This window comes from Prosthecobacter sp. (assembly GCF_044227185.1).
In the GTDB taxonomy this organism is placed as follows: domain Bacteria; phylum Verrucomicrobiota; class Verrucomicrobiia; order Verrucomicrobiales; family Verrucomicrobiaceae; genus Prosthecobacter.
In genome coordinates, this window is the sequence record NZ_JBGAFO010000001.1 from 1 (window position 1) to 57163 (window position 57163).

Here is a 57163-nt window from a genome sequence, read left to right on the forward strand (position 1 = left end):
TCGGTGTAGCGTTTTGCTTCTGACTTCCTTCGGACCCAGCCTCGCGGCTGACGCCCTTGTCTTTCGGCTAGCACTTCCCCTTGCCGGGTGTGCGGCGGACTTGAACCGCCAAGTGAGTGCGCCCTGCCGGGCGCACCAAAGCAAACAGCGCCGCCACCTGGGGGTGACGGCGCTGTTTTTATTGGAGCGCGGGGCTCGGCAGATTGCGGAGTGCTGCCTTCTTCGCCAAGGCTTCGAAGCCCAGGACGGAATAAATTCCGCGCTCCTTCCCTTTGCGGATTACTTGGTGCCGGCGGGGTCGCCGCCGGTTTCGGCGGGGAGGGATTTGTTTTGGAGCCAGACGTATTCTTTCCAGGCGCCTTCGTAGAGGCGGACGTTGGGGCAGCCGGCGACGTGCTTGAGGTAGAACTGGAGGAGGCTGCCTTCGCGGGAGGTGCCGCAGTAGGCGATGATGTTTTTGTCGGGGGTGATGCCTGCCTTTTCCAGTTCGGCTTTTACTTCGGCGAACGGTTTGAACTTGTGGGTGTTGTCCTTCTCCATGAGGCGGGCCCAGTGGAAGCTGATGGCTCCGGGGATGTGGCCTTTGCGCAGCCAGACTTCGTCTTCGCCGCGGAACTCATTGATGGGGCGGGCGTCGATGAGGAGGTTGCCGGGCTTGCCGACGTGGGCCTGCACGTCGCTGATGTTTGCGGTGATGGTGGTGATGCCTTTTTCGGGGAGGTGGCCCGGGGGATTGCCGAAGTAGTCCTGGGTGGGGGCGAGGCCCTGCTTTTTCCATTCGGCGAGGCCGCCATCGACGACTTTGATGTTTTGCACGCCGAATTTTTCGAGGACGTACACGACCATGCTGGTGCTGAGGATTTCGTCATTGGGGAGGACGTCGCCAGTGGCGTAGATGAGGTGGAGGCGGTCCTTATCGACGCCGGCGCGGATGAGGAGGGCCTGGGTGAGATCGTCGGGGAGGTACTGGACGGGGACGGCTTTGTCGGTGCCGCGGAGGGTGTCGAAATTGATGTGGTGGGCGGTGGGGAGGTGGCCGCGGAAGTAGTCTTTGTAGCCGCCGCGGGTGTCGAGGACGATGGGGCGCTGGGAGGCGTCCGGGTTTTCGATGAGGGCTTTGGCCTCGGCGCAGGTGATGAGGCCGATGTCTGCGTGGGCGGCGGAGGCCAGCAGGGCGAGTGTGAGGAGGGAGAGGATGGCTTTCATGAGGGTGGTTGGGTGGGAGGAGGTTGCGGAAGGGTGGAGGGACGTTCGATTTGCCGCAGAGGGGCAAAGAGGCAGAGGAGGCAGAGATTGAATGGTGCTGATGACCCAACTCAGATTTTTTACCGCTGACAGGACGCTTATGAGACGCTGATGAAGGGAGCCAGAGCTCAGGCAATCGGTTTTGGACAATGCGAAGCCATGGTGAGCTGCGCGGGTCATCGCATGGGTTTTTGAGGTGCTTTAAAAGGTGAAGACGTAGTTGATCTTGGCGATCCAACTGGTGCGGTCGCGGTCGGGGAAGTTCATCCAGGACTCGAGGACGATGTGCTTGCTGAGGAAGTACTTGGCGCCGAGGGCGGCGATGTGGCCGTGCTGATTGCGCGACTGAACGAGGTCGGCGTTGAGATTGAGATTGCGATCAAAGAGCTTCCAGGTGCGGTCGATGCCGAGGAGGTAGCTGTTGCCATGGGTCTGAAGGCCGTAGCCGGCGTGGAGGCGGACGACGTGGAAGTCGTGGTAGAGCATGGCGTAGGTGAAGGGATCGCCAGCACGGCGGGTGTCGGTGAGGGCGACGCCGGCGATGCCGAGGGCGAACATGCCGTCTTCCCAGGGCTGGATGCGGGCCTTGGTCTGGAAGAGGAGCGGGCCGGAACAGCCGGTGCCGAGGGGGCTGTCGAGGCCCCATTCGAGGTGGAGGGGCTTGAAGTCCCAGCCGGTCTTGAAGCCGGCCCACTGGGAGGTTTTGCCAGGGCCGCTGGTGGCGAACTGATTGGACCCGCCGAAGCTGGTGAAGAACTGGGCGGCGACGGTGCGGTGGTCGATGGTTTCGGCGGTGGGGATGTTGTTGAGACCGGTGGGGGTGCCCAGGGCGGAGGTGGCCGCCGCCAGGACGGCCAGGGTGAGAAGGCGCGTTTGGTTTGTCATTGTTTGCGAGAGCGAGGTGTTTGCTGAGAGGGGAATCAGGCAAAGCGGCGGCCCAGCTCGAAGACGAGGGCGGCGAGCAAAGCGGCGCATGGCAGGGTGACAACCCAGGCGGCGAGCACGGGGATGACGGTGCGCCATTTCGCCTGCCGGGTGATGATGCCGATGCCAAGCAGCGCGCCGACGGAGACGTGCGTGGTGGAAACGGGCAGGCTGGTGACGCTGGCGGTGGTGACGAGGATGGCGGTGGCGAGATTGGCCGCGAACCCCTGGCCGGGATTCATGCCGGTGATTTTGTGGGAGAGTGTCTCCGCGACGCGGGCGGTGCTGATCAGGCCGCCCGCGGCCATGGCCACCGCGACCAGGATCATGCCGGTGCTGCCATGAAACCAGCCGACGCCGAGGAGCAGCGCAGCCATCTTGGGGGTGTCATTGAGCCCCCGCGCAAAGCTGACCGCACCTGCGCTGAGGAAGTGCAGGGCATCGAGCGTACGGGTGCGATGGTCCGGCGCAAGGCGCAGGGATTTCAAAACGGCATACAGGAGCATGCCTGCGGCGAGGGCGAGAAGGGGGCTGACCAGCAGCGGCTGCAGAAAGCTCTCCCAGAGCTTTGCCACATTCACGTCGCCCGCGATGTAGCCGACGCCGAGCAAAGCGCCGGTGAGCATGTGGGTGGTGGAGACGGGAAAGCCGAGCCACGTGGCGAGAAATCCCGACAGGCCCGCGCCCGCGGCCACGGAAAAGATGAACAACGGCCGGGCGATAAGGGCCTCTGGCACGAGGCCTTTGCCCGTGAAGGTTTTTAAAAGGCCCACGGCCATGAACATGGCCGCCACGCAGCCGGCGAAGGTGGTGACCGCGGCCCAGTTTACGGCGGTGCGATAACTGGTGGTGCCGCTGCCGAAGAGCGAGGCGACGCCTTTGAAGTTGGCGTTTGCCCCATTGGCATAAGCCACAACGATGACGGCGAGAGTGATGAGGAGGAGCATGCGGGGGAGGAGAGCGGGCGCGTTTTATTTGCTCGTTTTGGCAAATAAGCAAATAAAACACGGGCTCTCTCATGAAATTTTTCAGGAGTGGCCGATTCCTGGCGAGGAGAGAGGTCAGCGTGCGGCGAGCAGACTGCGCGCGCGGGCCTGGCAGAAGTGGAAGGCGAGGCCGAGGCCGGCGCCGAGACCGAGGCCGTAGAAGAAGCCCTCCAGGGTAGCCTCGCCAAAGCTCGGCAACCCTTCGCTGTAAGACGGAAGGCCGTTGGCCTTCAAGGCAGATATTTCGCAGGTCTCTATCGTGCGCGGCCGGGATCAACCGCCAGCGAGCAGAGTGCGGGCGCGCTGCTGGCAGATGTGGAAGGCGAGGCCGAGGCCGGCACCGAGGCCGATGCCGTAGAAGAGGCCCCAGCTGAGCATGGCGGAGACTTTATGCACGGACATGAGGTAGTGCTCTGAAACGCCGCCGAGGAAGTAGCCGGCGGTGTTAAGGATGAAGAGGGAGAGGAAGACCTTCACGATGGAGCGGAGGGCATCAAACGCGGCGACGAGGAGGCAGGCCATGACGGCGGTGCCGAGAAACAGGCCGGCGAGGCTGCCGGGGTGGCCGCGCAGAGACATCCAGCCGAAGATCCAGGCGATGGAGTAGGCGGTGAAGGTGATGCCGAAGACCTTATAAAAACGTGAAACGGAGCCGGGGCCGATGATGAGGCGGTGGAGCAGCGGTGAGGTGAGGGCGAGGAAGACGACGGCGCAGGCGGTGTACATGGCCACCTCTCCGGATTTTCCCAGGTGCAGGTGAAACCATCTGCCGAAGACCGCCCATGGGATGAACGCAGCGATGCTGACGAGGGTGAAGCCGACGATGCCGCGGGTGAGAGAAGCGCCGAGGGTGGGGACGGGAGAACCGGCGGCGCGGGCGCGGGTGGCGATGCTTTGGGGGTCGAGCTGGAACCAGGCCATGGGATGCGGAGAGGGAAGAGAGGAGATGGGAGATGGGGTGGAGTGTGGCGGGGCGGGAGTGGGACGCAATGAGAACGCGGCGGGGAGCGGGAGGGCTGGAGCTTTTGGAGCAGCGGCAAACATTTTTGTGCAAGGGCGGCGACCTGGGCGGGCGGTCATGGGAGGGCGGCCCCTCACCCCTTCCCTCTCCCCGAAGAAAAAATCTGTGGTTTATCGTTTTCCGGTGACGGGGAGAGGGGGAACCGCCATGAGCACGTTGCATTTCTCGGACACGAAATGGTTTGAGATGCTCTGGAAAGGGAGGTGTGGCGGGGTGAGGGCGGAGATGTTTTGTGGCGGATTGTGGATGAAGTGTGGTGTCTTGGGGCGTTGTTTGAGTTCAACCCTTCACTCCCCTCCCTTTCTGCCGCCATGATTTACTCCCGTTTTGCCTGTGTTTGTTTTGTTTTGGTCATGACTGCTGCTGCGGAGCCGGTACCGGTGAAGACGACGCCGAAGCTGGAGGTGCTGAACAAGCAGATCGCGGAGAATGGGGAGAACGCGCAGGCTTATGGGAATCGCGGGTATGTGCTGGCGCTGCTGGGGCGGAAGGAGGAGGCGCGGGCGGATCTGAAAAAGGCGCTGTCTTTGAGCGACAAGCCGAACATGCACAACCGCGCGGGGTGGGCGTATTTTAACATGGGGGACTATGCGGACTGCGTGCGGGAGTGTGAACTGGCGGCGAAGATGAGCGACCACCAGGCGCACTATGACTACTACTCGCTGGTGCTGGGCTACTGGGGCACGGGGGACATGCAGAAGGCGCTGGAGAACTATGCGCTGGCGGTGGAGAAGGATCCGCGCTTTGGCAGCTACAAGACGCTGATGGAACGGACGCTGGAATGGACGCCGCTGGAGCAGCGGGCGGTGCATGAGGTGTATGTGCTGTGGAGCAAGGCTTGGAAGCCGCTTTGAGGCGGGTGGTGGTGGGAAGAGGGCGAGGGGTGGTGCGGGGGGGACTGGGGTGGTTCGAGAGCGGCGTTGAAGCGCCGCAGTCCGGGGACGCTGGCGCGTGGGAGGGAGCGGTGGGCGCGATGGTGTCGTGGATGCGCTGGCCAAACACACCCAACCTACGGGTGGAGGCGCTAGTTTGAGGGGGCTGGAGCGGACTTGAGCTGGAGGCGTTTGAGCTGGCCGGTGGCGAGATTGGCGAAGAGGAGTTCGCCGTTGCGGGGGTCGAGGCCGATGCCGGCGATGGCGGGGTCCTGGGCGAGGGTTTCCTCAGACCACGTGGGCTGGCCTTCGTCTTTGAGGGCGATGACGCGGCCGGTGACGTAGTCGGCGAAGATGTATTTATTTTGGTGCTGCGGGAACTTGCTACCATGATATACCACGCCGCCGGTGACGGAGAGGCCGATGGTGTGGAGGTACTCGAAGATGGGGTCGGTGGGGTGGAAGCCGGCGGGCTCTTTGTCCTTGCCAGGGCCGGTGATGAAGGGATGGAGAGCCTCGCGATAGCTCCAGCCGTAGTCGCCGCCGGGGGTGATGATGTCGATCTCTTCGTAGAGGTTCTGGCCGACATCGCCGCAGAAGAGGCGGCCGGTGGGGAGATCGAAGGAGATGCGCCAGGGATTGCGCAGGCCGGTGGCCCAGATTTCGGTGCGGATGGTTTTGGGGTCGAGGGTTTCGCCGTGGTGGGTGGTGGCGCCGATGAAGGGATTGTCTGAGGGGACGGCGTAGAAGGCGGAGCCGCGGGCATCGAGCGCGATGGCGGGGTGGGGATTGGGCGGGAGGCTGCCGGGTGTTTTGTTTACATCGATGCGGAGGATGGCGGCGTGGAAGCCTTTGTTGATGTAGCGGGCGTTGTCGAATTTGTCATCGGCAGCGCCGCCATCGCCGACGGTGATGTAGAGGAAGCCGTCGGGGCCGAAGTGGAGATCGCCGCCGTTGTGATTGGAGGCAGGATCTTGCTGAGTGAAGAGAGGCTGCTCGGTGGCGGGGTCGGCGCTGCTGGGGTCGTTTGCGGAGAGGGTGAAGCGGGAGAGGCGCTGGTGGAGGACGCCGCCGAGCCTGAGGCTGTAATAGACGAAGCAGCGGTGGCTTGTGGCGTGGTCGGGCGGGAAGGCGAGGCCGAGGACGCCGCACTCGCCTTCGGTGACGAGGGTGGCGCCGCCGGAGGGGTGGGTGAGATCGAGGAAGAGCTGCTTCTGCGGGTGGTCGGTATCGAGGGCGGTGATGACCTGGATGCGGCCGGTTTTTTCGACGATGAAGAGGCGCGTTTTGTCGCCGGGGGCGCTGACAATGGCGAGGGGCTGGTCGAATTTGAGGCCGGGGAAGGCATCCACGAGTTCATAGTCGGTGAGCACGAAAATGATCGGGGGCTTTTCCTTCTTTTTGGGCTTGGGTGTGGCGGGTGTTTGCGCGGGCAGCGAGGTGGCGAGAGCGCAGAGGGCCAGGAGGGTGAGGCCGAGAGAGGGAAGGATGGAGGGCTGGAGCATTGGAGCGATGGAGTGGGAGAAGAGCGGTGCGGGGGGGAGCGGAGGGCTGATGGTACAACGTGTGTGGTGGCTCCTACTGGATGCGCCAAGTGCCGAGAGGGTGACATGGCGGAGATGGTGAAGCCTAAGCTGGCGCGGGCAGTGACTGGTGGGTTCTTTGCGGGGTTTGGAGCGTGGGCGACGGCCCAGGTGCCGCACACGGAGTGTGCGGACCAGTTCACGGGTGCTGGTGCGGAGTGCAGCGGCCATGCGGGGCGCAGGGTGGATGCGCTGCTTTTAGAACGCGTTGAGTGACGGCATTTCGTCCTGGGTTGTGATCATCCTCCGAGACATGGGCTGCATTTCGCGTATGAGTGTGGCCCCCTTCCCCTCATGCTGCTGTCTGATTTGCCTCGTTTTGTTTTTGCTCTGTTTTGGATTGTTGTTGCTGCGCCGTTTGCCCGCGGTGCGGCGGTGGAGGCTGTGGACAAGGAGATGGACGGGGTGCTGCTGCCGCTGATGGAGCAGCGGTGCATGGAGTGCCATGATGAGGACTCGAAGAAAGGGGACATCAGCTTTGAGTTTTTGCGGAAGCCAGGGGAGATGCGGCATGACATCCGGCTGTGGGGGAAGGTGCGGGAGCAGATCCGCGCGGGGACGATGCCGCCGAAGGGAAAGACCAAACCGGGGCCGGATGGGAAGCCGGTGGCGGCGGAAGAGAAGCCGACGCTGGAGGCGGGGGAGCGTGAGGTGTTTCTGAAATGGATTCAGAGCAATGAGGACGCAGTGCTGGAGATGCCGGAGGGACGGCCGGGCGTGGCGAGATCGCGGAGGATGAACCGGGAGGAGTACAGCAACACGCTGCGGGATCTGCTGGGGATCGCGAAGCGGCCGGGGGACAAGTTTCCGGCGGATGGCGCGGGCGGGGAGGGTTTTGCGAACAGTGCGGACACGCTGAGTCTTTCGCCGCTGCTGGTGGAGAAGTATCTGGGTGCGGCGGATGAGGCGATGGGAGAAGTGTGGCAGCGCGGGGAGCTGAGGCAGCGGCTGTATGCGCCGGTGACGAGTGACAAGCTGGCGCCAGATGCGGGGGCGGAGATGGCGCTGCGGCCGTTTTTGCTGCGGGCGTTTCGCCGACCGCCGACGGAGGGGGAGGTGCAGGGCTTTCTCAACGTGTTTCGACAGGCGTGGGGGCGGAAGCCGAACTGGGATGAGGCGATGAAGGTGATGTTCAAGGGCGTGCTGGTGTCGCCGGGGTTTTTGTTTATCGAGGAGACGGCGAGGCCAGCGGAGGCGAAGGAGGCGCGGCGGCTGGGGCAGTATGAGATGGCTGCCCATTTGTCGTATTTTTTGTGGTCGTCGATGCCGGATGATGAGCTGATGAAGCTGGCGGCGGAGAACAAGCTGCAGGATGACGCGGTGCTGGAGACGCAGGTGCGGCGGATGCTGGCGCATGAAAAGGGGCTGGCCTTCACGAAGAATTTTGCGGGGCAGTGGCTGCGGTTTGACCAGGTGTTTAACACCGTGGATCCGGACCGGCGGAAGTTCCCTGACTTCAACGGGGATCTGCGGCAGGCGATGTATGATGAGATCTTTGGGTTCTGCGATCACCTGCTCAGGCGTAATGGGCGGGTGCTGGATTTCCTGGACAGCGATTACAGTTTTCTCAACGAGGCGCTGGCGAAGGTGTATGAGGTGCCGGGGGTGCAGGGCAAGGAGATGCGGCAGGTGAAGTTTAACAATGCACGGCGCGGCGGGCTGACGGGCATGGCGGCGATTCTGGCGAGCACGGCGTATCCGCAGCGGACGAGTCCGGTGCTGCGCGGCAAGTGGGTGCTGGAGCAACTGCTGGGCACGCCGCCACCGCCGCCGCCGGCGAATGTGGGGCAACTACCGGAGGATGATCGGGCGCTGAAGGTAACGACGCTGCGCAAGCGGCTGGAGGCGCACCGGAACAAGCCGGCGTGCGCGGGGTGTCACACACGGCTGGATCCGCCGGGGTTTGCGCTGGAGAATTTTGATCCGATCGGCAAATGGCGCGACACCGAGAATGGCAAGCCGCTGGATGCTACGGGGGTGATGCCGGGTGGGAAAGCGTTTGGTACGCCGCAGGATTTTCGGAAGCTGCTGATGGAGGAGAAGGCGCTGTTTATCCGCTGCCTGTGCACGCGGCTGCTGGGGTATGCGACGGGGCGGACGGTGGAGCTGCAGGATCAGCCGACGTTGTTGAAGCTGGAGAAGGTGCTGAGGGATGGGGATTATCGGAGCGAGGCGCTGATGGTGGCGGTGGTGAGATGCGGGGCGTTTCGGGGGAGGTGGTGATTGGGGGCGGAAAAGAGGTTGATTCCATGCGGCGTGCATGTGCACAGTCGGAGCAATGAAAATACCTGCTAGATGGATGATGCCTGGGCTGCCGCAGTTGATCTTGTTGATTGTGATGACGATTTCCAGCTGTGTACTGACGGGCTGTGCGACGAAGGTGGTGGCGCACGCGGAGGAAAGGCGAAGCGAGGATCCGGGGACACTGACTATGACTTCGCCCCTATTGGTTCGGGGGCCAGATGGCAGGGCACAGGTGCTGGTGACGCAAGAGGCGATCTCGCTGCAGCGGCAACCGCCGGGTGGGCCGCTGGAGATGCTGAATGAGCCGATGGACGCCAATGCTCCGCAACAGGAGGACAAGCTGAAGGAGCTGACAGAGGGCGTGCGGTGGTCGCCAGGCGGGACGCGGGTGTGCTTGCTTCGGCTGTACAAACGCGGCAGCGGTGTGGCGGTGTTTTCACTGGCCTCACAGCCGGCGGCGGAGGTGGATCTGGATTTGAACGAGCTGCAAGGGATGACGATGGAGCACTATGGCGAGGGGTTTAGGCACGGACGCTTTTACTATGACAAGCTGCTGAGATGGATCGATGAGGATCATCTGGAGATGGAGTTCAGCGGCAATCTGGTGCCGAAAGAAGATGATGATGGGACGAAATGGAAGTGGTACCGCGGAACCGTACGCGTGAAGCTGGAAGAGAAGGCTGGAAAGATGGAGGGGATGCCCAAGTGGGGGGAACTGACGGATTAGTGGGAGAGGATGAAGGGGGGCATGTGCGTGAGCAGATGGGCCAGCATGCGGCGGAACTTTTTGCAGACGCTGCTGGTGGGTAATGGGTGTGGCGGAGTGCTCGGTTTGCTTCCCGGTCGGAATGTGACTAACCCAGGGCGGCGCTCGCTTAGGCTCGCTGGCCCTGGGCTACGTTATGTCGCCCCTTTGGGGCTGGGGAGGACTGACGCGGTGGACTTGGAGGTGTTTGAAAGTCAGGAGACGTTCGCGGCGGCTGGAGGACCAGCCGCCCTACCCTGCCATGATTGTTACCATGTTATACCAGGCCTTTGAGGATGCCAGTGCTGTCGCCGAAGCGGTCGGTTTTGGCGCCGGAGAGCTGGAGCATGGTGAGGAAGAGGTTGCAGAGGGGAGTGTCGGTGGGGCTGACGAGGTGGCGGCCGCCGGTCAGGCCGCCGCCGTGGCCGGCGAGGACTAGGGGGAGGTTTTTGGGGCTGTGGGCGTTGCCGTCGCGCATGCTGGAGCCGAAGAGGAGGAGGGTGTGATCGAGGAGGGTGCCGTCGCCTTCCTTGATGGATTTCATGCGGTCGATGAGGTGGGCGAACTGCTCGATGTGCCAGGTGTTGATTTTTTGATACTGGTCGAGCTTCTCGGGCTTGTTTTCGTGGTGGGAGCACTCGTGGTGGCCGTGCTTGACGCCGTCGAGGAAGGTGAAATTTTTGCCGCTGACGGCCCAGCCGAACATGAAGGTGCTGACGCGGGTGGAGTCGTTCCAGAAGGCGAGGGTCATGAGCTCCATCATGAGGCGGGAGTGCTCGGTGTGATCGAGCCGGAGGGCGCTGCCGGGTTCTTTCTGCTGGGCCATGGCGGTGGTGATGCGCTGGTCGAGCTGGGTGATGGCGTCGCGGGCGGCGGGGTCGAGGTTTTCGCCGCTGGCGACGCGGGCGATGTCTGCCTCGATGCGCTGCTCGACGCTGCGAATGCTTTCGAGGTATTCGTCGAGGCGGCGCTGGTCATCGGCACCGACGCGGCCGCGGAGGGCTTTGGCGTCGGTAAGGACGAGGTCGAGAACGCTTTTGTTTTCGAGAGCGGAGGCTTTGCGCTGTTCGGGGTTGTCGCGGAAGAGGCGGTCGAAGACGAAGCGAGGATTGATCTCCGGCGGAAGGGGTGAGGTGGGGGTGCGCCAGGCCACGTGGGAGCCGTAGAGCATGGTGTAGTTCACATTAAAATCGACGCCTGTCATGACGGGCTCGGTGCCGAGCTCAAGGGAGGGGAAGCGGGCGAGGCGGCCGACGTCCTGGGCGAAGACCTGGTCCATGCTGACGCCGCAGTGGAGATTTTTGCCGGTGGTTTTTTCGATTTCCGTGCCGGTGAGCCAGTTGGCGGTTTTGGCGTAGTGGCCGTCTCCACCACGGCAGTTGGCGTGGCCGAGCTGGGTGAGGATGTTGATGTCGGCGCGGTGGCGCTCAAGGGGCTGGAGGATGGGGGAGAATTTGAAGTCGGTGCCTTCGCCTTCGGGGGTCCAGCGGTCCTGGCGGACGCCATTGGGCATGAAGAGGACGCCGATGCGGGTGGGGAAGGTTTTTCCTCCTGCGGCACCTGCCTGCGCGGCGCGGGCGGTGGGAGCCATGGCATCGAGGAAGGGCAGCGCGATGGTGGCGCCGAGGCCGCGGAGGGCGGCACGGCGGGACATGGGGGCGCGGGGGATGGTGATGTGGCTCATGGTTTACGCTGGGAGCAGAGGCTACGCCATGCCAGCGGATTTGCTTGCGGGGATTTGGGGGGAGTGGTTCTCTGTTCTCTGTTGGGGGTGGGGTGTCGGGGCGTTTGGAGGACAGAAAGGACTTGGGAAGACTGATTTGCACCGCAGAGGCTGGAACGCCGCAGAGATTTTTTAACCACCAATCGGACAGTGATGGAACTCTAATGGACTGGGGTTATTGGGGTGCGCTGGGTGGAGCGAAACAGAGTTTTGCAACGCAAAGATTTGGAGAACGCAGAGATGAGGTTTTTGAATCTGGTCTCTGCGGTCTTCTTAACTCTTGCGGTGTGAATGTGGAGGGCTTGGTTTTTTGGGACGCGAATGGCCTGGGTTGTAGCGATACACAAAACTCATTTCCTACAGGAGAGCGTGGGGAGATTCGGTTTGCCGCAGAGGGGCAATGAGGCAGAGGGAGCAGAGATTAAATCCATTCTCTGCTGCCTCTGCCTCTCTGCTTCTTGTGGTAAGATCGAGTGTCTTGCGGGCCTGCGGAAAGCGGTAGCTGCGCTCATTCTTCGCTGCGCGACCGCACTCCAAATGGGGGGCTTGGTCGTGCGGAGGGGTGGGTGGTTGCGGGGTGCTGCGGGCTCGGAGGCCCGCGCTCCGCTAGCAGCAGCCGCTGCCGGGTTTGCAGCCGCCTTTGGTTTCTAGGACGAGTTCGCCGTCGCGGTGGGTGGGGGTGGGTTTGCCGGGGCGGAAGTGTTCTTCGTGGTCGAGGGTGGCGGTGAGGCCGAAGAATTTGAGGGAGGCTTCGGCGAGGCCGTCTTTGACGGCGGTCATGAGGGCGGCGGGGTCGGATTCGGCGCGGAGATTGACGATGAGCTGGCCGCCGGTGGTGGGCTCGTCGAGTTCCATTCCGAGCTCGGGGATGTAGTCGCTGCGGACGAGATTGATGCTGGCGAGTTCGCCGGCGATGCCGTCATCCGGGCTGAAGGTCATTTTGAAATGGGCGATCTCGGCGGAGTCGCGCTGGAGGCGGGACTGGACGAGGGAGGCGAGCTGCTTGAGGAAGGTGTTGGCGTCGAATTCGTCGTCGGATTTCAGGGTGACGGTGGCATTGAGCCAGCCGAGAAGGGCTTCGCCATCGGCATAGACTTCGTAGTCCACCGCCATGGGATTGCGGCGGGCCTGTTCCTCGGTCATGAGGCCGGCGAAGAGGTCATCGAGGCCGGTTTCCTGGCGGGGAGAGGCGGTGATGATTTTGGCGAGGGGGAACTCGGTCTGCAGGGTGGTGCGGAGTTCTTCGCGCTGGGCATCGTCGATTAGATCGCTTTTGCTGATGACGATGATGTCGGCTTCTTCGAGCTGCTTTTTGAAGATGTAGGCGACCTTGGCGGAGAAGGTGCCGCCGTGATCGAGACCGAAGACGCGGCGGGCGCGGATGGGATCGACGAGAACGCTGAGGGGGGCGACGGTGAAGTCGTTCCCATACATGCGGCGGAGGGGGTAGGTGACGGTGGCGACGAGGTCGGTGCAACTGCCGACGGGCTCGGCGATGAAGACGTCGGGCTTGGCTTCGTTGGCGAGCTTGCTGGCGGCATCGACGAGGGTGTTGAAGCGGCAGCAGAAGCAGCCGCCGGCGATTTCTTCAGTGGCGTAGCCCTGGCCGCGGAGGAGCCTGGTATCGACGAGGCCGCCGGCCTGGTCATTGGTGATGAGGCCGACTTTGAGGCCCTGGGCACTGAGGTGCTTTGCCAAACGGCCGACGGTGGTGGTTTTTCCGGCGCCGAGGAAACCGCCGATCATGATGTAACGTGCTTTGGAGGGCATGGGCTGGGTGTGGGACAAAGAAGGAAAGATTTCAGCGAGGGCTGGACCTACTCAAACGCTGACGCGACGCCAGATTTATTTGCCCAGATCAGCAATTATTATTTTATGTGATGGCGGAGGCGCGGGAGTCTTGCGGCAGGGTGGTGATCTGCTAATGATCCGCGGATGCCCTCACGCACTGTGACACGCCCGTTCGACTGCCTGACCGCCATGCGCGCGCTGGGGGAGCCGACGCGGCTGAGGCTGGTGCGGGCGCTGATCGGCGGGCCGAAGCCGGTGACGGAACTGTGCGAGACCCTGCATGTGACGCCCTACAACGTGTCCAAGCATCTGCGGGTGCTGAAAGAGGCGGGGCTGCTGGAGGTGGAGAAGCAGGGGCAGCAGAGGATCTATGCGCTGGCGGAGGCGTTCAGTGAGAAGCTGGCGCGGAACGCGAACACGCTGGACCTGGGGTGCTGCCAGTTTCATTTCGACAAGCTGCCGGAGTAAGGAATGAGGAAACCAGAATGATGAATGACGAATGGGGGAAGAAGGGGGGGCTTTGAGCGTTCTTTTTTCCATGATTCGCTCTCTCTTCCTTTTGTTTCTTTGCAGCTCTTCGCTTTTTGCGGCAGCCAAGCCCAATGTGCTGATGATCTGTGTGGATGATCTGAAGCCGCTGCTGGGGTGCTATGGGAATGCGGTGGTGAAGTCGCCGAACATTGACCGGCTGGCGGCGAGGGGGGTGCAGTTTGAAAAGGCGTACTGCAACCAGGCGGTGTGCGCGCCCTCGCGGAATGCGCTGCTGACGGGGCTGAGGCCGCAGACGCTGGGGATTTATGACCTGGCCACGAACTTCCGCAAAGCAGCGCCGGAGGCGGTGACGCTGCCGCAGCATTTCAAGAACAACGGCTACCGGGCGGAGGGGCTGGGAAAGATCTTCCACGTGGGGCATGGGAACGTGAATGACGCGGCCTCGTGGAGCGTGCCGCATTTCACGCCGAAGACGATCAGCTACGCGCTGAAGGAAAACGACCTGCCGCAGTCCACGCGGGAGCAGGCGTTGTTTGAAAACAAGAAGGAGGCGTGGAAGCTGCCGCGCGGAGCGGCGACGGAGGCTGCGGATGTGGCTGACAACGTGTATGGAGACGGAATGATCGCCGATGAGGCGGTGAAGCGGCTGGCGGCGGCGAAGCAGAAGCCAGAGGAGCCGTTTTTTCTGGCGGTGGGCTTTTTGAAACCGCACCTGCCGTTTGTGGCGCCGAAGAAGTACTGGGACTTGTACGATCCGGCGGTCTTCACGCTGCCGAAGCTGCAAACGCCTCCGGCAGGGGCGCCTGACTTTGCACCGACGACCTGGGGGGAACTGCGGCAGTACATGGACATTCCGGAAACAGGGCCGCTGACGGAGGGACAGGCGCTGCATCTCATCCACGGCTACCATGCGGCGACGAGCTACATGGATGCGCAACTGGGCAAGGTGCTGGATGCACTGGATGCGAACGGTCTGGCCGAGAGCACGATCATTGTCTTCTGGGGGGACCACGGCTGGCACCTGGGAGACCATGGGATGTGGTGCAAGCACACGAACTATGAGCAGGCGGCGCGCATTCCGGTGATCGTGGCGGGGCCTGGCATCAAGCCGGGGGTGACGCAGGCGCTGATCGAGTCGTGCGACATCTACCCGACGCTGGCGGAGCTGGCGCAGATCCCCGCGCCGCCGCAGGGGGACGGGCGCAGCTTTACCGAAGTGCTGCTGAATCCCGCCGCGACGGTGCGTGACCATGCGATCCATGTTTATCCGCGCGGGGGCGGCCTGATGGGGCGGGCGATCCGGACGCAGCGGCACCGGCTGGTGGAGTGGAAGAAGCCGGGAGCCGCGCCGGAGACGGCGGTGCTGGAATTGTACGACTATGAGGCGGACCCTGCCGAGACGAAGAACCTGGCGGTGGAGCAGCCGGCGGTGGTGAAGGTGCTGCGGCAGTTTCTGAGCCAGCACCCGGAGGCGAAGCCGCAGATCTCCTCCAGCAAGGCGGAGGGAAAAGCAGCCGCGCCGCAAAAGCCGGCGCAGGACCGGGGCAGGATGTTTGACCAGCGCGACAAGGACAAGGACGGGCAGCTCACGAAGGAGGAGTTTCTGCTGAACCAGCCTGACCCTGACGAAGCGCCGAAACGCTTTCCGAAATTTGACACGGATGGCAGCGGCGCTCTGAGCCGGGAGGAGTTCATCAAGGGTGGGAAGAAGTGAGGCCGTGGAGACGTGTCATGCCCACGGCCGCTTCGAAGAAACCGCCCGACTGCTAGGACGGTCGTACGCCATGGAGCACGCCACACGCTGGCGGACGGGCGGGCTGAGGCCACAGCCATGCGACGGGGTCAGGGCTGCGCGCCCCGGCGTTTCCAGATGTGGCAGAGGTACCAGGCTTTGAAGGTGGCGGCGAGCTCGCGGTAGTTGGAAGCGCCTTTGAGCATCTGGCCGGCGATGCGCGCGGCGAGAAACTGGGCGGCAAACTGGCTGCGGTCCGCGGGTGAGACGTTTCCTTTGCGCATGAGGCCGAGGAAGTGGCCCATCTCACGAAGGGTCTGCTTTCGCAGGGGGCGGCGTACGGCAGGCGGCTGGCCATGGGCGAACTCCTTCATCAAGGCCGCGACTTTAAGATAACTGGCGATGCGGTGACGCACCTTGTCAGGATCGCGTGACTGGGTGAGCGAGGCGCGGTTGCGCCGGTAGCCGTAGCGCGGGGGCTGGGAAAAGCCGATGCGTTTGATGGCAAGGGCGAGCTGCACCGTCCAGGGAACGTCCTCATGAATCATGTCGCGCCGGAAGCGGATGTTTGCTTCTTCGATGACACTGCGCCGGCAGAACTGCATCCAGACATAGTGAGGCCATTCCTTCACTTTTACCGCGTGCATCATCCAGGCAGGGCCGGTGAGGATGGAATCCCAGGGCTGCCTCCTGAGAATGGCCTCATCCAGGAGCGTCTGGATATCCTTTTCGAAGCTGAAGCCGTTGCACATGAGGCAGTCGAGATGATCGCGCTCGGCCTGCTGATGCCATGCGGCGAGGGAGCCGGGGGCGAGCCAGTCATCGCCGTCCAGAAAGGCGAGCCATTTGCCTGAGGCGCGGTCGAGGCCGGCATTGCGAGCGGCGGAGACGCCCTGATTGGCCTGGGTGATGACGACGATGCGGGGGTCGAGCGCTGCGTGGGCTTTGATCTTTTCCAGGGAAGCGTCGGTGGAGCCGTCGTCGATGATGATGATTTCGAGGGAGGGGCCCTCCTGGGCGCGGGCGGAGGAGAGGGATTCATCCAGGAACGCCTCGTTGTTGAAAACGGGGATGATGAGGGAGACGTCGGGTGGCATGCGAAGTTGGGCGCGGGATTACAGAGGCGATGGGGACGCGCGGGGCAATTGAGTTTTGGGGAAACATTGCATGAGGCAGGACTCTGCCAGAGTGCTTGGAATTCTTTTATTGCTTACCTGGCGCATACACCGCGCGGAGATAAAGCTAAACCCCTCACCCCGGCCCTCTCCCCGAAGAGAAATATTTTTTGCGTCGTGTATCAGGGGCGAGGAGAGGGAGAAGTGCTTTGGCTGCGCTGGATTTATCGGGCACAAGGTTGTTAAAATGCAGCAAGCTTTATGCGGCCTGCTCGATGCCGGTGGTGCGATAGGTGGAGGGGGAGACGCCGGTGTGGCGGCGGAACCAGGCGGTGAAGTGGGAGGCGTGACGGAAGCCGAGAGTGAAGGCGATTTCTTTGAGGGAACTTTGGTCTGCAATGATGTGCTCGCGGGCGACATCGAGACGGCGGCGTTCCATAAAGGTGCGGAGACCAATGCCGAGGTGGTGCTGGAGGAGCTGCTCGGCACGGCGGAGGCCGATGGGAAAACCGGGAGGCAGGCCGGGGGAGGTTTGAGAAGGTGGCAAGGCCTGCAGCCATGCAATGAGCTGATCGACGCGACGGCGGCTGGTACGCGCCGGGGTGGCGGGCTGCACGCCGAGCTGCTGGAGGGTTTGCATCCACACGGCGAACCAGGCGGAGAAGGCCGCCTCCTGCGTGGCCCAGGAGGCGGGGGAATGTGTGGAGGGCGCGATGGCCTGGCGGTAGGTGACGGCTTTTCGTGTGCCGTAGATGTGGGTGAAGAGCTGTTGCGTTGCTTTATGCAAAGCGGGGGCGGGAGCGGCGAAGTTCAGGGCATCGCGGAAGAGGGAGGTGCCATCGGGCCACTGGCTGCGGAGGCCGACGGAGAGGAGGCGGGTGCCCGGGGCGAACCAATGACGGCGCAGGCGTGGCGAGGAAAAGAAGGCGTGACCGCGTGGGACGAGGGTTTCTGTGCCATCGGCTTGAATGCGCCCTTCGCCCTGCTCGACGAAGAAGACGCCGGCGGGCACGGGGATCTCTGCGGACCAGACGCCGCACTGTGGGACGGGGCTGCGATAGACCCAGAGCCACTCGTGACGCAGGCTGCGCCAGACATCGGCGGGGAGCTGGAGGGGCTGCGGCTTCGGCATGGGGGAGCTATGCGGGGGATGTAAGGGATTTCAATGCGGCATAATTCAGGCGGGTTGCCAGCGGGGGCGGCGTGGGTTTGATCCGCGCATGAAATCCAACCTCCTGCTGCTTGCGGCGCTCACGGGTATTCTCAGCGCGGAAGAGCCGCGCCAGGTCAGCGGCATCTATCCGGGACTGGCGATGTTTAACAACGAAGGGGAGTGCGGGACGGGTGCGGTGGTGCCGTGGGCGGGGCGGCTGTGGGTGATCACGTACGGGCCGCATCTGCCGTTTGGATCGAGCGACAAGCTGTACGAAATCACGCCGGAGCTGAAGCAGACGGTGCGGCCGGAGAGCGTGGGCGGGACGCCGGCGAACCGGATGATTCATGGGGAGTCGCAGCAGCTTTTCATCGGGCCGTATGTGATCGATGCGGAGCGGAAGGTGCGGGTGATCCCGCCCACGAAGATGCCGGGACGGCTGACGGGGAATGCGCGGCATCTGAGCGATCCGGCGGGGAAGATTTATTACGCGACGATGGAGGAGGGACTGTATGAGGTGGATGTGAAGTCGCTGGCGGTGACGTCCTTGATTCGTGACGGGAATGCTTTGAAGAAGGGATTCAAGGTGGAGACGGCGCTGACGAAGCTGGAGTCAAAGCTGCCGGGCTACCATGGCAAGGGGCTGTACTCGACGCAGGGGCGGGTGATTTATGCGAACAACGGGGACCGCGACAAGCGGGTGCTGACGGACCCGACGACGCCAAGCGGAGCGCTGGGAGAGTGGCGCAAGCCGGGGGAGGACTGGAAGCTGGTGAGGCGAAATCAGTTTACGGAGGTGACGGGACCGGGAGGCATTCAGGGCAGTGACAAGGACGCGCCGGTGTGGAGCATCGGCTGGGATGCGAAGTCGCTGATTTTGATGCTGCTGGACGGTGGGAAATGGCAGTCATTCCGGCTGCCGAAGGTAAGCCACAGCTATGATGGTGCGCATGGATGGAACACGGAGTGGCCGCGCATCCGGGACATCGGGGAGGATGACTTGCTGATGACGATGCACGGGGCGTTCTGGCGGTTTCCGCGCGGCTTTTCTGCGGCAAATGCGAAGGGCATCCGCGTGCGGAGTGCTTACATGAAGGTGATCGGGGATTTTTGCCGATGGGATGACCGGCTGGTGTTTGGCTGCGATGATTCGGCGAAGTCGGAGTTTTTGAACAAGCGGAAGGTGAAGGGTGGCATTGACAGCGTGGGGCAGTCGCAGTCGAACCTGTGGTTTGTGAAGCCTGAGACGCCGGACAAGCTGGGGCCTGCACATGCCAGCGGGGCGGTGTGGCTGCATGAGAGCGTGAAGGCGGGGGATGTGGCGGAGCCGTTTCTGGTGGCGGGATGGAAGCACCGCAGCGTGTGGAGGATTGATCATGCGAAGGGCACGGCGAAGCGCGAGGACATCGGCGGAGATGAGGAGTGGCTGGTGGTGAAGGCGGAGGAGGACGGGAAGGATGTGAGTGTGATCGTCACGCTGACGAATGGTGAGACGCGGGGTACGGAGGCGGATGCGATGTTTGATGGCGTGGCGCGTGCGAGGCCCGGAGATGCGAAGGTGCAGACGGGGATTTTCCGTGCGCGGGGTGAGAACAAACGGACGCTGAGCTTTGCGGCGGATGCGGGGTATTATGAGCTGGATGCGGAGCTGAAGCTGAAGCGGGTGGAGGACGCGAAGACGGAGACGTTTGTGAAGACAAAGGTGGCGATTCCGCAGGAGGTGATCACGCTGGATGAGGCGAGCGTGCTGGTGGTGGATGACCGGGGGCGCAGATGGAGGCTGCCGCGTGCGACGCGGGCGCTCGATGCGGCGACGAACGCGGGTGAGCTGCGCGTGTGCCGTGAGGTGGCGACGGAGCGGGACATGCTGAGCGCGTGCGGGACGTTCTTTGAGCTGCCGGCGGAGAATGCGGACGGGTTTGCGAAGATCCGGCCGGTGGCTTCGCATGATCTGCGGGTGACGGATTTCGGTGGGTACCGCGGGATGTTTTTGATGAGCGGGATCAAAGCGGATGCCACAGGGGGTGAGCACATCCTGCGCAGCGAGGATGGCAAGGCGGCGCTGTGGGCGGGGGCGATTGATGACCTGTGGAAGCTGGGCAAGCCGCGCGGCGAGGGCGGGCCGTGGAAGGACACGAAGGTGAAGGCGGGGCAGAAGAGCGATCCTTATCTCATGTGGGGGTATGACAAGCGTACGCTGACGCTGAGCCATGATGGGGAGAAGTCGGTGACGATGAAGGTGGAGCTGGACCTGACGGGAACCGGGGTGTGGGTGACCTATAAGAAGGTGAAGGTGGCGGCGGGGACGCCGGTGAGTTTTGAGTTTGAGCCGGCGGTGCAGGCGCGGTGGCTGCGGGTGACGGCGGATGCGGGGTGCCGTGCGACGGCGCAGATGAGGTATGAGTAATTTTGGGGAGATTGCGCGAACGCGGTGGGCGTGTGGCGGAGTGCGTTGCAAACGCTGCTGGTGACTGGCGTGGTGTGGCGGGGCGCTGGGTTTGCTGCCCGGTCGGATGATGTATAACCCAGGGCGGCGCTCGCTTAGGCTCGCTTGCCCTGGGCTGTATTGCGTCGCCCTTTCAGGGCTGGCATGTGGCGGAGCGAGATGGCGAAAGATGCGATGATCCTAGAAACGGAAAGATTGCAGCCTACGGAATACACGGAACAAACGGAAAATCAGACAAAGCCCGAACCTTGACGGCTCACCTTTGGAGTGGTCGGCTTGGGAAGACTTTTCCCCAGTATTCCGGGTGTTCGGCAGGCTATCTATTCTCGTTTTTAGGATGATTCGTGCGGCCGATCTTTGAGAGGCAGGTTTGACGACGTTCAGCGAGGTTGATCCTTCCATTGCGGCTGAGTGCCTCTCAGCTCACGAGTGGCGTGGGCAGGCGTGATTGACGATTGATGAGCCATCGATTTTTGAAGTGCGGATCGGCACCGGGTTCACTTCGATTCCTTTTTCTTGCGGCGGAAGGGGTGGAGGAACTGCTGCCAGTAGCCGGGGGGGACGGGGTGGCCGGAGATGCCGTAGCCTTCGGGCCAGCGGTTGTTTTCGGGCATGTGGTGGGTGCCGAAGAGCTTGTCGAAGAGGGGGAAGTGGATGGCGAAGTTCACATCGATGGCTTCTTTTTCGATGCCGTGGTGCCAGTGGTGGAAGCGGGGGGTGACGAAGTATTTTTCGAAGAAGGGGAGCCGCCAGCCGAGATTGGAGTGGGCGAAGGTGGCGAAGAGATAGACGACGAGGACGTAGGCGTTCACGGCGGTCTGGCTGAAGCCGAGGAGGATCATGGGAAAGACGGTGGCGCCGCGGAGGACGAGGATCTCGAAGAAGTGCATGCGGGCGCCGGCCATCCAGTCCATGCTCTGGGCGGAATGATGCACGGCATGGAAGCGCCAGAGGGCGGGAATGCGGTGAAAGAGGCGGTGGACCCAGTACTGCACGAGGTCGGTGAAGAACATGATGGCGAGAAGCTGAACGAGGAAGGGCAGCGCGGCGACCCAGGCGCGGAGATCCGCCCATGAGGTGTGCTTGAAGAGGGTCTGCGCGGGCATGAAGCTGAGCCAGGTGAGGACCTGAACCATCATGCTGCTGACGAGGTAGTAGAAGAGGTCCTCCCGCCATTCCTGGCGGAAGATGCCCTGCTCCGTACGGTGAGGAAAGAGGGTTTCCAGAGGGATGAAGAGGAAACCGGTGAAGAGGAGGCGGAGAATGAAGAAGTCGAGACCGAAGTAGAGCGGGGTCAGGTCCGGAGCGACGGCGCTGGCGGAGGAGCCGCCGAAGGTGACGGCGAGGAGGGTGGCGATGATGCCGGTGAGGCCGAGGGCCTTGCCGGGGCGGAGGACGAGATTGAGCAGGGAAAAGCCGAAGGCGAGCACCATGAGGACCAGCATGCCGGTGCGGAAGGCGGTGCTGCCGATGAGCGCGGCGTTTTCCTTCATGGTGAAGACGCCAGGGAAGCGCATCACCACCACGGCTCCGAGCGCGGCGAGGCCGAACATCATGCCCAAAACGCCGCTGATCCAGCCGCTGCCGAATTTTCTGAGGGCGGGCGGGGCCTCCAGCTCACGGCGGATTTTGAGACGGGTTTCGTGGAGGGGATTCATGGGGGCGATTTTAATATTGCTTGGTTTGATTACAAGAAGGCCAGGGCGGTGATCCGGCGGTTTTCGGCAATTATCGGCTAATGGAGAGGAAATATTCATCGCTTCCACATCCGGCGGTGTCACATTTAACGTATTCCAACCAACCATGACTGCTTCATTCGGCCAGATGCTCACTGCAGCGCGTGAAAAGCGCGGCTTGTCCATCGAGGACGCCGCACATGAGACGCGAATCCCGGCGCAGCGGCTGCGCTTTATGGAGTCGGGCAACATCGCCGCATTTGGCAGCCTGACCTATGCCCGGTCTTTCATCCGGCAGTACAGCGACTTTCTGGGGGTGGACGCCTCCACGATGCTGGAGGAGCTGCCTGAAGGGGTGCTGGGAGGGGAGCGAGACTACCGGTACCTGACGCAGTCCCACGGGCCGTGGCTGCGGGAGTCGGAGACGAGCGTCGAAAGGATCGCGGTGCCCGCGGCAGGCCGGGTGCGGTCGATCAAATCTCCGCTGCCGGCGGCGATCGCGGTGTTTATTTTTGTGCTGGCAGGCACGGCGATGTGGGGAAAACATGTGGCGGAGATGCGCAGCCAGGTGGAGCCTGCCGCGCTGAAGGCGCTGCCGGTGGATGACGATGAACCGCCGGTGCCGGCGCCGGCGCCCGTGGCATCCTCCCCGGGCGCGGTGGGAGCGGCGAATCTGAAGACAAAACATGTGGATTTTCCGGGGGGCCGCCCTTAAAGCTAGTCCGGTGGACTGAGACTCACAAAATGCCCGCGACCAAATCTACTCCTGCAAAATCCCTCTGGTGGCTCGAAACCCTGCTGTGGTCCGTGGCGATCCTCACCGGCGTGGGGGTGGCGGCGTATGTGAACGAGACGGCGCGCGAGATCGTGGCCCAGGGGCTGGCGTATTTCTTCACCTTTTTCTCCACCCCGTTTGTGCTGGAGAGCAGCACGGCGTTTGTGGGCCTGTGCATTGTGATGTTCATCAACAACCGCCGGATCGAACGTGAGGGCGACGGGTGGGTGGAAATGGAGATCGAGGTGCCTGCGACGGTGGAAGAGCCGGGCGCAGGGCAAACGCCTAGTGACAAAGGTTCCAAGGTCTGAAGTCTGGCTGGCCTTCAGCGCGTACCTGTTTCACCCTTCGGACCCGCCGAATGTGAACCTGACGCCTGCATGACTTCCGCCACGCCTCCTGCCAGCCCTCCCCCCGTGAATCATCACGGGCTGCGTGTGGTGGCCGCGGGCAAATTTCTGCAACTGGCGGACGGCAGCGCGCACTTCATGCGCGGGGTGAGCTACGGGCCGTTCAAGCCGAACGCGCGCGGGGAGCCCTTTCCTGAAGACGAGCGGCTGAAGGCGGACCTGAAGCACATGGCGGAGCTGGGCTTCAACACGGTGCGGCTGTATGAGCCGCCGACGGAAACGGTGCTGAACGAAGTGGAGGCGCTGGGCCTGCGGCTGATGGTGGGGATCCCGTGGACCGAGCATGTGGACTTCCTTTCCGACCGTGCGCTGTGCCGGAAGATCAAGGCGCAGGTGGCGGCGGTGAGCACCCGGCTGCGGGAGCGCACCTGCATCACCGCGCTGCTGGTGGGAAATGAGATCGAGAAGACGCTGGTGAGGTGGATGAAACCGCGAAGGGTGAGGGCGTTCATCGAAAGGCTGATCGACACTGCGCGCCGGCATGCGCCGCAGACGCTGGTGAGCTATGCAACGTACCCTTCCACCGGGTATCTGGTGCCGCGAAATGCGGACTTCATCGGTGTGAATGTGTACCTGGAGGAGCAGGCCGCCTTCAGCGCGTGCCTGGCGCAGTGGCAGAACCTGGCGGGGAACCAGCCGCTGGTGATCACGGAATTCGGCCTGGACGTGGCCTCGCACGGCGTGGAGAAGCAGAAGGAAGTGATGCGATGGCAGCATGAGTGCCTGCTGAGCGGCGGCTGCGCGGGAGGGGTGTGGTTTGCCTACACGGACGAATGGCACCGGGGGGGGCGTGACATCACCGAGTGGCAGTTTGGACTGGTGGACCGGGAGCGAAAAGAGCGGCCGGCCTGCGCCCTGGAGCGGGAGCTGGCGCCTGCTCTGCCGCCGCCCGCCGCAGCGCCGCGAATTTCCGTGGTGGTGTGCACGCACAACGGGGTGGCGACGCTGCGGCAGTGCCTGGACTCCCTGGTGGCGCTGCGCTACCCGGATTTCGAGATTCTGGTGATCGACGACGGGTCGCGGCAGCCCATCGCGGAGATTGCCAAAAGTTATCCGCAGGTGCGCTATGAGCTGCAGGAGCATGCGGGGCTGAGCGTGGCGCGCAACCGGGGCGCGCAGCTCGCGAGCGGGTCGATTATTGCGTACACGGACGACGACTGCATCGCGCATGCGGAGTGGCTGCTGCACCTGGGCCATGCGTTTGCGGACGAGGGAGTGGCGGCGGCGGGCGGGCCCAACATACCGCCGAGGGCGAGAAACCGGATCGAGCATGTGGTGGCGGCGGCGCCGGGAGCACCGGCGCATGTGCTGCTGGACGACACGGAGGCGGAGCATCTGCCGGGGTGCAACCTGGCGATCCGTAAGGAGGCGCTGGAACTGATCGGCGGATTTCAGGAGGAGTTCCGAAGGGCGGGAGATGACGTGGACATCTGCTGGCGGCTGAGAGAGACGGGCAGGCGGCTGATGTTTGTGCCAGGAGCGATGGTGTGGCACCACCGGCGCTTCAGCATCCGGGCGTATCTGACGCAGCAGTTTGGGTATGGGCAGGCGGAGGCGCTGCTGATGAAGAAGCACCCTGAACGCTTCGGCGTTCTGGGGGGCGCGCGCTGGCGCGGTGGCATTTATGGGGACCAGCATCCGGCGGACTATCCGGTGGAGGGCAGCATTTTTCATGGTCCGCTGGGGCTGGGAGCCTTTCAGGTGATCTACTCGTCCTCCAGCTTCCGATGGTGGGAGTGGTTTACGGGGCTGCTGTGGGTGGCGCTGCTGGTGGTGGCGCTGGTGGCGCAGCAGCCGTGGGTGGCGCTGGGGCTGCTGACTTTTGCGCTGTGGGCTGCGTGGCAGGTGAGCGCGCGGAATGCGGCCGCGGGACGGATCCGCGGGCTGCGGGACAGGCTGCTGCTGTGGTGGCTGAGCTTTCTGCAGCCGATGGTGCGCGAGTGGGCGCGGCTGCGCGGGATGGCGACGCTGGGGGCCAGGCCGAGCCGGCACCCGCTGCTGCCGGACATCATGCCGCCCTCCCGGCCGCACAAGGTGACCTTCAGCCTGGGGACGCTGAGCTTCTGGAGCGAGACGGGCACCACGCGGGAGGCCTGGCTGCGAGAGCTGCGCAAGGTGCTGCGGGCCGCGCACATCATCTTTCGCGAAGACGACGGCTGGCGGTGGTTTGACCTGGAGGCGTGGCCGTGGGCGGAGGTGTCCCGCGGATTTTTGAGCGTGACGGAATTCCATGCGGACGGGCGCTGCCTGACGCGGGTGCGGCTGCTGCTGCGGGTGCGGCGGAGCCTGGGGTGGAACCTGCTGCTGTGGCTGATCGTGGCGGCGATTTTGATGGCGGCGGGCCTGCACACGCTGCTGGTGCTGGGCGCGCTGGCGGCGCTGGCCGTGGCGGTGCTGGTGCCGCTGGGAGTGTGGCATGTGAGGCGTGAGATGAGGAGGCTGGCGAGAGCGGCGGCGGTGAATGCGGGGCTGGTGGAGGTGAGGTAGAGGAGTGTTTGGTTGTCGGAAGCAGGAGTTGTTTTTGGTGGAGTGCCGCACATGGGAGCTGGCGGCACAGGCCTGCGGCGAAACACGCTGGAGGCGCTGCTGATGGGTGGCGTGGTGGAGCGGAGTACGCGGTTTGCTTCCGGATTTGCCTGCGGCAACCCTGGGGAGCCCTCGCGGAGGGGAGCGGCCTGGCTTGCGCCCGGGCCTTGTTTGAAAACGGGGCGCAGAGGAGCAGTCTCGCTGCGCGAGGGAGACTGAGCGCTTTCGCAATGGCGGGGGAATGGCCGAGCACGGCGGGCCTCGGGCAAGGCGTGAGCGCTGGGTTCATCTCGCGGAGCGAGATGGCTACTTTGGTCGCGGCTTCGCCGCTCCGAGCTGGTGCTCAGCGCTTGAGGACGCTGGCGGCGCCGAGCCAGAGGAGGATGGGGACGATGGCGCTGAGGGCAAAGGCCCAGGCGGGCTCGCTCTGGCCGAGGTGGCCGATGGCGGCGAAGACGAAGCCGGTGGGAATGGAGCCGCAGGCGAGAGCGGGGAGGAAGACGCGCCAGCGCATGCTGGAGAGTCCGGCGAGGCAGGCGATGGCCTCCGGCAGCACGGGCATCCAGCGGGAGAGGGCGACGAGCCAGCCGCCGCGGCGCTCGAAGATTTCCTCTCCTTTGCGCAGGCCTTCGGCACCGGCGATCCAGCCTGCGGCGCGGCGGCCGAGCCAGCGGCAGGCAGCGTAGGCGATGATGCCGGAGAGCATGGAGCCGGCGGCGCTGACGAGGCCGCCGAGCCACCAGCCGTACATCCAGCCCAAGGCGGACATGACGACGGTGGAGGGCACGGGCAGGGCGATGTCTGCGATGAGCAGCAGGATGCCCGCGGCCCAGGCCCAGGTGCCGTAGCCTTCCATCCACTTTCGCGCGCCTGTGAGGCTGAGGGTTTGATCAAACTGCGCGCCCCAGATGATGAAGGGCACGATGATGCCGGCGAGGATGAGGAGGGTGAGGATGAGGAGCGAACGGCTGCCGCGGGTCATGCGGAATAACACAGCAGGGCTTGGGGGTCAGGGCAAGGGCAAGGGCGGGGAGTGGGGTGATGGCATCATCCGTCGAAAAGGGGGTGGTCGAGAAGTGAGCGCCGCCTTCTAAGATCCGGAATGCCGTGTGGTGGAGGACGGCGTCTGAGTACGGCGGCGCGCTGTGATTGTGGCGGCGGGACGATGAGGCGCTGATGGAGAGCGCGGTGTGGTCGAGGAAGCGGTGGCTTTGCTTTCCGGAGAAGGTGCGCACTATCCAGGGATGGCGCTCGCTACGCGAGCTGATCCCTGGCTACCGGCTGTGATCTCTACGGGATCATTGACCGCCATGGAGCACCGTTAGAGCCGTGGTACTTAGAGAGGGAGAAAAAGCATCTGCATACGATCCGAAGCAGAGAGCGTGATTCGGCTGATCAACCGGGACTGTGGGTACGAAGGAGGGAGGTGGGAAGCTTGGTGCCTCGGTCTGCGCGCGTGCCGCACACGGAGTGTGCGGACCACTTCGCGGTGGGATCAGGGGCGGAGGGGGGCGGCTTTTTCGACCATGCCGGGAGCGCGCTGACCGGGGCCGGGGCGATTGAAGTCGCCGAGGTCGGCGCGGGCTTTTTCGGCGAGCTGGGTGAGGCGCTGCACGATTTCGGGATGCTGCGCGGAGGCCTCGTTTTCTTCACTGAGATCGTGGCGGACATCGAAGAGCTGAAGCGCGGAGGGTTCGCGCTTGGTGCTGAGGTTTTTGAATTTGCCGTCGAGGGGCAGGTAGAGTTTCCAATCGCCGGCGCGCACGGCCTGGAGCTGGTCCATGCGGTAGTAAAAGAAGCCGTCGTCATCCCAGGGGGAGCGGGTGCTTTTTGCGTCGAAGAGAAGGGAGGAGATGTCGTGGCCGTCGATTTTTGCGGATGGCAGGGGGGCGCCGGAGAGGCTGGCGAAGGTGGGGAGGAGATCCATGGTGGAACAGAGGGCGTCATTCACGGCGCCGGCGGGAATGTGGCCGGGCCAGCGCATGATGCAGGGCATGCGCATGGCGCCTTCGGAGGTGTCGTAGCCGAAGCCGCGGTAGGGGGCGTTGCTGCCCTGAGGGGGAGTGCGCCTGACGGCGCCGTTGTCGGAGGTCCAGACGATGAGGGTGTTGTCCGCGATCTTCAGACGCTGGAGTGTGGCCATGATTTCGCCGGTGCTCCAGTCGAGCTCCTCCACGGCGTCGCCGTAGTCGCCATTCGCGCTTTTGCCGCGAAAGTTCTCGCTTGAGAAAGGGTGTGCGGTGGAGCCGGGCATGGTGTGCGGCAGGTAGAGGAAGAAGGGGGTGGTGGCGTGCTGCTCGATGAAGCGAACTGCTTCCTGGGTGCAGCGCTGCACGAGGTGATCGCGGTCGGCGGGGGCTGCGATGACTTTTTCGCCGCGCATGAGCGGGAGATCCGGCCAGAGGTCCGGCTTCTTGTCCTTGGTCATGTCATCGCTGTAGGGGATGCCGAAGAAGTCATCGAAGCCCTGGCGGGTGGGCAGAAACTCCGGCTGATCGCCAAGGTGCCATTTGCCGATGGCCATGGTGGCGTAGCCGGCGGTTTTCAAGACTTCGGCGATGGTGGTCTCCGAGGGGTTGAGCCCTTTGCGTGCGACGGGCTGGAGGACGGCGCCGCCGGTATCGCTGACGTGCATGCCGACCCGGCGGGGGTAGCAGCCGGTCATGAGGGCGGCGCGGCTGGGAGTGCAGACGCCGCTGGCGACGTAGAAGCTGGTGAACTTTGTGCCTTCGGCGGCGAGGCGATCCACATTCGGAGTGCGGTGGAGTTTGGAGCCGAAGCAGCCGAGGTCGCCATTGCCGAAGTTATCGACGAAGATGACGATGATGTTTGGCTTCTCCGCGAAGGCGCTGACAGAGGAGAGGAGCAGGAGGAGAATGAAAATGGCTTTCATGGGATGAGGTGCCTCATGCCTCACGCCAAGGCAATGAGCAGAGAGAGTGCTAAGGTGAGCCGGGAAATGGATTGGCGCTGAGGCGCAGCAGGGCCTCGCGCCGGAGCAGGCTCCCCTGCCCTGACGGCGCCGCGCGCATGGCGCCCATGAGAAGGCACCCGCCGAAGACCAGGATGCATGCGCCCAGCCAGCGTGCGGAAAGCACCCAGCGGGAGGCGCGGCGAGTGTCAAACAAACGCTGCAAGCGGACACGCAGGCCGGAGCGGCGGGCAAAGGACATGGCGAGGGCTGGCATGGGGGCGTGGGTGGCATGAGCCAGGAGCATTTCCCCATACTCACGGGGGCTGCAGGCCGTGGCGGCGGCGGCATCGCAGCAGACTTCGGACTCGGCCTCATAGATGCCGCATAGGAAGTGCATGGCGGGATTCCACCAGAAGCATGCGCGCACCAGCGCCGCGCAGAAGCGGTGGAGGCCATCGCCCTGGCGGGCATGCTGAAGCTCATGCCGCAGGGCCGCACGCAGGGTGGCTCCGGGCCAGGAAGCCGCGGCGCGCGGCAGCAGGACGCAGGGACGCAGCCAGCCGGCCATGCAAGGACCGTGGACTTCATCCGAGAAACGCACGTCCACGCCACCCTCCACATTCAGCGCAGCCGCGGCCGCCGCACGGACCATGCGGAGGACGAGGGAGGCCTCCCGCAGCATGCGCAGAAGCAAGAGCAGGCTGCCCGCGGCCCAAAGGGCGGCCATGATGGAGGTCCAGAGGCCCGATGAAGGCTCGATGCTTTCAGGAATCTGCACATCAGGCATGATTCCCTCCGGCAAAGGAACGCACAGCCATGGGACCACCCACAGCCCCCACATGCCCAGCAAGGCCAGACGGCGCCGGGCCTGGGGATGATGCGCCGGAACCACCAGCACGGCGGAGCTGATCATGGCGGCCCACAGGGTGGCTTTGAGGGCGATGGCGATCCAGAAGGAGCTCATGGCGATGAGGGCTTATTGAATCAGGGGCGCGCTTGATCGTCGAGCAATTTCCGGATGGCGGCGATTTCTTCGGGCGGGAGCTTGCGATCCCTGGCATCGAGGAGGAAGGCCACGAGCTTGCCGGGGGAGCCGTCAAAGAAGGTGCGCATGAGTTTGCGCAGGGCGGAGTCGCGCGCCTTCTCGCGGGAGATGGCGGGCTCATACACGTAGCGGCGGGATTCGCGGGTGTGCTTGAGAAGCTTTTTGCCGACGAGGATGCTGAGAAGCGCGCGGACGGCGGAGTAGGAGGGGTGGTCTGGCATCTCCTCCTGGATCTCCTCGGCGGTGGCCTTGCCGAGGCGGAAGACAATGTCCATGGCCTGGCGTTCGCGTTTGGAGAGCTGGTCGTCTTTGGCTGCCATGTGCTGAAAATGCTGCATTTGGGGCGGATGGCAAGCGGGGAATGCGATTCGATCATGGCCATTCTTCGTGAGTGGCGAAAAGGGCGGGATACGCGGCAGCAAACATGTGGCGGCGCTGATCATCAACGCTGCTGGCACCCGCCATGTGAGCCAGACACGTTGGATTTGCTTTCCGAAATCTGCGCAGGCATCCCAGGGCGGCGCTCGCTCAGGCTCGCTTGCCCTGGGCTGCGACAGGCCGCCCCTTTGGGGCTAAGAGGTGGTGCGAGTGGCAATATGCCTTGGGCTTGGAGTCCCTGATTCGGAATGCATATTTTTCAGCATTTATGCTTGTCAGGAAATTTAAATGCTGATATTTCTGCATTTATGAACCCAGCCCTACTTCTCCGTTCGTTTGTTGTTTGTTCTGTTTCAGTGGTCGCTTTGATGATGGCGTCATGCACCTCGAATGCACCGGCGCCAGCCCCCCCACCGGTGCTGCCCATGATGGCGGGACCTGTAGCTGCAGGCAGTACCACAGCGGGCAACAGATCGGGCGAACTCGCAATCAGCAGGAACTCGATCGACCACCTGTTATCAACTGGCTCCGCGACTCCAATTCAAGAGCGCCCCGGTCTAGGCACTTCCGCCGGCCAGGAGAGGTATTCTCCGCTGGAGAGCACACGCATGCTGCGCAAATCCGATACACCTGATGTGGTGGACTCGTTTCACTACAATGACGAGGCGGGGGCAAAGACCATGGCGGGAATTCTTGGGAGCAGCCACAGCAAGCACAGCGGTCTTTTTGTGGCGGCCGGAGAACGTCTAAAGGTGGGTCTCGTCCGCTATGGCGAAGTCTTCCCTCACTATGATGTCAACGGGAGCCGCATCGTGGTCGGCCAAAACGGCAGCCACTACTCGGTCAGGCTCGAAAACCGCACCAAGAAGCGCATCGAAGTCGTTTTGAGTGTGGATGGCATGAACGTCCTGACCGGGAAGGCCGCAAGTCCAAAACAACGGGGCTACGTTTTGAATCCCAAAGAAACCTACGATGTCGATGGCTTTCGCAAAAACGACACGACCACGCGGGCATTTGTCTTTGGCAGTGTGGCGCGCTCCAAAGCAGCCGCCAGTGGAGGAGCGAGCAATGTGGGCGTGATCGGGCTGGCGGTGTTTGAAGAAGATGAGGCGCGGGTGAAAGCGGAGCTGCTGAAGGAGCAGCAGGCGCGTGGCGGAGCGAATGCGTTTCCGGGGGCGCGGTGAGCCAGCGGACGGCGAGCAGTCACCAGATGGGCGTGAGCGCATTTGAACTTGTGCAGGGTGCGACGGGTCTGACATCATCCCGTAATTCAATCCGACGCCCATGATGAAGCACTCACCGTCCCCTGCCCGTGCCCTTTGCCGCCTTCTACCGGCAGTGCTGATGCTGGAAGGAGCGTGCCATGGAGCGACCGCAGGCTGGAGCCGTGCTGACTTTGAACGGGAGGTTCTGGTGATCAGACAAAGGGCGGGCGAATACGGGCCTGGAGGAATCGGGCAGCTGGAGAGGCAGTCCGAGCGCAAGCTGAACGCGGACGAGAAACGAGTGTTTGGCCGCAGAGATGACGGCGCGTGGAAGGTGTTCGAAGATGAGTTTGTCCGCTTTGAGGTGCCGGATGATCCGCTGCTGAAAATCGAGCCGCTGCAGCCGCAGGCGCGCAAGCGCATTCAAATCGTGGGAGATGCGGCAAGCAGTGCGGACAACCGCTATGCCAGGGCGTACCGGATGACCGTGAACGGCCTGCCCTACGGGGTGGTACTGCTGAGCGAGGCGGACTGGTTTGATGAGGGCCTGTGCCTGTGCGGACCCATCGTGATGAAACGGCTCGTGCTCAAAGAGGGCACGCTGCTGGAATTCAGCCTGCTGCCGGAAGGACGGGTGAAGAAGGTACAGGCTCTGGGTGCGAAGCACCGTGCGGTGCTGTTTGAGTGGACGCATTCGGCCATCACCCCGGAGGCGTACGCGCGTATCGGCGCCTCCATCCGGCTGGTGAAGGGTTCGGAGAAAACACGTGGGGAATGGATCGAGCTCACCCGGAAAAAGCGGCCCGAAAATCCGGCTGCGCTGATCGGCTGGCTGCAACCGGGCGCGGCTGAGTCCGAGGTGACGGCGCTGCTCGGCGAAGCGAACCGGCGCGAAGGCAACCGGCTGGTGTATGAAGAGGAGCGCTGGGGTGATGATGGCAGCGGTCAGCGCCGCACGATTTCGATTCCACTCAAGAAGGGCAAGCTTTCGATCCTGCCCGAGAACTACCTGTCCTATGAGAATCTACAGCCGCGACAGGGATCCCTGGAATGGGCGAAACGGGTGATCCAGCCTGAACAATATGGTGACAAGGTCTCCAAGATCGACCGGGCCACCGCCCAAATGATTTTTGCCCAGTTCAAACAGCAGGCGCCGACCACGACCAACCGCAGCCACTGGAACGCCTGGTGCCAGGTGCTCCACGATCTGGCGAAGATGGGCCACCGGGACGAGACAGTGGCACCGGTGGTGCGGGAGCGTTTCCTCAGCACCGATCTGGAGCAGCACTACGCGGGCTGGGTGCTCAAAGACTACCGCAATGCCGAGACGGAAGAGCTGTACCGCAAGCGACTGCAGATCGTGCTCAAGGACTGCACTGGCCCCAAAGCTGGAATGAAGACAGATCCTGGTGAAAGCTGGAACCTGCTGAAGTTCATGGAGATGAAAGAGGCGGCTTCGCTGGATCTGCTGCGCGAGACGCTGAAGCATCCGAATGACACTGTGCGCGCCGACGGCTATGGGAGCGGTACAGATCTGCCCCCGGCCGAAGCGCGGCAAGCAGCAAGGCATGCGATCGAGACCGAAGAGAAGGAGCACAACCTCATCATGGCGACTTATCTAATCCGCGACACCGGAACGGCCGGGGATGCGGACTGGCTCAGCGCCGCGAAGGGCCGCTATACCACTCCGGAGCTGCAGAAGAGGTGGCAGGAGGCCATGGAGGAAATCCAAAAGCGCCCTGCCGCCAAAGAGTGAGGTCAAGGCGCGGGAGCCTCCCAGACGACCGCGCCCATGTGGTAGTGAGCGCACTCGGGGGCGGACTTGGAGTAGTAGGCGGTGACGATTTTGCCATTGGCGAGCTGGATGCTGGAGGGGTAGCCGCAGTCGCTGACATTGCTGCGGGCGAGGCGGATGGGGGCGCTCCAGGTTTTGCCGTCGTCGCTGCTGAACTTGGCACAGACGCCGTGCTTCTCAGCGATGCGGATGCCGTAGCTGAGGAGGAGGCGTTTGTCGGCGAGGCGGGTGAGGTGGCCGTTGATTTCATTGCGCGCGGTGACTTTGAGAGGCGGGCCCCAAGTGGCGCCGTCGTCATCGCTGCGGAAGAGCTCCATCTGCACGGTGCGGGCGGCGGCGAGCCAGCTCCTGCCGCCGAGGGGGAAGATGTCGGTCTCATTGTGCGTGGGGCCAATGATGGACTGGGGTTTCCAAGTGAGGCCGTCGTCATCGCTGCGGAAGCACCAGGAGCGCCAGGCTTTGGTCTTGGAGGATTGGCCGGGATTAGCTATCTGGCCCTGATAGGTGGAGGTGCGGAGGGTGCCGTCCTGGGCGGTCCAGATGTCGCCGAAGGGAATGTGCTCGGTCCATTCGGCGGATTCGGTGGCGGGGAAGACATCGCTCTTGGTCCAGGTGCGCCCGGCGTCTTTGGAGCGAAGAACCCATGAGCGCAGAACGGCATCGCGGAAGGGCTCCTGCTTGGGGCGAATGGCCTGCTTGATATTGGTCCAGCCGGAGCAGAGGACGAGGAGGTCGCCGTTTTTGGCGAGCCCGGCGGAGTGATTCATGCGGATGGTGTCCGGCTCGTGCTGGGTGACAGTACTGCGCTTTTCCCACTTCAGGCCGTCGGTGCTGACGTAGCAGTCCACATCTCCCTGCATAGTGCCGTGGCCGGGCTGATTGAAGAGAATGGCGACAATGGTGCCGTCTGGCAGGAGGGTGAGGTTTGGCCAGGCGCAGACGTTTTCGATGGCGACAACGCGCTGCAGCTTTGCGGGCTCAGTTTCCTGGGCGTGCAAACTGACGAGCGACAATGCGAACAGGCAGGCAGCGATGATTTTCATGCGCTACCAACGCCGTGAGCGCGGGGCTCTTTTCTTTACTGACGCTCTGCGACCATGAGGCGGGTGAAGGCGCCGTCGCTGACGTTGTAGTAGATGCGTTTGCTGTCGGCGCTGAAGATGGGGTGCGGGTGATTGCGGCGCCAGGATCTGGCACCGCCGCTTTGCGCGAAGCTTTGCAGGAGGACCCATTTGCCGCCCTTCATGTCTGCGACCTGGATGCCCCACTCACCGTCTTTGCCGCCGACGTTTTTGCTGGCTCCGTCGGTGACCATGAGGGTGCCGTCCGGGCTGACGGACGGATGCGTACCGCTGAGGACGGGGACGTCTTTGAGACGGGCGTATCTGGCGGGATTGTCCGCGACATCGAAGATGATGTTTCCGGCTTCGAGGATGTGCTTGGAATCGGGGGTCCAGGCGGGGTGGCCCCATTGATTGCGCTGCCAGATGCAGGCGGCTTTTTCGAAGTCATAGACGACGGTGCCCTGGCGATGGCTGGCGCCGCTGGACATGTAGTTGTCTCCGCCATTGCCGGCGGAGACTTTGAAGAAAGCGCGCTTCAGATCGGGGCTGAGCACGGGGAAGAAGATGGAGCAGGGCTTGCCTGCGAACTCTTTTTGAAGCCAGTCGCCGTATTTGGACTCGACCTCAGTGATTTTGGCATAGGTGGTGGTCTTGCCGGTGCTGGCGTCCCAGACCTCGAGATCGCGATAGGGGCCGGGATTCCAATGGCAGCCGTACATGGGGACGAGATCGCCCTCGGGCCTGCCGAAACCGACCTGGTGATTTTCAGCGATGACGGTCTTGGCGAGGGTGGCGACATCGATGACGACGACGCGCCATTTTTTGTCGATGACTTCATGATAGGCCACGCGTTTGCCGCCGGAGAGCCACTGCTGGCAGGCGACGCGGTGGGCATCTTCGGTGTGGATGTTGTCGGCGAGGACGGTTTCTTTGCCCGTGGCACGCTCGATCATGCGGATCTCGCCGAGATGGCCCTGAGGATCGGTGGAAGTGAAGAAGAGGACGCGGGTGCCATCCGGGCTTTCCGGATTGGTGAGGTAGTAGCTGTGAGTGGTGTGGCGGCCTTCGATGGGAGAGACGGGCTTGATGGTGACGCCTTTGGACCAGGCGGCGACGGGGTCATCTGCCAAGACAGGGAGAGCCATCAGTGGAAGAAGTGCGGCGACGAATTTCATGGTGTGATGCGGAAGTGAATACGGCCTGGTAAATCAGGCTGTCAACTCGCGCATGACGCGGCCGTGCACATCGGTGAGGCGTTGATCGCGGCCGCCGTGGCGGAAGATGAGCTTTTCATGATCCACGCCCATCTGATGGAGGAGGGTGGCGTGGATGTCGTGGATGTCCACGGGATCGCTGGCGACGGAGTTGCCGAAGTCGTCGGTTTCGCCAAAGGTCATACCGCCTTTGAAGCCGCCGCCGGCCATGAAGATGCTGTAGCCATTCACATGGTGATCGCGGCCGCAGGCGCTGCTGATTCTGGGCGTGTGCGGGGTGCGGCCCATCTCGCCAGCCCAGAGGACGATGGTTTCATCGAGGAGGCCGCGCTGATCCAGATCGCTGATGAGAGCGGCGACGGACTGATCGGTGATGCGCGCATTTTTGGCGTGGTTTTGAAGGATGTGGCCGTGCTGATCCCAGGGGGAGTTGTTGCCATCGAAACTCGGGCAGGTGATCTCCACGAAGCGGACGCCTGCCTCCACGAGGCGGCGCGCACGCAGGGCCTGGGTAGCGTAGAAGCGCTGGTGCTCATCGGTGGAATCCACGCCGTAGAGTTTGCGGATGTATTCAGGCTCGGCGGTGATGTCTGCCACGGCGGGCACCGCGCTCTGCATGCGGAAGGCGGTTTCGTAATTGGCGATGGCGCCGTCGATGACGGAGGAGTCGGAAGCGCCCGAGGCGAAGGCGGCATCCTGCTGTGCGAGAAGGGCGAGTTTGCGACGCTGGATGAGGGCAGCATCGCGTGGTGCGATGTTATCGACCGGAACGCCTTTGGCGCGGACCATGGTGGCCTGATGGCTGGCGGGCAGGAAGGAGCTGCCGAAATTTTCGAGGCCGCCGTTTGGCACCCAGTCGTTGTTTAGAACGACGTAGCCGGGCAGGTTTTGATTCTCCGTGCCGAGACCGTAGGAGACCCAGGAGCCGAAGCTGGGCGCCTGGCCGATGATGCGGCCGGTGTGCAGCAGCAGATTTTGCTGACCGTGCAGCGGGAGCTCTCCGACCATGGAGCGCACGATGCAGAGCTTGTCCGCAACCTCTGCGATGTGAGGAAAGAGATCACTGACCCACAGACCACTCTCCCCGCGCTGGCGGAATTCCCAGGGGCTGCCAAACCAAACACGGCCCGCGTTTGCCTGCGCGCGCTTTGACACTGCGGCGCTGCCGATGGGCCTGCCCTCATGCTTTTTGAGCATCGGCTTGGGATCAAAGGTGTCCACATGACTGGGGCCTCCGTCCATGAAGCAGAAGATGATGTTCTTTGCGCGGGCGCGACGCTGCAACGGGATGCCCGCCATGGCGCGGAGGGCGAGCATGCCAAAGCCCGTGGAGGCGCCTGCCAGAATCTGGCGGCGTGAGCAGAGGCGATGGTCGTGGTCTGGCGGCTGCATGTCAGCGATAGTAGATGAACTCCTTCGTATTGAAAAACGCATGAGCGAGGCGCTCCCATGCATCCGGCGTGTCTCCGCCGAAATCCTGCAGGGCGGTGGTCCAGCGTGCCAACTCAGCGGCATCTGGATCGCGATTCAAAGCCTGGCGGAACATCTGGCGCAGGCGGTCTTCGCTTGTGGTGGTGGAGTCTTTGGATAAAGCGGCGGCCCAGGATTTCGCCATCTCATTCACCAGGGGATCATTCAGCATGATGAGAGCCTGCGAGGGGACATTGGTCACATCGCGCCTGCCGGTGGGAAGTTTGAGATCTGGGAGATTGAAACCGACGAGAAATTTCGGCGGGTCCATGATGGACATCTGCAGGTAGATGGAACGGCGGCCGCTGCCATCGAGCGGGCCGCTGAAGAGGCGCTTGGCGGCGTCTTCGGCAGAGCGGAACGGCAGGACGGGGCGGCCATAGAGGTGAGGATCGAGACGACCGGAGATGGCGAGGAGTGAGTCGCGAATGGCCTCGGCTTCGAGACGCCGTGTGGGGTAGTGGTGGACGAGGCGATTGTCGGGATCGCGCTCGCGCGCGGCGGTGGTGACCAGGCCGGACTGACGGAAGGTCTGGCTTAGAACGAGACGGCGCACGAGCTTCTTGGTGGACCAGCCTTCGCGGATGAACTCGCGCGCGAGCCAGTCGAGCAGTTCGGGGTGCGAGGGCCTGTCACCCAGGCGGCCGAAGTCATCCGGAGTGGCGACGAGGCCGGTGCCGAAGAGCCACTGCCACACACGGTTCACATAAACACGGGCGGTGAGTGGATGCTCTGGAGAGAGCAGGGATTCGGCGAGTGAGCGGCGGTCTGAGACCTGCGCTCGTGCATCCAGCATTTTCAAAAATCCTGGATGCACGAGCGCACCGGGGACATCCACATTCCCGCGCACGTTCAGCGGGTAACTGGCGGGAACGGTTTCGCGCTCGTCCATGCTGTTCACAGTACGCGGAAAGGCGATGGAGGCCTCGATGCTGCGGTAGTCAGCGAGCAGGTGCGCGAGCTTGCTGCCGGGTTCGGCCTTGTTTGGCAGTAGGCCGCTGGAGAGCAGCCAGTCGAGAACGGGCTGATCACCCGGCTGGGTTTTGCCAGAACACCAGCGTGAAACTGTAGAATTGAGCCAGGCCGCGATGCGCTCCCAGGGGTCTGGGGTGGGAGCTGCGGCGACGGTGTGTTCATACAAACCGGCGAATGCAGTCTGCTCATCCTGCGGAGCGCCGGGGGTGTCGTGCGAGACGATGCCGCAGATGCTCAGCCAGCTTCGTTTGTCGTAGCCGAAGTCGTCGCTCTTGAGGCCCTTGGCGAGACCGGTGCGCGGAGGGAAATTGGGGTTCAACGAAGAGGTGGCAAATTCCACGGTGACCTGTTGCACACCGTTTTTCAGCTCGGCATCGCCGAAGGTTTTCCAAGCAGGAGCGACGTTGGTGTAGAGGGTGATGGTTTCGTTTTGAAACGCATGGTCATCAACCACAAGCTGGCCGCCGAACTCACCGCCCGCGAGGTCGAGGCTCACGAATTTTCCCGGGACGAGATGCTGCGGCGGCATGCGCAGCGAGCCGGGCAGCTTTGATGACAAGGCGTGCGTGTGCCAGCCGCGAGGCAGGAGGCGAGCCACGACAGCCTCTCCTTCCAGAGCGATGAGGGGCGTGGCGTCCTGGACGAAGCCGTGCTGCAAGCCTTCGCCTTCGACCACCCAGCCGGCGGGGAGCTTTGCTTTGGCAGGATCTGCGAGGGGTTTAAAAGAGGCGTTGGCTTTTTGTGCAGCGGCGCGGGCTTTGTGCCATTCGGTGGCTTTGGTGGAAAGCTCCGCGAGTGCTGCAAGCGGCGCACCGATGCCGCTCAAAGCGGAGGCATGCGCACCGGCCCATTGTTTGAGGAAGGCTGGCTGCAAGGGCTGCCGCCACGCGAGTGCGAGCTCTGCTGTGATGGAGGCGCGCAGGTCTTTGAGCTTTGCGATGGTGGCGGCATTCGTTTCGGGTGCATCGACGACACGAGAGGTCCAGCGCGGGGTGGTGAAGATGGCGGCGAGGGCATAGTAGTCGTGCTGCGAGACGGCTTCGAGCTTGTGATCGTGACAGCGGGCGCAGGCGACAGTGGTGGCGAGAAAAGCCTTGGAGAAGGCGTCGATTTTGTTGTTCACCATTTCCTGGTGGATGCCATTGAACATGAGGCTGCTGCCGTGGCGGTGCTCGCCCAGATGGTAGAACATGGGGGCGATGAGGCTTTCATTGGTGTGCGAAGCTGGATGGATGCGCGGCTTCGGCAGGAGATCGCCCGCGATCTGCTCGCGCAGGAACTGATCGAAACCGATGTCGTCATTGAAGGCGCGGATGAGGTAGTCACGGTATTCGTAGGCGCCTTTGGCGGGATTGTCCCATTCGTAGCCGTAGGTGTCCGTGTAGCGCACCACGTCCATCCAGTGGCGTGCGAAGTGCTCGCCGAAGGCGGGGCTTTGCAGGAGCATGTCCACGTAGGCCTCGTCCGATGCAGGTGTGGTGGCGGGTGGCGGGAGGCCGGTGAGCACGAAAGCGAGCCGCCTGCGGAGCACTCCCGGATCGGCAGGCGGTGCTGGCTGGAGATTGGCGGTGGCCAGTGCGGCGCGCACAAAACGATCGACCGGCTCTTTTGACCATGCGGGATCGTACACTGATGGCGGCCCGGCTTTGCGCATGGGCTTGAGGCTCCACCAGTCGAGGCGCTTGTGGAATTCGGCTTCCCAGGTGTCACCTACGGAGAGGTCGCTGGCAGTTTGAGTCACTGAGACGCGCGGGTCGGGCGCGCCCTGCTGGATCCATTCGGCAAAAACCGCGATCTCCGAAGCAGGAAGCATTTTTTTGGGCGGCATTTTGATGTCCTTCTCCGCATGGCTGAGGGCCTGCATGAGCAGGCTGGCCTCCGGTTTGCCGGGAACGATGGCAGGACCGCTCTCGCCGCCTTTTTCCCAGCCGGACTTGGAATCGAGCGCGAGGCCGCCTTTGATTTTCTGCCCGTGCGAATGGCATTCGAAGCAGCGCTGCTTCAGGAGGGGCTCCACCCTGGAGGTGAAGATGTCCTCCGCTCTCGTGACCGAGGCGGCGAAGAGGCATGCGATGACGGCAAGTGACTTCATCAGTCGGGGGAATCAGGCGAGGCGGTGCGGGGAAGGAAGCTCATGCAACTGAACCAACGTGGCGAGAGGCGCATCTCTCTGTGGCCATCCCTTCAAAAAATGGTAATATCCGACCATTCGTGATGAAGACGCTGCAGAAGAAGTTTTTCGATGAAGTGGGCGACCTGGGCCAGATGCTGGGCCCGCTGGAGCGCATTCCGGGGGCGATGTTCATGATCAAGGATCTGGACTCCCGGTACATCTACATGAGCCAGGCGTTGCGGAGGGTGGTCCACCTGCCGGAGAACCTGGAAGTGGTGGGCAAGACGGACTTTGATTTGTTTCCGAAGATCATCGCGCAGAGCTTCCGTCAGAACGACCTGCAGGTGTTCAAGCACGGGAGGCCGCTGCTGAACGAGGTGCACGCGGTGGGATTCTTTGCCCATGCGATGAAATGGGCTTATTCGAGCAAGTTTCCGCTGCGCGACCGCCGTGGCAAAGTGGCCGGCCTCATCACGATCAACGAAGAATACAATGATGTGATGGGACAGGACGATGAACTGAACCGCCTGCTGCCCGCGATCGAATACATTTCGAAGCACTATGCGGAAACGATTACGGTCGTGCAGCTGGCGCGGCGGTGCAGCTTTTCGGAGAGCCACTTCACGCGCATCTTCAAGCAGCGGATGAACATGACGCCGTATGCCTTTGTGGAGCAGGTGCGGATGTTTCATGCGCTGGACACGCTCCAGCACAGCGCCAGGAGCATCGCGGAAATCGCACTCGACTGCGGGTTTTATGATCCGAGCTCGTTTGTGAAGCGGTTCAAGAAATTCACCGGCACCACGCCGCTGCGGCACCGGCGTGAGCAGCAGGCCCGGATGCAGTCTGGACGGGCCATCGCTTTGCCGGAGGCGCACCCAAAGGATGGTAGAATGATGGATTGATCGAAATGGCGTTGAACTACGCGTGCTTCCTGCTCTTGGTGGGAGGCGATGGTTCACACTCTGCGCCGACTCCTGCTGGGCATCTTTTTGATCATGGCCGCCGCGGCCGTGCTGCTGCTGTCTGACCTGGGATCTCGGGTGAAGACGGCGGTGGCGCCGAAGGGGGGGCGGACAATGCGGGTGGCGCTGCTGCAGCATGCGTCTCAGGCGATTCTTGATCAAGGGCGCGAGGGGATGATCGCAGGACTGAAGGAGACGGGCTGGGAGCTGGGGAAGAACCTGGAGCTGAAGCTGTACAATGCGGAAGGTGACAACGCGGTGTCTCAGACGATCGCGAAGGAGATGGCGGGCGGCGGATATGATCTGCTGATGACGATCAGCACGGTGTCGCTGCAGGCGGTGGCGAATGCGAACAAGGCGGGCGGGACGCCGCATGTGTTTGCGCTGGTGTCGAACCCATCGGTGGCGGGCGTGGGCGTGAACATGGAGAAACCGCTGGAGCATCCGGCGCATCTGGCCGGTTTTGGGACAATGCAGCCGATTCCAGAGGCATTCAAAATCGCGCGGGAGATGAACCCGGCGCTGAAAAAGGTGGGCGTGGTGTGGAATGCGGCGGAGGCGAACTCGGAGGCTCAGGTGAAGCTGGCGCGGAAGGTGTGCGGAGAGATGGGGATCGAGCTGATGGAATCGACGGTGGACAATTCCTCTGGTGTGGCCGAGGCGGCCGGGGCGCTGGTGGCGCGAGGCGTGGAGGCGTTTTGGATGGGGGGCGATGTGACGGTGATGACGGCGGCGGACAGCGTGATGGCCACGGCGAAGAAGGGCGGCATTCCGGTATTCACGGTGATCCCGCCGAATGTGAAGAAGGGGGCGCTGTTTGATCTGGGTGCGGACTATCCGGAGGTGGGCCGGCTGGCGGGAGTGCTGGCGGGTGAGATCCTGAGCGGGCGCAGACCGGCGGAGGTGCCGATCACGAATGTGATGCCGGAGATGCTGGCGGTGAACTTGCAGGCGACGAAGGGACTGCACGCAGCGTGGCAGATTTCTGACGGGATGAAGAAGCGGGCGAACCTGCTCATTGATGAGAGCGGTGCGGAGCAGATCATCTCCGCCACGGTGCCGAATCCTTCGGGGAAGAAATGGAAAATCGCGATCGTGAACTACATCGAGTCGGGTCCTTCTGAGGACACGATGTCGGGAATGAAGGAGGCGTGGAAGCGGAGCAAGCTGGTGGAGGGGAAGGATTATACGATCAGCTATCGCAGCGCGCAGGGAGACATCGCCTCGCTGAACGGGATTTTTGACGCGGTGCTGACGGACAATGCGGACATCGTGGTGCCACTTTCCACACCGACGCTGCAGTCGGCGCTGCAAAAGGTGCGCGACCGGCCGATTGTGTTTTCGGTGATCGCGAATCCGGTGGTGGCGGGTGCGGGGAAGAGTTTCACGGATCACAAACCGAATGTGACGGGGGTGTCTGTGCTGGCACCGGTGAGCGAGGCGCTGACGATGATCCAGAAGTACTTCCCGCAGTACAAGCGGCTGGGGACGCTGTTCTGCCCGGCGGAGGCGAACTCGGTGGACCTGAAGGAGTCGTTTGAGAAGCTGTGCAAGGAGCGCGGGCTGACGCTGGAATGCATTGCGGTGAACACTTCGAGCGATCTGGCGGATGCCTCGCTCTCGCTGGTATCGCGGCCGATTGATGCGGTGGTGCAGATTTCGGACAACCTGAGCAGCACGGGATTTAACGCGATCACGAAGGCGGCGCGGCAGACGCAGAAGCCGCTGATCAGCCTGAACAGCACCACGGTGCCGCTGGGTGCGCCGATTGCGCTGGGGCGCGACTACCACAACTGCGGCGAAGTGACGACGGAGATGATCGAACGAGTGATCCGCGGTGAGGATGTGGCAAAGATGCCGTTTGTGCTGCCGCCGCGTTTGTTTTACAGCGCGAGTCCGGCAAATGCGGCGGCGGTGGGCATGACGCTGCCAGCGGAACTGCTGAAGGAAGTGGACAAAGTGATGAAGTAAGTGACTCATGGAAATCTCCCGCCAAACCTCCGGTGATCTGATCATCCTGCATCTTGCGGGGAGACTGGATGCGAACTGGTGCAACCCTGTGGAGTCCGCGCTTGCGGGTGCGGTGCGCGAGGGTGAGCACCGGCTGCATCTGGACATGAGCGCGGTGAGCTACATCAGCTCCGCGGGCATTCGTGTGCTGCTGGCGTGCTACAAGCAGCTGAAGGCGATCAACGGGCTGTTTGGGGTGATCCGGCCGTCGAACGCGGTGCGCTCGGTGCTGGAGCTTTCGGGACTGCAGATGCTGATCACGTCTGAGATCGCGGCGAGTGTAAGCGCGGATGATGCGGGGAAGGAATTTGCTTCGGCGAGCGCGGCGTATGAGCTTTTTGCGCTGGGTGGCGGCGGGATGAAGATTGAGAGCGTGGGTGATGCGGCACTGCTGTCGCGTGGTGGTGGAGCACAGCCTGCGACGCGGCGATTTGATGCGAACACGGTGGCGCTGGGGATTGGAGCGCTGGGGAGCAGCTTTGCGGAAAGTGCCGGGCGCTGCGGTGAGATGCTGGCGGTGGCGGGTGTGGCGGCGTTTCAGCCGGCGGATGGATCGAGCAGGCCAGACTTCATGCTGAGCGAAGGGGCGCTGGTACCGGAGGGGCAACTCGTGCTAGGGCTCGTGGCGCAGGGGGCGTTTGCATCGCTGCTGCGTTTTGAAGCGAACGATGAGGACCGGCGCATTGGGGTCACGGAGCTGATGCAGACGGCTCTGGAATCCAGCGGGGCGAATGCGGCGGTGGTGGTGGCGGTGACTGAGACGGCGGGACTGGTGGGGGCGACGTTGAGGCAATCGCCGGTGGCCGGTGCAGGCGGGCCGGAGGAGCGTTTTGGGTTTCCGCAGATTCGTGACTGGCTTTCGTTTACGAGCGAGCGGTCGTTTCGTGATACGACGTCTTTGATTGTGGGTGTCGTCGCGAAACCGGGTACGGCGTTTGAGGCGCTGCTGCGTCCATTGGCGAAGGGCAACGAGCTGCTGGGGCATCTGCATGCAGCGGTGTTTCCGTACCGGCCGCTGCGCAAAGGGCGCATTGATTTGCAGCCTGCGGTGGCGGGTTTGTTTGACGGGCAGTCTTTGCAAAACGTGCTGCACCTGATCTGCGATCCACGCGGATTCAACGGCGCGGGCGAGAGCGAGCTTTACCGGGGCGCGGTGTGGATCGCGCCCATCACTTCCTGAAGCATGACACTTCTTATTGGTTCACTGATCATCGGACTCATCCTGTCGCTGCTGGCGCTGGGGGTGCTGGTGTCGTTTCGGATTTTTTCGATCCGCGATCTTACCACTGATGGTTCGATCACCCTGGGAGCGTCTATTGCGGCGGTGCTTCTCGTTCAAGGCACGAATCCTATCTTCGCTACAATTGCAGGAGCGCTCGGCGGCGCGGTTGCGGGAATGACCACGGGGTTCATTCACACGAAGTTCAAAGTCAACGCGATGCTTGCAGGCATTCTCGTGATGACGGCTCTCTACTCGGTGAATCTGAATGTCATGGGACGCAGCAATGTGCCCCTCATGCAGGCCACCACTGTTACGAGCTATGGTGAAAAACTTGGTGAATGGCTCGCGGGCGGAAAAACGATTCACATCCTGGGATGGCCGGTGGCCGCAGCGGATGCGACGGTGCTGATTCTTGCGCTTGGTTTTACGGCTGCTGCGGGAGGAGTGATGTTCGCTTTTTTTCGCACGCAACTTGGCACATCGCTGCGCGCGACGGGCGACAATCCGCAGATGATCCGTGCGCTAGGCGCCAATGTGGAGCGCAATATTATTCTTGGGCTTGGTCTCTCGAACGGCCTCGTCGCGCTGTCTGGCGCCTTGCTCGCCCAGTATCAAGGCTTCGCCGATGCTCAGATGGGCATCGGGATGATTGTGTGGGGTCTTGCGAGCGTCATTATTGGGGAAGCGCTCACCAACACCCGAAGCCTTGGCCTCACGATTGTCGGAACGATCATGGGCTCGGTGTTGTTCCGGCTTTTGGTCGCGATCGCGCTGCGCTGGGGGCTGAATCCAAACAATCTCAAACTCATTACGGCGCTGTTTGTTCTCGCCGCTCTCATACTGCCGGGGCTGCTGGAAAAGATGAAACGCCGGCCCAAATCCGCCACCTGAACTGAACCGCCATGCTTGCGCTCTCTGGCATCCGCAAAACTTTCAATCCGGGCACGGTCAACGAAGTCCGTGCGCTGCAAGGCGTTGACCTGACGATCGAGCCGGGGTCGTTTGTAATCGTGCTGGGGATGAACGGCTCGGGAAAATCCACGCTGCTGAATGCGGTGGCGGGGTCGTTCTTTGTCGATGAGGGCAAGATTGAACTCGCAGGACATGACGTGACGAAGTGGCCGGAGCACAAGCGGGCGAAGCTGATTGGCCGGGTGTTTCAGAATCCGTTCAGCGGGACGGCACCGACGATGTCGATTGCGGAGAATTTTGCGCTCGCGAGCAAGCGTGGGCATGCGCGGGGGCTGGGATGGGCTTTGGCGCCGAATTTGATGAAGCCGCTGCGGGAAAGAATCGCCACGCTGAAGATGGGGCTGGAGGGGCGGCTGGACAATGCGATTGGCTCGCTTTCGGGCGGGCAGCGGCAGGCGCTGACGCTGCTGATGGCGACGTGGCTGAAGCCGGAGCTGCTGCTGCTGGATGAACACACGGCGGCGCTGGACCCGAAGAGCGCGGATCAAGTCATTCAGCTCAGCGATGAAGTGATCCAGCGCGACAAGCTGACGACGCTGATGGTGACGCACTCGATGCAGCAGGCGGTGAGCCTGGGGGACCGCATCATCATGATGCACCGCGGGCGTGTGCTGCATGACATCCGCGGTGCGGAGAAGAAACGGCTGCGGCCTGAGGATCTGCTGGACCGCTTTGATGAAGTGCGCCGCCGTGAGCTGCTGGATGAGAGCGCGGCTGCAATGCTGAACGAGCTGTACATTTGATCTGCCTTGTCCGTGAAATCGCAAAGTCTCACCATCAAAGCTGACCTCGCCGAACTGGCGCGGGTGGTGCAGATGATTGACGCCTTTTGCGCGGTCTCACCGGTCAACGCGGCGGATGTTTCGGCGCTGCATCTGGCGCTGGAAGAAATCGTGACGAATGTGATCACGCATGGTTATGGATGTGATGCGTCGCGGCCATTCACGGTGTGCCTGGAGATGATCTCGGCGGATCGCATTCGTGCGGTGGTGACCGATGATGCGCCGGCTTATGATCCGCTGGCGCGGCCGGAGGTGGACACGCAGCTGCCGCTGGAAGCGCGGCCTGTGGGCGGCCTGGGAGTGCATCTGGTGAAGAAGCTGATGGATGTGTGCCAGTATGAGCATCGCGATGGTAAAAACGTTTTCTCCATTGAGCGGAAGCTGAGCAGCGGAGCGGGAAGCGCGGCGACGATGCACATCGCCACCTCAAGGCTGGAGTCTTCGGCGACGCTTTCGCTCTCGGGACGACTCGATGGGCTTTCGAGTCCGGAGTTGGAGCAGCAAGTGGGTGCGCTGATCGCTTCCGGGGTGCACACGCTGGTGTTTGATCTCGCGAATCTTGAGTATGTGAGCAGCGCCGGGCTGCGGGTTTTCATCATTGCGGCGAAGAAGCTCAAGGGCAGCGGTGGCGCTGCGCAGTTCACAGCGCTCACGCCGGCGGTGCGTGAGGTCTTCCACGTCTCGGGCCTGCTTATGGCACTCGGCGTAGGGCCACGAGGGTGATATCGTCCGCCTGTGGGGCTTCGGCCTGGTGAGCGAGCACCGCTGCGACGATGCGCTCCACGGTCTGGGTGCTGTCGGTTGAGCTGCCGTTCAGGGACTTTTGAATGCGGTCGCCGCCGAAGAGGGTGCCTTGAGTGTCCATGGCTTCTGAGACGCCGTCTGAGTAAACGAGGAGAGTTTCAAGCGGGGCGAGGAGGTGGCGCTGGGTGGCGAACTGAGTTTCTTCAAACACGCCGAGTGGCGCGGCGCGCGGGCCATCGAGCCAGGTGAGGCTGCCGGTGGCGGTGATGACTGCGGCGAGCGGGTGGCCGGCATTGGCCCAAGTGAGTTCGCCGGTGGCGGGATCGAAAAAGACGGCGCAGGCGGTGACGAACTGCATGGTCTCATTGCGCTCGCAGAGGAGGCGATTCACCTGCGCGAGGAGCGCTCCGGGATCGCTGACTTTGGGAGCGAGGGTGCGCACGGCCATGGCGGCAAGGGCCATGAAGACGGCGGCGGAAACGCCTTTGCCAGAGACATCGCCGACGAGGGTGAAGAAGTGGCCGTCGGGGAGGAAGAAGCCGTCGTAGAGATCGCCGCCGGCCTCGCGCGCAGGTTTGATGAAGGCGGAGAAATCCACGCGCTGGCGCTCCATAGCGGTGAGTGGTGTAGGAAGAAGGCTGGACTGAATTTCGCCTGCGATGCGGAGCTCGCTTTCGATGGCTTCACGGGCGGCGGTCTGCTGCTGAAGTGCGGCGATGTGCTCCTGGAGGTGTTTGAAGAGAAACTCGGTGGCCTGCGCCACGGCGCCGACTTCATCGCTGCGTTTCGCTTCCTGGGAGACACCGGAGCGGTCCCAGCCGGTGGTGGAGAAATCGCTGGTGGCTAGGCCGCGCAAGGCGTGAGCGAGGCGGGCGAGCGGTTCCTTGAGCTCCATGTTGCTGAAGGAGACGCGCTCCGCGAGCAGGGAGGCGACATGGCGGTGAAGCGCGATGGCGAGGTGAGGATGGCGGGCTTCGACTTCGCGCAATTGGTCCTTGGTGAGGCGCCAGAGCTTGACGGCTTCGACTGCCTCGACGGTGGCGGTGCGGGGCTCGGAGCGATAGAGGGCCATCTCGCCGAGGAACTGGCCGGGACCGAGACGGCGGAGTTCGGAGCGGCCTGCGCCTTCGACTTCGAGCACCACGGCGAGGGTGCCGGATTCGATGAGGAACATGGCGTCTGCGGCATCGCTCTCGCGGAAAAGGACTTCGCCGGGGGCGAGGCAGACGGATTGCAGAGATTCCATCCAGGCGCGCTGACTCGCTTCATCTGGCGCGAAGGACGCGAGTGAGGCGGAGGGGAGCAGTGCGGGTGGAGTCACACGAGTTGTTTCCCATGCGCGAGGGATGGCTGCAACTCATTCGCGCCAGAAGAGAGATTCTTTGGGCGCGGTGTATTTGACGTCCAGTTCGGGGGTCTGGATGAGTTCGCCTTTGCGATAGAGGGACTCGACGGCGGCGATGAGGATGCCGGAGGTGAGGAGGGTGCGCTCGACGGGATAGGGGGCGCGGTTGTGGAGGATCATGTCCTCGATGTGATGGATGAGGGGATTGAAAAAGTCGGCGGTGGTGGAGCTGGAGCCGGGCATGGGGAGGAACATCTGGCAGGAGATGATCTCGCCGGTTTCGCGGTTGAGGCCGGCGTAGTTGAAGTCGCGCAGGGGCAGCATGAAGAGGGTGGTGTGGAAGCCGTCGCTGTGCTCGATGAAGTAGGCGAAGGCTTCGGGGAAGGTCTTGCGTGCCCAGTCAAAGCTGACGGGTTCCAGGGGGTAGCCTTCCACGGGCCAGGTGTGGCTGCGGGTGAGTGCGGCGGTGAGGAGGCGCTGGGTGTCCTTTCGTGCGGCGGCGTGCTCCCACATTTTGGAGCCGCGCAAAGCGAGCACGCTTTTCACGCCGGACTCGCCACCGCGGCGGCGCTCGGACATGCACTGCGCGGTCTCAAGGCCGTGGTAGTCGTATTTTTCGATGCCGCCGTAGCCGATGGCGACGCTCTCTGACAGCGGCGTCCCCCAGGGGATGTCCACGGCAGGGAGACGACGCGTGACGGGCAATGAAGAACCGGCGAGGAATGGAAAGCCGAGGCGTTTGGCATCGGCGACCATCTCGGCGCATTTGCTCCATTCGGTGGAGAGATGTTTATCATTGAAGACGGGCACGCTGCGGCCGCTGGATTCGAAGACTTTGATGATCTCTTTGAAGAATTCGTAGCGGGGGTAGAGAGTCTGGCCTTTTTCGTTTTCAGGGTAGTCGCCGTGCTCGCCGATGAGGATGACGCCATCGACGGCCAGCTTGCCGGTGCCGAGGGTGAGGGCTTCGGTGATGGTAGAATAGATGGGGATGTGGTAGCGCTCCGAGCGGCCGCGGGCGAGGTCGTTCTCGGGGAACTGGGCGAAGTAGAGGGAGACGAGGTCCGTCTGCGGAGGGAGCCACTGCCCGGCCCAGACGTAGCCCATGGCGAGGCGGTCCACGAAGTGCATCGCGTGGGAGTTTTTGAACATCACCGTGGCGATGAGGGCGATTTTCTTGCGGCCAGCCGGGGGAACGGCTTGGGCTGCCACTGCGGTGGCGGCACTGGCCATGAGGAAGGAGCGGCGGGTCCAGGATGAGGTGCTCATGAGGAGGGTGTTTGTGAGTCGGATTTGCTTTCCCAGAGGAACCAGAGCGGCAGCACGGCAATGAGGGGCAGGCAGGAGGCGAGGATGAGACCCTGATCAAAGGAATGGGTGCGGTCTGCGAGCCTGCCGAAGAACTCCTGCGCCTGAGCGGGCAGCACCCAGGCGACGACGCCGGCGATGCCGGTGATTTTTCCCTGATGGCGGCCGGAGAGATCCTGCGTGAAGGCGTGATACAAAGGGAACACACCGAGTGCCCCGGCGCCGGTGAGCATGAAGACTGCGAGCAGCGCCCAGCCATGGGCGAGAAGCGGCGTGAGGGCACAGGAGGCGCACAGGGCACCGCATGCGGCGAAGACGATGACGCGCGCGGTATGCACCGAGAATTTGCGCCTGCCCAGCCACACGGCGAGCGCACCTGCGCCGATGCAACCGATGTCCGTGGCGAAGTACCATGCGGAGGTGAACCACAGGGTGTCCTGCTCTGAATAGCCACGGTCTTCCTGAATCACCTGGGGCAGCCAGGCGCGGAGGATCTGCCAGGTGGTGTTGATGCAGGCAACGACGAAAAAGACGATGAGCATGCGCCGGATGAAGGCGAGGCTCCAGAGTCCCGCACCGTCCGCCACGACGTCCTTTTCATCACGCACCGGCGCGGAGAGATCCGAGCCGCGCACGAGCGCGAACCATAGCACCAGCCAGGCGAATCCGGTGACGCCGACGACTTGAAAAGCGGTGCGCCAGGTGCTCAGCTCCGAAGTCATGAGAACACCCATGATCAAAGGCGTGATGATGGCGCCGATGGAAGTGCCGCTCTGCAGAACGCTGTTGCCCAAGGAACGCTCCCGAGCATCCAGCAGGGCGCGTGTGGCGCGAATGCCGCAGGGCCAGTGACCTGCCTCGAAAAAACCGAGGGCCATGCGGCACCAGACAAGCTCCTGCTCATTGTGCACAAAACCAGTGGCCAGCCCGGCCAGCGACCAGAGGGTGAGCACGATGGCGTAAAGCCAGCGCACGGAGAAGCGATCTGCCGCCCAGCCGAAGACGATGGAACCAGCCGCGAACGCGTAGGCGAAAACGGCCTCGATGTGACCATACTGCTCCCGCGACAACTGAAACTCCTGCTTGATGCGCACCGCGGCGTTTGCCAGCGTCTGGCGGTCCATATAGTTGATGGCCGAGGCGAGCAGGAGCAGGCCGCAGATGGTCCATTTCCGCGCCGCCGAACGATGGAGTGGATTCGGGGGAGCGGCAGTCATGAGGGATGCACGCTGATCAGGACGTCATGCGAGGAGCTGATCCACCACCTTGGCGCCCTGGTTGTCGGTGAGCGAGGCGGCGAGGCCGTTGCGTTTGTAAGTGAGCTTGGTGTGATCGAGGCCGAAGGTCTTGAGCAGGGTGGCGTGGTAGTCGTAGTGCTTCACTTCGTCGATGACGGCCTTGTGGCCGAATTCGTCGGTTTCGCCATGCACATAACCTTTTTTGAAACCGCCGCCGGCCATCCACATGCTGAAGCCGTAGGTGTTGTGGTCGCGGCCCCACTTCTCGCGGCCGGCGTCGTTTTGCAGCACGGGGAGGCGGCCCATTTCGCCGCCCCAGTGGACGACGGTGGTGTCGAGCAGGCCGCGCTGCTTGAGATCAATGAGGAGGGCGGCGCTGGGCTGATCGGTGGCCTGGCAGTTTTTTGGCAGGGCGGTGATGAGGGAGCCGTGCTGGTCCCAGGACTGGCCTGAATTGAGCACCTGCACGTAGCGCACGCCGCGCTCCACGAGGCGACGCGCGATGATGCAGCGGGTGGCGTAGTCTTTGGTGATGGGATTGTCCACGCCGTAAAGCTTTTTGACGTACTCGGGCTCCTTGGAAATATCGAGCGCCTCCTTGGCGGCGACCTGCATCTTGGCGGCGAGTTCGTAGCTGGAGATGCGGGCCTGAAGATCGAGCTCGCCTGGATGGTGGGCGAGGTGGTCTTCGTTGAAGGCTTTCAGGAGATCGAGCTGGCGCTGCTGCGGTGCGCCGGAAAGGGAGGCGGGAGGATCGAGATTGAGAATGCGCGGCTCGGTGGCGCGGACGAGCGTTCCTTGGAAGAGCGAAGGCAGCCAGCCATTGGTGTAGTGCTCGCCGCTGAAGGTGGGGAGGCCGCCGGGATGAGCGAGGACCATGTAGGAGGGGAGTTCATCCGTCTCGCTGCCGAGGCCGTAAGTGAGCCAGGAGCCGAGAGCCGGGCGGCCGGCGGTGATGCGGCCGCCATTCATGGCGTAGAGGCCCTGCGCGTGATTGCTCACGCCGGAGGTCATGGAGCGGATGAGGGTGATCTCATCGACGACCTTGCTCAGGTTTGGCAGCAGCTCGCTGAGCTCCATGCCGCACTGGCCGTGCTTCTCAAACTTCCAGGGAGAGCCGAAGCACTTCGACGAAGCTTGCGCAAGATTGTCATACTTGATCTCGCCGGGGAATTTCTGGCCGTGATACTTGGTGAGCATCGGCTTGGGATCGAAGAGATCCATCTGCGAGGGGCCGCCCATCATGAACATGGAGATCATGGCCTTGGCGGTCGGCTCGAAGTGCGGCTTCTTGGGCTGCAAATCGTAGCGGATCTCGCCAGTGACGCTCTCCGGTTTTACGGGAGCGGCAAGGAGGCCGTCTTTCTCCAGCAGCGAGGCGAGCGCCAGCGTGCCTAGGCTGTAGCCATTGGCATGCAGGAAGTGACGGCGGGAGCAGAGCTGGGGGCGGTTCATTATTCGACGTAGAGAAAACGGTTTGAGCTGCAAAGGATCTGGCAGAGGCTGGCCATGGCCTCCTGCGGGGGATTGGGGATGACGCCTTTAGCGTGCTGGATGCTGTGATGATAATCGGCGAGGGCTTTGGTCTGCTCGTCGAGGTAAGCGATGCCGCGGGTGACGTCGTCCTGGGTGGCGGGTTTGCCGAAGAGGAGCTCCCAGGCGTGCTTGATCTGCTCACTGCGGTTTTTGGGCGAGGCAGATTCGAGGAGGGCGGCCAGACGAAGCGAGCTGTCGAGAACGAAGGTGTCGTTCATGAGGAGGAGGGACTGCGGGGCGACGGTGGTCTGCGCGCGGAGCTCGCAGTTCGGCGTCATGACGGGAGCATCGAAGGTATCGAGCACGGTGACGGGCTTGCTGCGGCGCACCTGCACGTAGATGGAGCGGCGGAAGTCATCGGCACCGCCCGGATCGACCTTGTTCAGAGTGATGGTGCCTTTGTCGATGCCGGTGACGACGCGACCCTGGGGATCGCGACCGATGCCGCTGGGCGGACCGTAGCTGGTCTGCACCAGCGTGCCGGTGACGGAGAGCAGGGAGTCGCGCAGCGTTTCGGCATCGATGCGGCGGAGTTTGAAGCGGGCGTAGAAGCGGTTTTCCGGGTCTGCCTGCATGGATGCAGCATTGACGGAGGACTGACGGTAGGCGCTGCTGAGCAGGATGAGACGATGCAGGGATTTGAGCTTCCAGCCGCTCTTCACAAATTCATCGGCCAGATAGTCGAGCAGTTCGGGGTGCGTGGGAAGCTCGCCCTGATGGCCGAAGTCGCCGGGAGTATTGACGATGCCGCGGCCCATGTGGTTGAGCCAGAAACGGTTCACCAGCACGCGCGCGGTGAGCGGGTGCTTGCCGCTGGTGAGCCACTGCGCGTAGGCCAGACGACGGCCGCTGGAGCCGCTGCTGACGGTGGCGGGCTTGAAGGGCTCGATCTGAGGTGTCGCGAGGATGCTGAGCTCGCCCGGGGTCATGGCCTGCTTGGGCTGATCGTGGTCGCCGCGGTTGAAGAGCTTGGTCGCAGGGAGCTGGCCTTTCACTTCTGTCAGAGCCATGACGAAGCCTTCCGCCGGCTTTGTATCGCGCAGCTTTTTGGCCTCGGCCATCTTGGCGTCCACAATGTCCTGCTTCTTCTTGTCGTAGAGATCAAGCGAGTAGGTGGCGAGGGCAGAAGGGTATTTCTTGATGAGCGCCTTCTGCTCCGCGGTCTGTTTGGCCACAGGCGTGTCACGAGCCACGCGGAAGGCGGCCTGCTCGGCCTCGGGGACCTTTTTGATCTCGACCTCGAAGATTTCATCCAGGAATTTTTTGCTCATCGCGCGGGCTTCGGCCTCGATCTCCTTGGCTTTCACCTCGATCTCAGCGGCCTTCGCACGCTCCTGGGGAGAATAGAGAGAGTAGAGGCGCTGCGCGGGCGGGCGCCAGGATTCCCAGTTGTAGGCGGGATCAAAGATGGCGCGCAGGCGGTAGTAGTCGGCCTGGGTGATGGGGTCGTAGCGATGGTCGTGGCACTGGGCGCAGGCGACGGTCATGCCCATGAGCGAGGAGGTCATGACTTTCATCTGCTCGGCGATCACCTGATTTTTGGCGAGCTTGGCGTCATCGGGGCTGTCGCCGGTGCCATCGGGCGCCATGCGCAGGAAGGCGGTGGCGATGAGCTGGTCGGTGCGGTGAGGATCCAGCACCGCCTGCTGGAAGTCGGCGTGCGTGGCGCCGGCGAGCTCATCCCCGGCGAGCTGCTCCTGGATGAATTCGTTCCAGGGCTTGTCCGCGTTCATGGAGCGGATCACATAATCACGATAACGCCAGGCCTGGGGGCGGACGGAGTCGGCCTCGGAGTAGCCGTTGGAGTCGGCGTAGCCCACCACATCCAGCCAGTGGCGCGCCCAGCGCTCGCCGTAGTTTTTGGAGGCCAGCAGGCGCTCCACGAGCTGCTCGTAGGCCAGCGGGGACTTGTCGTTCACGAAGGAGTCCACTTCTTCAGGAGTGGGCAGGAGGCCGGTGAGATCCAGCGTGACGCGGCGGATGAGCGTGCGGCGGTCGGCCTCGGGGGCGAAGGTGAGCTTTTTCTCCGCCATCGACTTGAGCAGGAAGGCATCGACGGGAGTGCGCACGTCTTTCGCGTCCACATCCTTCGGCACGGCCGGACGCTTCACAGGCACGAAGGCCCAGTACTCGCGGTCGTCGTCCGAAATGATGGGGCCGGGAGCCAGGGCGAGAGGCTCGGGCTTGGCGGTCTTTGCGCCCTGGGTGATCCATTTCTCAACGATGGCGACCTCGGCCTCAGTGAGTTGCTTGCCTTTCTTGGGCATCTCACCGTTTTTGATGAGGCGGAGGAGTTCGCTCTGCTCCGGCTGACCCGCCACGACGACGTGGCTGCCGCCGTCCAGCTTCTGATCCATGAAGCGGCGGAGGCGCAGGTCCACGCCGCCCTCGGGTTTCTCCTCCTCGCCATGGCAGTGGGTGCAGTGGGCCTTGACGATGGGGCGCACGTCCTTTTCAAACGTGAGCAGGCGCTCCGCGCCACGGGCGGTGACGGCGAGGGAGCAGAGGATGACGGCAGACGGCAGCTTCATTGAGGGGGGTACAGACCTACGCCCTCAAGAAGGCTGTTTTTACCCCGTATTTACTCCACGGCCACCTTCACGACGACCTTGAACACCTGCTCCGGCTTTTCCCACTCGATGCAGGGGGCGTGGGCGTCCTGGGGGTAGAGGATGGCGAAGTGGCCGCCGCTCATGTGGAGCGGAGTGACGTCGGGGATGAGCTTCCAGAGGGCGGCCTCCTTTTCCTCATTGTAGGCCATGGTCTCCTCCTGCATGGCGGCCAGGGGGGCCCAGAGGATGGTTTCGCGGCCGCTGTGGATGAACTGGATGTCGATGTATTTGCGGTGGGCCTCGAACTTGGCCTTGTCCAGGGTCTTGGTTTCGTAAGTCTGGACGAGGGCGAAGCAGTGGTCGCCATCGATGTCGAAACGGCCCAGGGGCTGCGTGCCGTCCACGGTGCGGAGATAGGCGAAGGCTTTGGCGAAGCGCGAATTGAGGGACTCGTAGCGGGCGGAGTTTTCGAGGGTGTCGAGAATCATGGGCGATGCTTTATCGGAACGCAGGGCGTGAAGCAACCTCTCAATGCCGGGGCGGCCGCGGCGACAAGGAACCGCACCAGCATGGAAAAACCTCTGCATTGACTCTGCGCGAAGAGTGTTGAGACTCCTTCTTATGAGAACCGCGACTGCCGTTTTTGTTTTTGTGCTGATCACTTTGGCCTCCGTTACTGCGGCAAATGCCGGGGATTCGCTGCAACTGAGACGCGCGGCACGACGAGCGATCGCCGATGGCAACATTCCTTTGTATGCAGCCCTTTTGCAGGCGGGCTTGCAGATCGACCAAAGCATCTCTGATGTGGAGGAGGATGTCCCCGACCCGGGTCTCACGGCCTTGATGTTTGCGGTGGCCTGGGGAAAGAGCGAGATGGTGGCCTGGCTGCGTGACCAGGGTGCGTATGCCCCCTCCCCCTCACTGGAAAACATCCGCCCCATTGATCTGGCGCTTGCCATGAAGCGTGACGACCTGGCGGAGATGCTGAAAGTCCCAACGGAGCCCAATGATGCGGGCAAGGGGATGCCAGGGGATGCCGTCGAATTTTTGGGCGATTTGTTCATCATCCCGGAATCCCTGCAGGTGTTTGTCTCTCTCAATGGCGCTGATCCGCCGGATGAGTTTACCAAGGAAATCGCGAAACGACGTGATCAAACGTTTCCGGCGTCCATGGCCAGTGGGGATCCCACCCGGCTCATCACCCGGGGCGACCTTCGTGTCTGGTTTTCCAACAGGATCTCCGACGAGACGGGTGTGAAGCTCGCAGTGACCGCCCAGCCGGTGCCTGACCAGAAGGCCTGGGACATCGTATGCCAGGTGGAGGGGCGCCCGGTGGTCGTCCCCTCTGGCACGGAAACGGTTTCCATGCCGGTGGAGAAGGTCACGGGAAGGCTGGTGCAGCGGCATGGCTGGTGGGTGCTGGAGAACCGCCAGCCAGCGCTGAGCAGCCCTGTGCCCCAGCCGCCCAAGGTGGAGGCGAGACATGCGGATCTGGCGCCGCTGGTGACGGAGGTGTGCTGGCAGGGGAACGTCACGCTGATGACGGCACTGATTGACGCGGGTGTGGATCCTGCCGCGGCCCTTGATCCCAATGAGACTTATCCTGTCACCCTGGTGGAGCGCGCGGCGTGGTCAAACAATCCCCGCTTCATGGGCGCCCTGCTCAGCAAAAAGCCCGAATTGCGGGCAAACCGCGGCCTTTTGTACAAAGCGGCGCATCATGCGTTTGAGCAGGGGAATGAAGCAGCGCTGGCCGCACTGGAAGCGCCAGTTTCCGGAGCGAAGTCCGGCTCCTATCCCGTGGAAATGATTGATGATTTGCTGGGGGATGCTTTTGCGGAGTTCAAAGAGCCCCTGTTTTTCACGATCAACGATGCTGATCCGGACAAAGAGATCATGGCGCAGATCAAGAAGCACCTGCCCACCGCGGTGCCTTTCTCGGAGGCTGTGAGCGGTACTTTCAAGCAGGAGAAGGGCGAGGTTTTCGGAAGCAGCTACCATCTCAAATCCAACCAGAAAAACGGCACGAAGATCGAAATCAAGATCAGCCCCGAGAAAGACGGCACCTGGAGCTACTCGATCCGGGATACCCGCGGTTTTCTAGCGGGCGGCGGCACCAAGGGGCGTCTGGTCTTCAGCCACGGCTACTGGTTTAGCAAGGACGAGCAGCACTGGGAGGAATGAACCCGCATCCAACGCAATCCGGCAGTGTTTTAGGGACTGATGAGCCTTCACGCACGCCGTTTCTGGCTTCTCCTCGGGCTCTTCAGTGCCGCCGTGAACTCCGCGGCTCAAACAGGGGCGCAGAAGGATGTGCGCTACGGGGCGTATGACAATGACGTGCTGGACTTCCACCCGGCGCAGACCCAGGAGCCGGCGCCGGTGCTGATCCACTTTCATGGCGGTGGGTGGACGGGAGGGGACAAGAAGGGCTTGAACCCGGCGCCGCTGCTGCGCGCGGGGATTGCGGTGGTTTCTGCAAACTACCGCTTCACCACCGGCACGAAGGACGCGCCCCCCTACCCTGCCCCGATGCTGGATGCGGCGCAGGTGGTGCAGTTTGTGCGCAGCAAGGCGGCGGAGTGATGCCGATGTTTTTTGGAGTGAAGAGCCTGGAGGAGCTGAACACGCCGGAGAAGCAGAAGATCATTGATGATGCCAGCCCGCTGGCGCATGTGACAAAGGATGATCCGCCGACCTTCATGCGGTATGCGAGCCCGCTGGGAGGCACGCCCTTCCCTGCCACGACTTCGCCGGACATCACGATTCATCATCCAGAGTTTGGCGTGATGCTGAAGGAGAAGCTGGATGCGCTGGGCATCGAGAACGTGCTCCAGACCAAAGATGATGGCTCTGA

General features: G+C 62.9%; 45 protein-coding genes (1 of these 45 cut by a window edge). 20 read left to right on the forward strand and 25 right to left on the reverse strand.

Translation table 11 applies throughout. From position 1 onward, the window contains the following. Positions 1-279: 279 nt before the first annotated feature. From ACILSQ_RS00005 to ACILSQ_RS00025, 5 genes are all read right to left on the reverse strand, one after another. Positions 280-1206, reverse strand: coding sequence for a sulfurtransferase (locus ACILSQ_RS00005; RefSeq protein ID WP_395741505.1), 927 nt, complete (start codon positions 1204-1206; stop codon positions 280-282). A 240-nt stretch (positions 1207-1446) separates the two neighbouring features. After that, entirely contained in the window at positions 1447-2130 is a 684-nt protein-coding gene (locus ACILSQ_RS00010) for a hypothetical protein (RefSeq protein WP_395741506.1), read from the reverse strand. 35 nt (positions 2131-2165) lie between these two features. Next, positions 2166-3116, reverse strand: a complete 951-nt coding sequence (locus ACILSQ_RS00015) for an anion permease (protein ID WP_395741507.1) — start codon at positions 3114-3116, stop codon at positions 2166-2168. A 114-nt stretch (positions 3117-3230) separates the two neighbouring features. Further along, positions 3231-3389, reverse strand: coding sequence for a hypothetical protein (locus ACILSQ_RS00020; protein ID WP_395741508.1), 159 nt, complete (start codon positions 3387-3389; stop codon positions 3231-3233). A gap of 39 nt (positions 3390-3428) precedes the next feature. After that, positions 3429-4076, reverse strand: coding sequence for a hypothetical protein (locus ACILSQ_RS00025; protein ID WP_395741509.1), 648 nt, complete (start codon positions 4074-4076; stop codon positions 3429-3431). Positions 4077-4487: 411 nt separating this feature from the next. Between ACILSQ_RS00025 and ACILSQ_RS00030 the strand changes: the two genes are divergently transcribed. Further along, entirely contained in the window at positions 4488-5030 is a 543-nt protein-coding gene (locus tag ACILSQ_RS00030) for a tetratricopeptide repeat protein (protein ID WP_395741510.1), read from the forward strand. A 170-nt stretch (positions 5031-5200) separates the two neighbouring features. Here the strand turns inward: ACILSQ_RS00030 and ACILSQ_RS00035 are convergent, their stop codons facing one another. Further along, positions 5201-6553, reverse strand: coding sequence for a PQQ-dependent sugar dehydrogenase (locus tag ACILSQ_RS00035; protein ID WP_395741511.1), 1353 nt, complete (start codon positions 6551-6553; stop codon positions 5201-5203). A gap of 372 nt (positions 6554-6925) precedes the next feature. Here ACILSQ_RS00035 and ACILSQ_RS00040 point away from each other — a divergent pair, with 372 nt between their 5' ends. Both ACILSQ_RS00040 and ACILSQ_RS00045 read left to right on the forward strand, forming a co-directional pair. Continuing rightward, positions 6926-8854, forward strand: a complete 1929-nt coding sequence (locus tag ACILSQ_RS00040; RefSeq protein WP_395741512.1) for a DUF1592 domain-containing protein — start codon at positions 6926-6928, stop codon at positions 8852-8854. A 208-nt stretch (positions 8855-9062) separates the two neighbouring features. Then, positions 9063-9602, forward strand: a complete 540-nt coding sequence (locus ACILSQ_RS00045) for a hypothetical protein (protein WP_395741513.1) — start codon at positions 9063-9065, stop codon at positions 9600-9602. A 295-nt stretch (positions 9603-9897) separates the two neighbouring features. On the opposite strand, the gene ACILSQ_RS00050 is transcribed toward ACILSQ_RS00045, so the two are convergent. Then, on the reverse strand, positions 9898-11304 hold the full coding sequence (locus ACILSQ_RS00050) for a DUF1552 domain-containing protein (RefSeq protein WP_395741514.1): 1407 nt from the start codon (positions 11302-11304) through the stop codon (positions 9898-9900). Positions 11305-11949: 645 nt separating this feature from the next. Further along, on the reverse strand, positions 11950-13113 hold the full coding sequence (locus ACILSQ_RS00055; protein ID WP_395741515.1) for a GTP-binding protein: 1164 nt from the start codon (positions 13111-13113) through the stop codon (positions 11950-11952). 165 nt (positions 13114-13278) lie between these two features. On the opposite strand from ACILSQ_RS00055, the gene ACILSQ_RS00060 reads away from it, so the two are divergent. Continuing rightward, positions 13279-13602 carry an ArsR/SmtB family transcription factor gene (locus ACILSQ_RS00060; RefSeq protein ID WP_395741516.1) on the forward strand — a complete coding sequence of 108 codons (324 nt, stop codon included), beginning with the start codon at positions 13279-13281 and terminating at the stop codon, positions 13600-13602. Between the two features lie 70 nt (positions 13603-13672). Further along, positions 13673-15340 carry a sulfatase-like hydrolase/transferase gene (locus tag ACILSQ_RS00065; RefSeq protein ID WP_395741517.1) on the forward strand — a complete coding sequence of 556 codons (1668 nt, stop codon included), beginning with the start codon at positions 13673-13675 and terminating at the stop codon, positions 15338-15340. A 128-nt stretch (positions 15341-15468) separates the two neighbouring features. On the opposite strand, the gene ACILSQ_RS00070 is transcribed toward ACILSQ_RS00065, so the two are convergent. Together ACILSQ_RS00070 and ACILSQ_RS00075 are read right to left on the reverse strand one after the other, a co-directional pair. After that, on the reverse strand, positions 15469-16455 hold the full coding sequence (locus ACILSQ_RS00070) for a glycosyltransferase (RefSeq protein WP_395741518.1): 987 nt from the start codon (positions 16453-16455) through the stop codon (positions 15469-15471). A gap of 277 nt (positions 16456-16732) precedes the next feature. Further along, on the reverse strand, positions 16733-17605 hold the full coding sequence (locus ACILSQ_RS00075) for a helix-turn-helix domain-containing protein (RefSeq protein WP_395741519.1): 873 nt from the start codon (positions 17603-17605) through the stop codon (positions 16733-16735). Positions 17606-17693: 88 nt separating this feature from the next. Between ACILSQ_RS00075 and ACILSQ_RS00080 the strand changes: the two genes are divergently transcribed. Further along, entirely contained in the window at positions 17694-20033 is a 2340-nt protein-coding gene (locus ACILSQ_RS00080; protein WP_395741520.1) for a hypothetical protein, read from the forward strand. A 536-nt stretch (positions 20034-20569) separates the two neighbouring features. Here the strand turns inward: ACILSQ_RS00080 and ACILSQ_RS00085 are convergent. Beyond that, complete coding sequence (locus tag ACILSQ_RS00085) at positions 20570-21730, reverse strand: sterol desaturase family protein (RefSeq protein WP_395741521.1); 1161 nt, start codon at positions 21728-21730, stop codon at positions 20570-20572. A gap of 145 nt (positions 21731-21875) precedes the next feature. Between ACILSQ_RS00085 and ACILSQ_RS00090 the strand changes: the two genes are divergently transcribed. The 3 genes from ACILSQ_RS00090 (at position 21876) to ACILSQ_RS00100 (ending at position 25420) form a co-directional block, all read left to right on the forward strand. After that, positions 21876-22463: a helix-turn-helix domain-containing protein gene (locus tag ACILSQ_RS00090; protein WP_395741522.1), complete on the forward strand. Its 588-nt coding sequence runs from the start codon at positions 21876-21878 to the stop codon at positions 22461-22463. Positions 22464-22492: 29 nt separating this feature from the next. Beyond that, the gene (locus ACILSQ_RS00095; RefSeq protein WP_395741523.1) at positions 22493-22834 is read left to right on the forward strand and encodes a hypothetical protein; all 342 of its coding nucleotides are present in this window, start codon (positions 22493-22495) and stop codon (positions 22832-22834) included. 69 nt (positions 22835-22903) lie between these two features. Further along, positions 22904-25420, forward strand: coding sequence for a glycosyltransferase (locus tag ACILSQ_RS00100; protein WP_395741524.1), 2517 nt, complete (start codon positions 22904-22906; stop codon positions 25418-25420). Between the two features lie 382 nt (positions 25421-25802). Here ACILSQ_RS00100 and ACILSQ_RS00105 read toward each other — a convergent pair whose 3' ends face one another. From ACILSQ_RS00105 to ACILSQ_RS00120, 4 genes are all read right to left on the reverse strand, one after another. Next, on the reverse strand, positions 25803-26441 hold the full coding sequence (locus ACILSQ_RS00105) for a TVP38/TMEM64 family protein (RefSeq protein ID WP_395741525.1): 639 nt from the start codon (positions 26439-26441) through the stop codon (positions 25803-25805). Positions 26442-26954: 513 nt separating this feature from the next. Then, positions 26955-28352 carry a sulfatase gene (locus tag ACILSQ_RS00110; RefSeq protein ID WP_395741526.1) on the reverse strand — a complete coding sequence of 466 codons (1398 nt, stop codon included), beginning with the start codon at positions 28350-28352 and terminating at the stop codon, positions 26955-26957. A gap of 49 nt (positions 28353-28401) precedes the next feature. Beyond that, positions 28402-29337, reverse strand: a complete 936-nt coding sequence (locus ACILSQ_RS00115) for a M56 family metallopeptidase (protein WP_395741527.1) — start codon at positions 29335-29337, stop codon at positions 28402-28404. 20 nt (positions 29338-29357) lie between these two features. Continuing rightward, positions 29358-29738: a BlaI/MecI/CopY family transcriptional regulator gene (locus ACILSQ_RS00120; protein ID WP_395741528.1), complete on the reverse strand. Its 381-nt coding sequence runs from the start codon at positions 29736-29738 to the stop codon at positions 29358-29360. A 666-nt stretch (positions 29739-30404) separates the two neighbouring features. Here ACILSQ_RS00120 and ACILSQ_RS00125 point away from each other — a divergent pair. Both ACILSQ_RS00125 and ACILSQ_RS00130 read left to right on the forward strand, forming a co-directional pair. Next, a complete protein-coding gene (locus tag ACILSQ_RS00125) occupies positions 30405-30980 on the forward strand; it encodes a hypothetical protein (RefSeq protein WP_395741529.1) in 576 nt (191 codons plus the stop codon). A gap of 100 nt (positions 30981-31080) precedes the next feature. Continuing rightward, the gene (locus tag ACILSQ_RS00130; protein WP_395741530.1) at positions 31081-32757 is read left to right on the forward strand and encodes a hypothetical protein; all 1677 of its coding nucleotides are present in this window, start codon (positions 31081-31083) and stop codon (positions 32755-32757) included. 2 nt (positions 32758-32759) lie between these two features. Here the strand turns inward: ACILSQ_RS00130 and ACILSQ_RS00135 are convergent, their stop codons facing one another. The 4 genes from ACILSQ_RS00135 to ACILSQ_RS00150 are packed head-to-tail and all read right to left on the reverse strand — an operon-like array spanning position 32760 to position 39611. Then, a complete protein-coding gene (locus tag ACILSQ_RS00135) occupies positions 32760-33839 on the reverse strand; it encodes a sialidase family protein (RefSeq protein WP_395741531.1) in 1080 nt (359 codons plus the stop codon). A 35-nt stretch (positions 33840-33874) separates the two neighbouring features. Further along, positions 33875-35035: a hypothetical protein gene (locus tag ACILSQ_RS00140; RefSeq protein WP_395741532.1), complete on the reverse strand. Its 1161-nt coding sequence runs from the start codon at positions 35033-35035 to the stop codon at positions 33875-33877. Positions 35036-35068: 33 nt separating this feature from the next. Further along, the gene (locus tag ACILSQ_RS00145) at positions 35069-36466 is read right to left on the reverse strand and encodes a DUF1501 domain-containing protein (protein ID WP_395741533.1); all 1398 of its coding nucleotides are present in this window, start codon (positions 36464-36466) and stop codon (positions 35069-35071) included. Between the two features lies 1 nt (position 36467). Continuing rightward, positions 36468-39611 (reverse strand): PSD1 and planctomycete cytochrome C domain-containing protein, encoded by a 3144-nt coding sequence (locus ACILSQ_RS00150; RefSeq protein ID WP_395741534.1) that lies wholly within the window; start codon positions 39609-39611, stop codon positions 36468-36470. 122 nt (positions 39612-39733) lie between these two features. Between ACILSQ_RS00150 and ACILSQ_RS00155 the strand changes: the two genes are divergently transcribed. From ACILSQ_RS00155 to ACILSQ_RS00180, 6 genes are all read left to right on the forward strand, one after another. Next, on the forward strand, positions 39734-40537 hold the full coding sequence (locus ACILSQ_RS00155) for a helix-turn-helix domain-containing protein (RefSeq protein ID WP_395741535.1): 804 nt from the start codon (positions 39734-39736) through the stop codon (positions 40535-40537). 93 nt (positions 40538-40630) lie between these two features. Continuing rightward, a complete protein-coding gene (locus ACILSQ_RS00160) occupies positions 40631-42568 on the forward strand; it encodes an ABC transporter substrate-binding protein (RefSeq protein WP_395741536.1) in 1938 nt (645 codons plus the stop codon). Between the two features lie 7 nt (positions 42569-42575). Then, the gene (locus ACILSQ_RS00165; protein WP_395741537.1) at positions 42576-43787 is read left to right on the forward strand and encodes an STAS domain-containing protein; all 1212 of its coding nucleotides are present in this window, start codon (positions 42576-42578) and stop codon (positions 43785-43787) included. Between the two features lie 3 nt (positions 43788-43790). After that, complete coding sequence (locus tag ACILSQ_RS00170) at positions 43791-44720, forward strand: ABC transporter permease (RefSeq protein WP_395741538.1); 930 nt, start codon at positions 43791-43793, stop codon at positions 44718-44720. Positions 44721-44731: 11 nt separating this feature from the next. Further along, positions 44732-45544 carry an ABC transporter ATP-binding protein gene (locus tag ACILSQ_RS00175; RefSeq protein WP_395741539.1) on the forward strand — a complete coding sequence of 271 codons (813 nt, stop codon included), beginning with the start codon at positions 44732-44734 and terminating at the stop codon, positions 45542-45544. Between the two features lie 12 nt (positions 45545-45556). Then, positions 45557-46306: an anti-sigma factor antagonist gene (locus ACILSQ_RS00180; RefSeq protein WP_395741540.1), complete on the forward strand. Its 750-nt coding sequence runs from the start codon at positions 45557-45559 to the stop codon at positions 46304-46306. On the opposite strand, the gene ACILSQ_RS00185 is transcribed toward ACILSQ_RS00180, so the two are convergent. From ACILSQ_RS00185 to ACILSQ_RS00210, 6 genes are all read right to left on the reverse strand, one after another. After that, positions 46275-47573, reverse strand: a complete 1299-nt coding sequence (locus tag ACILSQ_RS00185; protein ID WP_395741541.1) for a PP2C family protein-serine/threonine phosphatase — start codon at positions 47571-47573, stop codon at positions 46275-46277. The two genes, ACILSQ_RS00180 and ACILSQ_RS00185, sit on opposite strands and share 32 nt — an antisense overlap. A gap of 111 nt (positions 47574-47684) precedes the next feature. Further along, entirely contained in the window at positions 47685-48941 is a 1257-nt protein-coding gene (locus tag ACILSQ_RS00190) for a hypothetical protein (RefSeq protein WP_395741542.1), read from the reverse strand. After that, positions 48938-50197, reverse strand: coding sequence for an MFS transporter (locus ACILSQ_RS00195; RefSeq protein ID WP_395741543.1), 1260 nt, complete (start codon positions 50195-50197; stop codon positions 48938-48940). Before ACILSQ_RS00195 ends, ACILSQ_RS00190 begins: the two co-directional genes overlap by 4 nt. 24 nt (positions 50198-50221) lie before the next feature. Beyond that, positions 50222-51673 (reverse strand): DUF1501 domain-containing protein, encoded by a 1452-nt coding sequence (locus ACILSQ_RS00200; protein WP_395741544.1) that lies wholly within the window; start codon positions 51671-51673, stop codon positions 50222-50224. Then, on the reverse strand, positions 51673-54285 hold the full coding sequence (locus ACILSQ_RS00205; RefSeq protein ID WP_395741545.1) for a PSD1 and planctomycete cytochrome C domain-containing protein: 2613 nt from the start codon (positions 54283-54285) through the stop codon (positions 51673-51675). The genes ACILSQ_RS00200 and ACILSQ_RS00205 overlap by 1 nt, the downstream gene beginning before the upstream one ends. 50 nt (positions 54286-54335) lie before the next feature. Further along, the gene (locus ACILSQ_RS00210) at positions 54336-54794 is read right to left on the reverse strand and encodes a YhcH/YjgK/YiaL family protein (protein WP_395741546.1); all 459 of its coding nucleotides are present in this window, start codon (positions 54792-54794) and stop codon (positions 54336-54338) included. A gap of 133 nt (positions 54795-54927) precedes the next feature. Here ACILSQ_RS00210 and ACILSQ_RS00215 point away from each other — a divergent pair, with 133 nt between their 5' ends. The 3 genes in view from ACILSQ_RS00215 to ACILSQ_RS00225 are tightly spaced (at most 39 nt apart) and all read left to right on the forward strand, a layout consistent with a single transcriptional unit that may run on beyond the window. Beyond that, positions 54928-56490, forward strand: a complete 1563-nt coding sequence (locus tag ACILSQ_RS00215) for a hypothetical protein (protein WP_395741547.1) — start codon at positions 54928-54930, stop codon at positions 56488-56490. 39 nt (positions 56491-56529) lie between these two features. Then, on the forward strand, positions 56530-56892 hold the full coding sequence (locus tag ACILSQ_RS00220; protein WP_395741548.1) for a hypothetical protein: 363 nt from the start codon (positions 56530-56532) through the stop codon (positions 56890-56892). Further along, positions 56892-57163, forward strand: partial view of a hypothetical protein gene (locus ACILSQ_RS00225; RefSeq protein WP_395741549.1) — the 5' portion only. Its footprint extends 67 nt past the window's final position; only the first 272 of its 339 coding nucleotides appear in the window; it begins with the start codon at positions 56892-56894; its stop codon lies off the right edge, out of view. Before ACILSQ_RS00220 ends, ACILSQ_RS00225 begins: the two co-directional genes overlap by 1 nt.

What these genes read in the sequence shown, in the direction of transcription:
- ACILSQ_RS00145 (WP_395741533.1), bottom strand. Translation starts at nt 36,466, where the DNA reads ATGCAGCCGCCAGACCACGACCATCGCCTCTGCTCACGCCGCCAGATT.
- ACILSQ_RS00095 (WP_395741523.1), top strand. Translation starts at nt 22,493, where the DNA reads ATGCCCGCGACCAAATCTACTCCTGCAAAATCCCTCTGGTGGCTCGAA.
- ACILSQ_RS00135 (WP_395741531.1), bottom strand. Translation starts at nt 33,839, where the DNA reads ATGAAAATCATCGCTGCCTGCCTGTTCGCATTGTCGCTCGTCAGTTTG.
- ACILSQ_RS00120 (WP_395741528.1), bottom strand. Translation starts at nt 29,738, where the DNA reads ATGGCAGCCAAAGACGACCAGCTCTCCAAACGCGAACGCCAGGCCATG.
- ACILSQ_RS00200 (WP_395741544.1), bottom strand. Translation starts at nt 51,673, where the DNA reads ATGAACCGCCCCCAGCTCTGCTCCCGCCGTCACTTCCTGCATGCCAAT.
- ACILSQ_RS00010 (WP_395741506.1), bottom strand. Translation starts at nt 2,130, where the DNA reads ATGACAAACCAAACGCGCCTTCTCACCCTGGCCGTCCTGGCGGCGGCC.
- ACILSQ_RS00075 (WP_395741519.1), bottom strand. Translation starts at nt 17,605, where the DNA reads ATGCCGAAGCCGCAGCCCCTCCAGCTCCCCGCCGATGTCTGGCGCAGC.
- ACILSQ_RS00025 (WP_395741509.1), bottom strand. Translation starts at nt 4,076, where the DNA reads ATGGCCTGGTTCCAGCTCGACCCCCAAAGCATCGCCACCCGCGCCCGC.
- ACILSQ_RS00055 (WP_395741515.1), bottom strand. Translation starts at nt 13,113, where the DNA reads ATGCCCTCCAAAGCACGTTACATCATGATCGGCGGTTTCCTCGGCGCC.
- ACILSQ_RS00040 (WP_395741512.1), top strand. Translation starts at nt 6,926, where the DNA reads ATGCTGCTGTCTGATTTGCCTCGTTTTGTTTTTGCTCTGTTTTGGATT.
- ACILSQ_RS00065 (WP_395741517.1), top strand. Translation starts at nt 13,673, where the DNA reads ATGATTCGCTCTCTCTTCCTTTTGTTTCTTTGCAGCTCTTCGCTTTTT.
- ACILSQ_RS00030 (WP_395741510.1), top strand. Translation starts at nt 4,488, where the DNA reads ATGATTTACTCCCGTTTTGCCTGTGTTTGTTTTGTTTTGGTCATGACT.
- ACILSQ_RS00175 (WP_395741539.1), top strand. Translation starts at nt 44,732, where the DNA reads ATGCTTGCGCTCTCTGGCATCCGCAAAACTTTCAATCCGGGCACGGTC.
- ACILSQ_RS00105 (WP_395741525.1), bottom strand. Translation starts at nt 26,441, where the DNA reads ATGACCCGCGGCAGCCGTTCGCTCCTCATCCTCACCCTCCTCATCCTC.
- ACILSQ_RS00195 (WP_395741543.1), bottom strand. Translation starts at nt 50,197, where the DNA reads ATGACTGCCGCTCCCCCGAATCCACTCCATCGTTCGGCGGCGCGGAAA.
- ACILSQ_RS00015 (WP_395741507.1), bottom strand. Translation starts at nt 3,116, where the DNA reads ATGCTCCTCCTCATCACTCTCGCCGTCATCGTTGTGGCTTATGCCAAT.
- ACILSQ_RS00035 (WP_395741511.1), bottom strand. Translation starts at nt 6,553, where the DNA reads ATGCTCCAGCCCTCCATCCTTCCCTCTCTCGGCCTCACCCTCCTGGCC.
- ACILSQ_RS00110 (WP_395741526.1), bottom strand. Translation starts at nt 28,352, where the DNA reads ATGAAAGCCATTTTCATTCTCCTCCTGCTCCTCTCCTCTGTCAGCGCC.
- ACILSQ_RS00085 (WP_395741521.1), bottom strand. Translation starts at nt 21,730, where the DNA reads ATGAATCCCCTCCACGAAACCCGTCTCAAAATCCGCCGTGAGCTGGAG.
- ACILSQ_RS00070 (WP_395741518.1), bottom strand. Translation starts at nt 16,455, where the DNA reads ATGCCACCCGACGTCTCCCTCATCATCCCCGTTTTCAACAACGAGGCG.
- ACILSQ_RS00080 (WP_395741520.1), top strand. Translation starts at nt 17,694, where the DNA reads ATGAAATCCAACCTCCTGCTGCTTGCGGCGCTCACGGGTATTCTCAGC.
- ACILSQ_RS00185 (WP_395741541.1), bottom strand. Translation starts at nt 47,573, where the DNA reads ATGGAATCTCTGCAATCCGTCTGCCTCGCCCCCGGCGAAGTCCTTTTC.
- ACILSQ_RS00155 (WP_395741535.1), top strand. Translation starts at nt 39,734, where the DNA reads ATGAAGACGCTGCAGAAGAAGTTTTTCGATGAAGTGGGCGACCTGGGC.
- ACILSQ_RS00205 (WP_395741545.1), bottom strand. Translation starts at nt 54,285, where the DNA reads ATGAAGCTGCCGTCTGCCGTCATCCTCTGCTCCCTCGCCGTCACCGCC.
- ACILSQ_RS00150 (WP_395741534.1), bottom strand. Translation starts at nt 39,611, where the DNA reads ATGAAGTCACTTGCCGTCATCGCATGCCTCTTCGCCGCCTCGGTCACG.
- ACILSQ_RS00060 (WP_395741516.1), top strand. Translation starts at nt 13,279, where the DNA reads ATGCCCTCACGCACTGTGACACGCCCGTTCGACTGCCTGACCGCCATG.
- ACILSQ_RS00215 (WP_395741547.1), top strand. Translation starts at nt 54,928, where the DNA reads ATGAGAACCGCGACTGCCGTTTTTGTTTTTGTGCTGATCACTTTGGCC.
- ACILSQ_RS00050 (WP_395741514.1), bottom strand. Translation starts at nt 11,304, where the DNA reads ATGAGCCACATCACCATCCCCCGCGCCCCCATGTCCCGCCGTGCCGCC.
- ACILSQ_RS00160 (WP_395741536.1), top strand. Translation starts at nt 40,631, where the DNA reads ATGGCCGCCGCGGCCGTGCTGCTGCTGTCTGACCTGGGATCTCGGGTG.
- ACILSQ_RS00220 (WP_395741548.1), top strand. Translation starts at nt 56,530, where the DNA reads ATGAGCCTTCACGCACGCCGTTTCTGGCTTCTCCTCGGGCTCTTCAGT.
- ACILSQ_RS00140 (WP_395741532.1), bottom strand. Translation starts at nt 35,035, where the DNA reads ATGAAATTCGTCGCCGCACTTCTTCCACTGATGGCTCTCCCTGTCTTG.
- ACILSQ_RS00100 (WP_395741524.1), top strand. Translation starts at nt 22,904, where the DNA reads ATGACTTCCGCCACGCCTCCTGCCAGCCCTCCCCCCGTGAATCATCAC.
- ACILSQ_RS00210 (WP_395741546.1), bottom strand. Translation starts at nt 54,794, where the DNA reads ATGATTCTCGACACCCTCGAAAACTCCGCCCGCTACGAGTCCCTCAAT.
- ACILSQ_RS00165 (WP_395741537.1), top strand. Translation starts at nt 42,576, where the DNA reads ATGGAAATCTCCCGCCAAACCTCCGGTGATCTGATCATCCTGCATCTT.
- ACILSQ_RS00130 (WP_395741530.1), top strand. Translation starts at nt 31,081, where the DNA reads ATGATGAAGCACTCACCGTCCCCTGCCCGTGCCCTTTGCCGCCTTCTA.
- ACILSQ_RS00115 (WP_395741527.1), bottom strand. Translation starts at nt 29,337, where the DNA reads ATGAGCTCCTTCTGGATCGCCATCGCCCTCAAAGCCACCCTGTGGGCC.
- ACILSQ_RS00125 (WP_395741529.1), top strand. Translation starts at nt 30,405, where the DNA reads ATGCTGCGCAAATCCGATACACCTGATGTGGTGGACTCGTTTCACTAC.
- ACILSQ_RS00090 (WP_395741522.1), top strand. Translation starts at nt 21,876, where the DNA reads ATGACTGCTTCATTCGGCCAGATGCTCACTGCAGCGCGTGAAAAGCGC.
- ACILSQ_RS00045 (WP_395741513.1), top strand. Translation starts at nt 9,063, where the DNA reads ATGACTTCGCCCCTATTGGTTCGGGGGCCAGATGGCAGGGCACAGGTG.
- ACILSQ_RS00005 (WP_395741505.1), bottom strand. Translation starts at nt 1,206, where the DNA reads ATGAAAGCCATCCTCTCCCTCCTCACACTCGCCCTGCTGGCCTCCGCC.
- ACILSQ_RS00190 (WP_395741542.1), bottom strand. Translation starts at nt 48,941, where the DNA reads ATGAGCACCTCATCCTGGACCCGCCGCTCCTTCCTCATGGCCAGTGCC.
- ACILSQ_RS00170 (WP_395741538.1), top strand. Translation starts at nt 43,791, where the DNA reads ATGACACTTCTTATTGGTTCACTGATCATCGGACTCATCCTGTCGCTG.